The 52760-nt window shown below is 56.0% G+C and carries 52 protein-coding genes and 3 tRNA genes (1 of these 55 only partly in view); 34 read left to right on the plus strand and 21 right to left on the minus strand.

What is annotated here, in order from left to right; translation table 11 throughout:
• Positions 1-232: the 3' portion of a nitrous oxide-stimulated promoter family protein gene (locus ABGA49_RS14575; RefSeq protein ID WP_061493414.1), read on the plus strand. Its footprint begins 113 nt before the window's first position; the window shows 232 of its 345 coding nt (coding positions 114-345); its start codon lies off the left edge, out of view; its stop codon occupies positions 230-232.
• Positions 233-565: 333 nt separating this feature from the next.
• Here ABGA49_RS14575 and flhA read toward each other — a convergent pair whose 3' ends face one another.
• Genes flhA through hypA form a run of 6 tightly spaced genes read right to left on the minus strand, consistent with a single transcriptional unit; the run spans position 566 to position 6306 of the window.
• On the minus strand, positions 566-2638 hold the full coding sequence (gene flhA / locus ABGA49_RS14580; RefSeq protein WP_088237834.1) for a formate hydrogenlyase transcriptional activator FlhA: 2073 nt from the start codon (positions 2636-2638) through the stop codon (positions 566-568).
• A 53-nt stretch (positions 2639-2691) separates the two neighbouring features.
• The gene (hypE, locus tag ABGA49_RS14585) at positions 2692-3702 is read right to left on the minus strand and encodes a hydrogenase expression/formation protein HypE (RefSeq protein WP_134318772.1); all 1011 of its coding nucleotides are present in this window, start codon (positions 3700-3702) and stop codon (positions 2692-2694) included.
• Positions 3699-4820, minus strand: coding sequence for a hydrogenase formation protein HypD (hypD, locus tag ABGA49_RS14590; protein ID WP_061493417.1), 1122 nt, complete (start codon positions 4818-4820; stop codon positions 3699-3701). The genes hypE and hypD overlap by 4 nt, the downstream gene beginning before the upstream one ends.
• Entirely contained in the window at positions 4820-5092 is a 273-nt protein-coding gene (locus tag ABGA49_RS14595; RefSeq protein ID WP_061493418.1) for a HypC/HybG/HupF family hydrogenase formation chaperone, read from the minus strand. Before ABGA49_RS14595 ends, hypD begins: the two co-directional genes overlap by 1 nt.
• Positions 5083-5955, minus strand: a complete 873-nt coding sequence (gene hypB / locus ABGA49_RS14600) for a hydrogenase nickel incorporation protein HypB (RefSeq protein WP_061493419.1) — start codon at positions 5953-5955, stop codon at positions 5083-5085. Before hypB ends, ABGA49_RS14595 begins: the two co-directional genes overlap by 10 nt.
• A 3-nt stretch (positions 5956-5958) precedes the next feature.
• Positions 5959-6306 (minus strand): hydrogenase maturation nickel metallochaperone HypA, encoded by a 348-nt coding sequence (gene hypA / locus ABGA49_RS14605; protein ID WP_061493420.1) that lies wholly within the window; start codon positions 6304-6306, stop codon positions 5959-5961.
• A gap of 199 nt (positions 6307-6505) precedes the next feature.
• On the opposite strand from hypA, the gene hycA reads away from it, so the two are divergent.
• From hycA to hycI, 9 genes are all read left to right on the plus strand, one after another.
• A complete protein-coding gene (gene hycA, locus ABGA49_RS14610) occupies positions 6506-6973 on the plus strand; it encodes a formate hydrogenlyase regulator HycA (RefSeq protein ID WP_061493421.1) in 468 nt (155 codons plus the stop codon).
• A gap of 98 nt (positions 6974-7071) precedes the next feature.
• Positions 7072-7680: a 4Fe-4S dicluster domain-containing protein gene (locus ABGA49_RS14615; protein ID WP_061499785.1), complete on the plus strand. Its 609-nt coding sequence runs from the start codon at positions 7072-7074 to the stop codon at positions 7678-7680.
• The gene (gene hycC, locus ABGA49_RS14620; RefSeq protein WP_088237837.1) at positions 7677-9491 is read left to right on the plus strand and encodes a formate hydrogenlyase subunit 3; all 1815 of its coding nucleotides are present in this window, start codon (positions 7677-7679) and stop codon (positions 9489-9491) included. Before ABGA49_RS14615 ends, hycC begins: the two co-directional genes overlap by 4 nt.
• Positions 9492-9493: 2 nt before the next feature.
• Positions 9494-10420, plus strand: coding sequence for a respiratory chain complex I subunit 1 family protein (locus ABGA49_RS14625; RefSeq protein ID WP_088237838.1), 927 nt, complete (start codon positions 9494-9496; stop codon positions 10418-10420).
• Between the two features lie 12 nt (positions 10421-10432).
• Positions 10433-12142, plus strand: a complete 1710-nt coding sequence (gene hycE, locus ABGA49_RS14630; RefSeq protein ID WP_347665733.1) for a formate hydrogenlyase subunit HycE — start codon at positions 10433-10435, stop codon at positions 12140-12142.
• Between the two features lie 260 nt (positions 12143-12402).
• Positions 12403-12945: a formate hydrogenlyase complex iron-sulfur subunit gene (locus tag ABGA49_RS14635; RefSeq protein ID WP_061493425.1), complete on the plus strand. Its 543-nt coding sequence runs from the start codon at positions 12403-12405 to the stop codon at positions 12943-12945.
• Positions 12945-13709, plus strand: a complete 765-nt coding sequence (locus ABGA49_RS14640) for an NADH-quinone oxidoreductase subunit B family protein (protein WP_061493426.1) — start codon at positions 12945-12947, stop codon at positions 13707-13709. The genes ABGA49_RS14635 and ABGA49_RS14640 overlap by 1 nt, the downstream gene beginning before the upstream one ends.
• Positions 13709-14119, plus strand: a complete 411-nt coding sequence (locus ABGA49_RS14645) for a formate hydrogenlyase maturation HycH family protein (protein ID WP_088237841.1) — start codon at positions 13709-13711, stop codon at positions 14117-14119. The genes ABGA49_RS14640 and ABGA49_RS14645 overlap by 1 nt, the downstream gene beginning before the upstream one ends.
• Positions 14112-14567 carry a hydrogenase maturation peptidase HycI gene (gene hycI, locus ABGA49_RS14650; protein ID WP_061493428.1) on the plus strand — a complete coding sequence of 152 codons (456 nt, stop codon included), beginning with the start codon at positions 14112-14114 and terminating at the stop codon, positions 14565-14567. Before ABGA49_RS14645 ends, hycI begins: the two co-directional genes overlap by 8 nt.
• A gap of 34 nt (positions 14568-14601) precedes the next feature.
• Here the strand turns inward: hycI and ABGA49_RS14655 are convergent, their stop codons facing one another.
• Together ABGA49_RS14655 and ABGA49_RS14660 are read right to left on the minus strand one after the other, a co-directional pair.
• A complete protein-coding gene (locus ABGA49_RS14655) occupies positions 14602-15558 on the minus strand; it encodes a sensor domain-containing diguanylate cyclase (protein WP_088237842.1) in 957 nt (318 codons plus the stop codon).
• A 70-nt stretch (positions 15559-15628) separates the two neighbouring features.
• On the minus strand, positions 15629-16543 hold the full coding sequence (locus ABGA49_RS14660; RefSeq protein ID WP_088237843.1) for a LysR substrate-binding domain-containing protein: 915 nt from the start codon (positions 16541-16543) through the stop codon (positions 15629-15631).
• 97 nt (positions 16544-16640) lie between these two features.
• On the opposite strand from ABGA49_RS14660, the gene ABGA49_RS14665 reads away from it, so the two are divergent.
• Positions 16641-17501: an aldo/keto reductase family oxidoreductase gene (locus ABGA49_RS14665; RefSeq protein WP_061493431.1), complete on the plus strand. Its 861-nt coding sequence runs from the start codon at positions 16641-16643 to the stop codon at positions 17499-17501.
• Positions 17502-17689: 188 nt separating this feature from the next.
• A complete protein-coding gene (locus tag ABGA49_RS14670) occupies positions 17690-18076 on the plus strand; it encodes a putative T6SS immunity periplasmic lipoprotein (protein WP_347665734.1) in 387 nt (128 codons plus the stop codon).
• 55 nt (positions 18077-18131) lie between these two features.
• Here ABGA49_RS14670 and ABGA49_RS14675 read toward each other — a convergent pair whose 3' ends face one another.
• Complete coding sequence (locus ABGA49_RS14675) at positions 18132-19136, minus strand: LacI family DNA-binding transcriptional regulator (RefSeq protein WP_061493433.1); 1005 nt, start codon at positions 19134-19136, stop codon at positions 18132-18134.
• Between the two features lie 24 nt (positions 19137-19160).
• A complete protein-coding gene (locus tag ABGA49_RS14680; protein ID WP_088237845.1) occupies positions 19161-21020 on the minus strand; it encodes a beta-glucoside-specific PTS transporter subunit IIABC in 1860 nt (619 codons plus the stop codon).
• A 224-nt stretch (positions 21021-21244) separates the two neighbouring features.
• Here ABGA49_RS14680 and ABGA49_RS14685 point away from each other — a divergent pair, with 224 nt between their 5' ends.
• The 5 genes from ABGA49_RS14685 (at position 21245) to ABGA49_RS14705 (ending at position 23939) form a co-directional block, all read left to right on the plus strand.
• The gene (locus ABGA49_RS14685; protein ID WP_061493435.1) at positions 21245-21568 is read left to right on the plus strand and encodes an antibiotic biosynthesis monooxygenase; all 324 of its coding nucleotides are present in this window, start codon (positions 21245-21247) and stop codon (positions 21566-21568) included.
• On the plus strand, positions 21561-21953 hold the full coding sequence (locus ABGA49_RS14690; RefSeq protein WP_347665735.1) for an amino acid-binding protein: 393 nt from the start codon (positions 21561-21563) through the stop codon (positions 21951-21953). The genes ABGA49_RS14685 and ABGA49_RS14690 overlap by 8 nt, the downstream gene beginning before the upstream one ends.
• Complete coding sequence (locus tag ABGA49_RS14695; protein WP_347665736.1) at positions 21950-22657, plus strand: winged helix-turn-helix domain-containing protein; 708 nt, start codon at positions 21950-21952, stop codon at positions 22655-22657. Before ABGA49_RS14690 ends, ABGA49_RS14695 begins: the two co-directional genes overlap by 4 nt.
• 286 nt (positions 22658-22943) lie before the next feature.
• On the plus strand, positions 22944-23219 hold the full coding sequence (locus ABGA49_RS14700) for a hypothetical protein (protein ID WP_347665737.1): 276 nt from the start codon (positions 22944-22946) through the stop codon (positions 23217-23219).
• A 171-nt stretch (positions 23220-23390) separates the two neighbouring features.
• Positions 23391-23939: a hypothetical protein gene (locus ABGA49_RS14705; RefSeq protein ID WP_347665738.1), complete on the plus strand. Its 549-nt coding sequence runs from the start codon at positions 23391-23393 to the stop codon at positions 23937-23939.
• Between the two features lie 51 nt (positions 23940-23990).
• Here ABGA49_RS14705 and ABGA49_RS14710 read toward each other — a convergent pair whose 3' ends face one another.
• Both ABGA49_RS14710 and ascF read right to left on the minus strand, forming a co-directional pair.
• A complete protein-coding gene (locus tag ABGA49_RS14710) occupies positions 23991-25415 on the minus strand; it encodes a 6-phospho-beta-glucosidase (RefSeq protein ID WP_347665739.1) in 1425 nt (474 codons plus the stop codon).
• A gap of 20 nt (positions 25416-25435) precedes the next feature.
• On the minus strand, positions 25436-26878 hold the full coding sequence (gene ascF / locus ABGA49_RS14715; protein WP_061493441.1) for a PTS cellobiose/arbutin/salicin transporter subunit IIBC: 1443 nt from the start codon (positions 26876-26878) through the stop codon (positions 25436-25438).
• Between the two features lie 262 nt (positions 26879-27140).
• Between ascF and ABGA49_RS14720 the strand changes: the two genes are divergently transcribed.
• The 4 genes from ABGA49_RS14720 to hypF all read left to right on the plus strand — a co-directional run bounded on the left by ABGA49_RS14720 (position 27141) and on the right by hypF (position 33309).
• Positions 27141-28154 carry a LacI family DNA-binding transcriptional regulator gene (locus ABGA49_RS14720; protein ID WP_061493442.1) on the plus strand — a complete coding sequence of 338 codons (1014 nt, stop codon included), beginning with the start codon at positions 27141-27143 and terminating at the stop codon, positions 28152-28154.
• A gap of 144 nt (positions 28155-28298) precedes the next feature.
• On the plus strand, positions 28299-28844 hold the full coding sequence (hydN, locus tag ABGA49_RS14725; RefSeq protein ID WP_061493443.1) for an electron transport protein HydN: 546 nt from the start codon (positions 28299-28301) through the stop codon (positions 28842-28844).
• 36 nt (positions 28845-28880) lie between these two features.
• Positions 28881-31031, plus strand: coding sequence for a formate dehydrogenase subunit alpha (fdhF, locus tag ABGA49_RS14730; RefSeq protein WP_061493444.1), 2151 nt, complete (start codon positions 28881-28883; stop codon positions 31029-31031).
• Between the two features lie 4 nt (positions 31032-31035).
• Positions 31036-33309, plus strand: a complete 2274-nt coding sequence (gene hypF / locus ABGA49_RS14735; RefSeq protein ID WP_347665740.1) for a carbamoyltransferase HypF — start codon at positions 31036-31038, stop codon at positions 33307-33309.
• Here the strand turns inward: hypF and norW are convergent.
• Both norW and norV read right to left on the minus strand, forming a co-directional pair.
• Positions 33254-34387 (minus strand): NADH:flavorubredoxin reductase NorW, encoded by a 1134-nt coding sequence (norW, locus tag ABGA49_RS14740; RefSeq protein ID WP_347665741.1) that lies wholly within the window; start codon positions 34385-34387, stop codon positions 33254-33256. The genes hypF and norW overlap by 56 nt on opposite strands.
• Complete coding sequence (norV, locus tag ABGA49_RS14745; RefSeq protein ID WP_088236619.1) at positions 34384-35835, minus strand: anaerobic nitric oxide reductase flavorubredoxin; 1452 nt, start codon at positions 35833-35835, stop codon at positions 34384-34386. The genes norW and norV overlap by 4 nt, the downstream gene beginning before the upstream one ends.
• Before the next feature lie 182 nt (positions 35836-36017).
• Here norV and norR point away from each other — a divergent pair, with 182 nt between their 5' ends.
• Positions 36018-37532 carry a nitric oxide reductase transcriptional regulator NorR gene (norR, locus tag ABGA49_RS14750; protein ID WP_134318781.1) on the plus strand — a complete coding sequence of 505 codons (1515 nt, stop codon included), beginning with the start codon at positions 36018-36020 and terminating at the stop codon, positions 37530-37532.
• Here the strand turns inward: norR and gutQ are convergent.
• The 7 genes from gutQ to srlA all read right to left on the minus strand — a co-directional run bounded on the left by gutQ (position 37529) and on the right by srlA (position 42470).
• On the minus strand, positions 37529-38494 hold the full coding sequence (gene gutQ / locus ABGA49_RS14755) for an arabinose-5-phosphate isomerase GutQ (RefSeq protein WP_347665742.1): 966 nt from the start codon (positions 38492-38494) through the stop codon (positions 37529-37531). The genes norR and gutQ overlap by 4 nt on opposite strands.
• Positions 38487-39260, minus strand: coding sequence for a DNA-binding transcriptional repressor (locus ABGA49_RS14760; protein WP_088236622.1), 774 nt, complete (start codon positions 39258-39260; stop codon positions 38487-38489). Before ABGA49_RS14760 ends, gutQ begins: the two co-directional genes overlap by 8 nt.
• 70 nt (positions 39261-39330) lie before the next feature.
• Positions 39331-39687, minus strand: a complete 357-nt coding sequence (gene gutM / locus ABGA49_RS14765) for a transcriptional regulator GutM (protein ID WP_061493451.1) — start codon at positions 39685-39687, stop codon at positions 39331-39333.
• A gap of 78 nt (positions 39688-39765) precedes the next feature.
• Positions 39766-40545: a sorbitol-6-phosphate dehydrogenase gene (gene srlD, locus ABGA49_RS14770; RefSeq protein ID WP_061493452.1), complete on the minus strand. Its 780-nt coding sequence runs from the start codon at positions 40543-40545 to the stop codon at positions 39766-39768.
• Between the two features lie 17 nt (positions 40546-40562).
• The gene (srlB, locus tag ABGA49_RS14775) at positions 40563-40925 is read right to left on the minus strand and encodes a PTS glucitol/sorbitol transporter subunit IIA (RefSeq protein ID WP_061493453.1); all 363 of its coding nucleotides are present in this window, start codon (positions 40923-40925) and stop codon (positions 40563-40565) included.
• Between the two features lie 10 nt (positions 40926-40935).
• Entirely contained in the window at positions 40936-41913 is a 978-nt protein-coding gene (locus ABGA49_RS14780) for a PTS glucitol/sorbitol transporter subunit IIB (RefSeq protein WP_088236623.1), read from the minus strand.
• Positions 41910-42470 (minus strand): PTS glucitol/sorbitol transporter subunit IIC, encoded by a 561-nt coding sequence (gene srlA / locus ABGA49_RS14785; RefSeq protein ID WP_061493455.1) that lies wholly within the window; start codon positions 42468-42470, stop codon positions 41910-41912. The genes ABGA49_RS14780 and srlA overlap by 4 nt, the downstream gene beginning before the upstream one ends.
• Positions 42471-42743: 273 nt before the next feature.
• On the opposite strand from srlA, the gene mltB reads away from it, so the two are divergent.
• From mltB to ABGA49_RS14845, 12 genes are all read left to right on the plus strand, one after another.
• A complete protein-coding gene (gene mltB / locus ABGA49_RS14790) occupies positions 42744-43829 on the plus strand; it encodes a lytic murein transglycosylase B (RefSeq protein ID WP_061493456.1) in 1086 nt (361 codons plus the stop codon).
• Positions 43830-44054: 225 nt separating this feature from the next.
• Positions 44055-44729 (plus strand): ATP-binding cassette domain-containing protein, encoded by a 675-nt coding sequence (locus ABGA49_RS14795; RefSeq protein ID WP_134318783.1) that lies wholly within the window; start codon positions 44055-44057, stop codon positions 44727-44729.
• Positions 44726-45589, plus strand: a complete 864-nt coding sequence (locus ABGA49_RS14800) for a metal ABC transporter permease (RefSeq protein ID WP_061493458.1) — start codon at positions 44726-44728, stop codon at positions 45587-45589. Before ABGA49_RS14795 ends, ABGA49_RS14800 begins: the two co-directional genes overlap by 4 nt.
• Positions 45590-45601: 12 nt before the next feature.
• Entirely contained in the window at positions 45602-46480 is an 879-nt protein-coding gene (locus tag ABGA49_RS14805; RefSeq protein WP_347665747.1) for a metal ABC transporter substrate-binding protein, read from the plus strand.
• A 188-nt stretch (positions 46481-46668) separates the two neighbouring features.
• Complete coding sequence (gene pncC / locus ABGA49_RS14810; RefSeq protein ID WP_061493460.1) at positions 46669-47166, plus strand: nicotinamide-nucleotide amidase; 498 nt, start codon at positions 46669-46671, stop codon at positions 47164-47166.
• Between the two features lie 90 nt (positions 47167-47256).
• Positions 47257-48321, plus strand: a complete 1065-nt coding sequence (recA, locus tag ABGA49_RS14815) for a recombinase RecA (protein ID WP_061493461.1) — start codon at positions 47257-47259, stop codon at positions 48319-48321.
• Positions 48322-48389: 68 nt separating this feature from the next.
• A complete protein-coding gene (gene recX, locus ABGA49_RS14820) occupies positions 48390-48890 on the plus strand; it encodes a recombination regulator RecX (protein ID WP_347665743.1) in 501 nt (166 codons plus the stop codon).
• A 131-nt stretch (positions 48891-49021) separates the two neighbouring features.
• Entirely contained in the window at positions 49022-51652 is a 2631-nt protein-coding gene (gene alaS / locus ABGA49_RS14825; protein WP_347665744.1) for an alanine--tRNA ligase, read from the plus strand.
• 238 nt (positions 51653-51890) lie between these two features.
• On the plus strand, positions 51891-52076 hold the full coding sequence (gene csrA / locus ABGA49_RS14830; protein WP_007370562.1) for a carbon storage regulator CsrA: 186 nt from the start codon (positions 51891-51893) through the stop codon (positions 52074-52076).
• Positions 52077-52413: 337 nt separating this feature from the next.
• A tRNA-Ser gene (locus ABGA49_RS14835) sits at positions 52414-52506 on the plus strand.
• Positions 52507-52510: 4 nt separating this feature from the next.
• Positions 52511-52587, plus strand: a tRNA-Arg gene (locus tag ABGA49_RS14840).
• Positions 52588-52650: 63 nt separating this feature from the next.
• A tRNA-Arg gene (locus ABGA49_RS14845) sits at positions 52651-52727 on the plus strand.
• The last annotated feature ends 33 nt before the right edge of the window (positions 52728-52760 follow it).

The following is a 52760-nucleotide window of genomic DNA, read 5'->3' on the forward strand; positions in this document are numbered from 1 at the left end:
TGCGTATGCGGAAAAACGGCTGGACAAATGTGTGTTCGGCGAAGAAAAACCGGCCTGTAAACAGTGCCCGGTGCACTGTTATCAGCCCGCCAAACGTGAAGAGATGAAACAGATTATGCGTTGGGCAGGGCCGCGTATGTTGTGGCGTCATCCTCTGCTGACGGTGCGCCATTTAATGGATGATAAACGCCCGGTGCCGGAACTCCCCGAAAAGTATCGTCGCAAAGGGTAGACTGGCGAAGATGTTTTCCCCTCACCCTGACCCTCTCCCCTGAGGGGAGAGGGGATAAGACTGGTGTGGTTTTCCATTCATCCTCGCTTTCTCTGGAGAGGCAAGGGGATAAGGCGGTTGCCGGTTTGCTCCCTCTCCCTTTCAGGGAGAGGGTTGGGGTGAGGGTTACCGAACTCAGACGTGCGTAGCAATCAGGATTGCAGATGCCTTAATCAACGCAATCACGCGTTTGCCGCGCCTTCTGTCACCGTCGTTACACTACCGGCAAACTGATTACGTGTCGAAACCGCCCGGGTTCCTCCATTGAACATTAAGGGGGAAAACCCGGTTATCTCAACTTAACGCATCTTTATCAATGCCCAGCTTTTTCATACGGGAAAGCAGCGTGGTGCGTTTTAGCCCCAGCCGCTGTGCCGCACCTTTTGGCCCGGCGACCACGCCATTGGTTTCGCGCAGCACCCGGACAATTAACTGACGCTCATCTTCTCCGTCGCGCGCGACTTCAGCAGGTCGGGAGACCTCCTGCGGTACGCTGATTTCCGGCAGCGACAGTTGCAACACGTTGCCGCGCGTAAGCAGCACCGCACGCTCAATCACGTTTTCCAGCTCACGGACGTTGCCTGGCCACTCCATATTGCTCAGTACCCGCAAAGTCTCCGCCGGAATGCTGTCAATATTGCGCCCCATTTTGCGGGCGATCTTAAAGGTGAACGCCTTCACCAACAGGGGAATATCTTCCGGGCGCTCGCGCAGCGGCGGCAGATGGATCGGAAACACATTCAGACGGTAATAGAGATCGCTACGGAACTCGCGATCGGCAACCATTTTTTTCAGATCGCGGTTGGTGGCGGCGATCAACCGCACGTCGGTCCGGATCAGTTTATTGCTGCCGAGCCGCTCAAACTCCTGCTCCTGCAACACACGCAACAGCTTGGGCTGCAACTCCAGCGGCATATCGCCCACTTCGTCAAGAAACAGCGAACTTTTGTCCGCCAGTTCAAATCGACCGATGCGCTGGGCGCTGGCACCAGTGAATGCGCCACGTTCATGACCAAACAGATCGCTTTCCAGCAGCCCGGCGGGCATGGCTGCGCAGTTCATTTTCACCATCCGGCGACTGTTTCGATCGCTGAGATTATGGATTGCGCGGGCGATCAGCTCCTTGCCGGTGCCGGTTTCGCCGAGGATCAGTACGGTGCTGTTGCTCTTCGCCACCATCTCAACCTGCTTGAGCACGCTGAACATCGCCTCGCTGCGTCCGATGATTTCGCCAAACTCACTGTCGACATTGTTAAGCTGTTCGGTCAGCGCCAGGTTCTCATCCACCAGCCGTTCTTTCAGCCGGTGGATCTCCTGGTAGGCCAGTGCGTTGTCGACAGCAATGGCGATACGTTCCGCAATCTGGCGCAGTAATTTCAGGTTGGCCTGGGTAAAGACCTCTTTCTGGCACTGCGCCAGTTTTAAGACGCCCAGTAAATTCTTACCGGACATCAGCGGCAGCAGGCACAGCGTCTGGATTTGATTGCCCCAGGTTTCAAACAGCATCCGCTCGTAGGGGGCGAGTTTGTCCCGTTCATGCAGGTTCAGCAGCAGCATCTCTTTGCTGCGAAACACGCGTTCGGTCAGCGTGCCTTCTTCGTCAGCTTCCTGCGTTTCGTGCGTGGGGTCTGCTTCATCCAGATAGTGGGTGGAATAGATGGTCAGTTTGCCCTTGCGGCTACCGCGCAGTACCAGGCTGATGGCATCAATACCGAAATAGTAGTGGATCTCTTTCGCGACTTCGCTGACCAGCTCATCCATGTGCAGCCGGGAGAGCACCGCGTTGGTGATCGCCACCAGAATGCGGAAATCGTCGCGCTCCTGGCACAGCAATTCGTAATCCGGGGTGGGATTTTCGCGGCTTTGCAACTGCTCGACCACGACGGCGACAATCTGCGTCAGCGTATGCAGGCGCTCTGCTTCTTTCTCGCTCCACGCCCGCTCATCACGGCGAAAAAACTCGCAGCCGCCAAAAATTTTCCCTTCGGCGGCTAAGGGCAGCAGGGCGTAGTGGGCAAAAGGAGGCCAGGTTCCGCTTTGCATGAGCTGTGGCCAGGTGTCGGCAAACATTTCTGCCGTGCAGTGCAGCGCTTGTGGATGCGAGAGAATATGGCGCACCGGGCCGCTTGCCAGCAACGCCTGGTCGTCATAGTCGGCGCTGTCGTCGTCAGCATTCACAACGTAGCGGCTGGCGCGGTGGCTGTCGGCATGCCACAACACAATGGCAGCGCTGTCCGCCAGCGCCGCCTGTCGTGTCAGACGAGTCAGTGCTTCGCTCAACGCAGCCAGGTTCGGCTGCTGTAATAAAATCCGCGTGATATCGAACAACCCTTGTTGCCCGAGATCGCTCATCGGTGTATACGACATTTTGCTAATCCAGGAACACACCCGCAGGTGTAAAAAAATATCAAAATAATAAATTAGCAGATCCGCGGCAGCGGCTCGGCATGGGGTAAATCCAGCAGGCGTTTTACGCCATAAAGTCCCGTCAGTCGCACACCTTTGCGTTCGACCACTTCACCAATCATCGCCGCCTCGCGCCCTAACGGATGAGCGCGCAATGCCGCCAGCGCCTGCTCTGCGGCCTCGCGCTGTACGGCAATCACCAGTTTGCCTTCGTTAGCAAAGTTGAGTGCATCCAGCCCCAGCAGTTCGCACACGCCGCGCACTGCCGGTTTTACCGGTAAATCCCGTTCATTCAGTTCAATACCATAACCGCATGAGGCGGCAAACTCGTGCGCGACCGCGTTCACGCCGCCGCGTGTGGCATCGCGCAGGGCTTTAACACCGGGGATATCGCGCAGGGTGGCAATCAAAGGTGTCAGCACCGCACAGTCGCTGATCAGTTCGCCATCCAGCCCCAGACCTTCACGCAGGTTGAGAATGGTGGCACCGTGATCCCCCAGCGTGCCGCTGGCCAGTAACACATCGCCCGGTTGCAGTGACTGCGCTGCCCAGTGGATAGTCGTGGGAATAGCACCAATGCCCGCTGTGTTGATAAACAGTTTGTCTGCCGCGCCGCGCTGCACCACTTTGGTGTCGCCGGTGACAATAGCGATGTCAGCGCTACGGGCGGTGGCCGCCATGCTTTCAACCACGCTTCTCAGCGTCTCCATCGGCAGACCTTCTTCGAGAATAAAACCGCAGGAGAGGAAGCGCGGTGTCGCGCCGCTGACGGCAATATCATTGGCCGTGCCGCAGACCGCCAGTTTGCCAATGTCACCGCCGGGGAAAAAGAGCGGGTCAATCACATAGCTGTCGGTGGAGAAGGCCAGTCTGTCGCCTCCGGCCGCCAGTGCAGCCAGGTCCAGCCGTGCCTGATCTTCCTGCTCCGCCAGCCACGGGTTGGCGAAGGCTTCCAGAAACAGCTGGCTGATTAACTGCTGCATCGCCTGACCGCCGCTACCGTGGGCGAGTTGAACTTCCTTCATGCTTCACACTCCTGAGCACGGTATTGATACCAGGCGGCGCACGCGCCTTCCGACGAGACCATCAGTGCGCCAAAGGCGCTTTGCGGGTTGCAGGTGTTGCCAAACAACGGGCACTGATGCGGTTTGCATCGACCGGTCAGCACATCGCCGCAGCGGGCGCGCGGATCGTCGTACACCTGCTGCACCGCCGGGCGAAAATGCGCTTCGGCATCGAAACGTTGATACTCTGCCGTCAGGTGCACGCCCGACTCGCCAATGATCCCCAGACCGCGCCATTCGCTGTCGCCATTGACGGCAAACACATCCGCGATGGCGGCCTGAGCCAGATGGTTCCCGGCATCCGGCACCACACGGCGGTACTGGTTTTCCACCCGACTGGCGGCGGCGATTTTCTGTTCAACCAGCATGATCACGCCTTGCAGCAGGTCAAGCGGTTCAAACCCTGCCACCACTAACGGGCGTTGGAAGTCATCGGCAATAAACGTATAGGCGTCGGTGCCGATCACCATGCTGACGTGGCCGGGGGCAAGGAAAGCGTCGATGCCGTTATCCGGCTGCTCCAGCAGGCTGCGTAGCGTGGGGATCAAGGTGATGTGTTGGCAGAAGAAGTAAAAATTGTCCACATTGCGGGCTTTCGCCTGCTGGAGCGTAATGGCGGTGGCAGGCATGGTGGTTTCGAATCCCAGCCCGAAAAACACCACTTTGCGCTGTGGATTGTTCTGTGCCAGCGCCAGCGCATCCATCGGCGAATAGACGATGCGCACATCTGCGCCACGGGCTTTCGCCTGCAACAGCGACCCGTTTTTCCCCGGCACGCGGATCGCGTCGCCAAAGGTGCAGAAGATCACTTCCGGGTGGCTTGCTATCTCAACGCAGGTATCAATGCGCCCCATCGGCAGGACGCAGACCGGGCAGCCGGGACCATGAATGAACTCAATATTCTCCGGCAGTAGCTGGTCGAGGCCAAATTTGAAAATAGCGTGGGTATGGCCACCGCACACTTCCATAATGCGCAGCGGGCGCGCCGCCGTATAAGAGAGATGCGCCGCCCGTTCACGCAGATGGGCGATAAGCTGCATCACCTGCTCCGGGGCGCGGTATTCATCGACAAATCGCATTATTTCTCCTCACCAAACAGCAGAGCGCCGACATCCGGTTCAACGTCGAACATATTTTGCAGTGCCGCCAGTGTATCCCGGGCTTCTTCTTCGTTAATCATGCTCATCGCGAAACCCACATGCACCAGCACCCACTGCCCAAGCCGCGGCTGCCCGTTTTCATCCTCGCTGCCCACCAGCGTAAGATCCACGTCGCGTTGAATACCGCAGACGTCTACTTTGGCTTGCAGACCGTTAATGGCCGTGATTTGCCCCGGTACGCCTATACACATCGTTGCGTCTCCAGCCAGTCGATCCAGCGATCCATGCCTTCGCCGTGGGTGGCGGAAATAAGGATGATTTCAATGTCCGGATTGACTTCGCGGGCGTAAGCGATGCATTTGTCGACATCAAAATTGAGGTACGGCAGCAGGTCGACTTTGTTCAGCAGCATCAGCGATGCAGCGGCAAACATATGCGGGTATTTCAGCGGCTTGTCTTCCCCTTCGGTGACCGACAGTACGGCCACTTTATGGCGCTCACCCAGATCGAAACTGGCCGGGCAGACAAGGTTTCCGACGTTTTCGATAAACAGAATGCCCTGGTGGGCGAGCGGCAGGCGCGGCGCGGCGTCGGCAATCATTTGCGCATCAAGATGACACCCTTTGCCGGTGTTCACCTGAATGGCGGGGGTGCCGGTCGCGCGGATGCGTGCGGCGTCGTTCACCGTTTGCTGATCCCCTTCGATCACCGCACACGGAACGCGGGTTTTCAGGCGTTCGAGGGTTTCCGTCAGCAGGGTGGTTTTGCCGGATCCGGGACTGGAGACAAGGTTCAGCACCAGTTGCTGTTGCGCGGCGAAACGGGCGCGGTTGCGGGCGGCGATGCGGTTGTTTTTATCCAGTACATCGATTTCCACTTCCAGCATCCGTTTCTGGCTCATGCCTGGCGCATGGGTGCCAGCTTCGCCATGACCGTAATGCAGGTCACCGTTATCCAGCTCGGTTGGATTAAATTCGCGAGTTTTGACGCCGGTAATTTTTAGCGCCGGACGATCCGCCGGGGCGAACGGCGCACCGCGAAATGCGGAATGCGGGTTATGTTCATCACCCTCTATATAAAGGTTACCGTCCTGACAACCACATGTTGTACACATTATTTACTCCTCAATTTCCAGTCGCTGAATGTGCATTCCGTCGTCGGCGACGATGTGCAGTTGGTCGCTGTGGCATTGTGGACAGCGGCGCACGCGCTGGGTTAGCAACGTCACATACTGCTGGCATGACTCACACCAGCACTCCGCCTGTTGTTCTTCGATATGCAGTGTACAACCTTCCGCCAGGCTGCCACGGCACACCAGATCAAAACAAAACGTTAAAGCCTCGGTTTCGACGCAGGAAAATGCGCCGACTTTTAACCACACGCCGGTCACCCGACGTGCGCCGTTTGCCCGCGCCTGTTGTTCAATCACTTCCAGCGCCCGCTGACATAATGTGATTTCGTGCATAACGCCTCCTTAGGACTTTGCCGCGTTAATGCAATAAGAGTGCCAGCGTGGTTAAAGTCACGGTGACGATGTCGAACATGACGAAATGACACGTCGAAATGGCGAAGGTCTTGTCTTAATTTCCTTAAAAATCATGAAATTAAAATTTGGCATGGATGATGCTTTACCGCCGTTGTTTCAATTAACCGGGTAAGCTGACATGACGATTTGGGAAATTAGCGAAAAGGCGGACTTCATTGCCGGACGGCATCACCGTCTGCAGGAAGAGTGGCGCCATTACTGCAATACGCTGGTTCAGGGAATTACCCTGTCCAAAGCACGATTGCACCATGCCATCGGCTGTGCGCCGGAACAGCAGCTCTGCTTTGTGCTGTTCGAACACTTCACACTCTCTGTCACCCTTGTCGGGGGATTTAACGGTCACACCATTGAGTACGCCATTGCCGGCAAAGACGGCGGCGAGCCGCGCGTTATTGCTCAGGCGCAGCTCAGCAGCGATGGCCTGATTGATGGTGTTATCAGCAACCGCGATCGCGAAAAAGTACTGAACCACTACCTGGACGCGATCGCCGACGTTTACAACAACCTCTATGCCGCCATGGAGACAGACTCGCCGGTAACGCTTACGGCGCTTGCCCGCAACGCGCACGCGCCTGCACTGGCCTGAGTTTGGGTGTCGACAAGTGTCGAAAGTGACACCTTGAGCGACACGTTTCGTCATAAATGACCGCCCGTAACGTGGGTGAATCACCTGAGGATGTGCTGGTGAACCGTTTTGTAATTGCCGACGCTTCGCTGTGTATTGGCTGCCATACCTGTGAAGCCGCCTGCGCCGAGACGCACCGCGCGCAGGGGTTGCAGGCGATGCCGCGACTGCGTGTGATGCGTAACGAAAATGAATCTGCGCCGCAGCAGTGCCACCACTGTGAAGATGCGCCCTGTGCGGGCGTTTGCCCGGTCAACGCGATTAACCGTGTGGAGGGCGCGGTGCAGCTTAATGAAAGTCTGTGCGTGAGCTGCAAATTGTGCGCGATTGCCTGTCCGTTTGGCGCTATCGAGTTTTCCGGTAGCCGCCCGCTGGATATTCCCGCCAACGTCAACTCGCCAAAAGCGCCCGCCGCACCGCCAGCGCCTGCGCGCGTCAGCTCGCTGCTGGACTGGGTGCCGGGCGTGCGGGCTATCGCCGTGAAGTGCGATCTCTGCCATTTCGATGAGCAAGGTCCGGCCTGCGTACGCATGTGTCCGACCAAGGCATTGCACCTGGTGAATAACCGCGATCTTGCCCTCGCCAGCCGACGCAAACGCGAACTTACCCTTACCACTGACTACGGCGATTTATCGCTGTTTCAGTCGCAAAACCGGAGTGCGAAATGACGATCCTCTCTTTGTTAAGTGACGCCATCGCGGTGCTGGTGTGCGCGGCGGCGCTGGCGTATCTGTTTACACCGGCGAAAGCGCTCAGCGGTCTGCTCGCCGGGCTTGGCGGTACGGTAGGTTGCGTGATGGCAACGGCGGCAGGTGGGATGGCGCTGCTGGGGGGGCACTCCGTCAGTGGAACGATCCCCCTTATCCAGTATCAGGTGCTGGTCACGCCGTTAAGTGCGGTCTGGCTGATTACGCTGGGCGTGTGCGGCGGTTTCACCAGCCTCTATAACATCCAGTGGCATCGCCACGATGCGGTAAAAGCCAACGGTCTGCTGATCAATTTGCTGATGGCCGCTGCGCTATGCGCAGTAAGTGCGGCGAATTTCGGTGCGCTGGTGGTGATGGTGGAGATCATGGCGCTCAGCGCGGTATTTCTCACCGGCTGCAGTGAGTCTGGCAAGCTGTGGTTCGCCATGGGACGCCTGGGCACGGCACTGCTGGCGATAGCCTGCTGGCTGTTATGGCAACGCTATCACACACTGAGTTTGCTGCTACTGAGTGCGCAAACACCCGACAGCGATATCTGGCTGCTGGGGGTGATAGGTTTTGGTTTGCTGGCGGGGATCATTCCACTGCACGCCTGGGCACCGCAGGCGCATGCTAATGCGCCGGCTCCGGCCGCCGCGCTGTTTTCCACCGTGGTGATGAAAATCGGTCTGTTCGGCATTCTCAGTCTGTCGCTGCTCGGCGGCCAGCCACCGCTCTGGTGGGGCGTACTGCTGCTGGTGCTTGGCATGGTCACGGCCTTTGTCGGCGGGCTGTATGCGCTGATGGAGCATAACATTCAGCGCCTGCTGGCGTACCACACGCTGGAGAACATCGGCATTATCCTGCTCGGCCTTGGCGCAGGTGTCACCGGCCTGGCGTTACGGCAACCGGCGCTGATTGCGCTGGGGCTGACGGGCGGTTTGTACCATCTGTTCAATCACAGCCTGTTTAAAAGCACGCTGTTCCTGGGCGCGGGCGCACTGTGGTTTGGCACCGGCTACCGCGACATTGAAAAACTGGGCGGCATCGGTAAGCGCATGCCGGTTATCTCGCTGGCAATGCTGGTGGGGCTGATGGCGATGGCGGCATTGCCGCCGCTCAACGGTTTTGCCGGTGAGTGGGTGATTTATCAATCCTTCTTCCGTTTAAGTGCCAGCGGCGCGTTTTCTCTGCAACTGATAGGGCCGCTGCTGGCCGTCGGTCTGGCCATCACCGGCGCACTGGCGGTGATGTGTATGGCAAAAGTCTATGGTGTGACCTTCCTTGGCGCGCCGCGTACGCCGCAGGCAGAAAACCCGCAGCCTGTTCCGTGGTTGATGACGACCTGTGTCGCCGGGCTGGCGTTGTGTTGCGTAGCGGGTGGTGTTGCTGCGCCCTGGCTGCTGCCGCGCCTGTTCGCGGCGGTGCCATTGCCGCTGCAAACCGCGAATACGCTGGTATCACCGCCGATGATGGCGCTGCTGTTGATCGCCACGCCGTTATTGCCGCTGCTGCTGATGATGCTGTTCAAAGGCGATCGCCTGCCAGCCCGTAGCCGGGGAACGGCATGGGTGTGCGGTTACGATCACGAAGCGTCGATGGTGGTGACGGCGCACGGTTTTGCTATGCCGGTTAAAGCCGCGTTTTCCCCGGTGCTGAAGCTGCGTAAATGGCTGGAGCCGACGCTGCCCATTCCTGGCTGGCGTGCCGATGCCGCGCCGCTGCTGTTCCGTCGTCTGGCGCTGATCGAGCTGGCGGTGCTGGTGGTCGTGGTGATTTCGCGAGGAGCCTGATGATGAGTTTTCTGTTTGCTTTACTGCAGGCGCTGGTGCTGTTTGCGTTTGCGCCGCTGCTTTCCGGCATCAGTCGTGTAGCGCGTGCGCGGTTGCACAACCGCCGCGGACCGGGGGTGCTGCAAGAGTACCGCGACCTGTTCAAATTACTCGGTCGGCAGAGCGTTGCTCCGGCGGCCTCCGGCTGGGTGTTTCGCCTGACGCCGTTTGTGATGACCGGCGTCATGCTGACCATCGCCACGGCGCTGCCGGTGGTGACGATTGCGTCTCCGCTGCCAGCGCTGGGGGATTTGATCACGTTGATTTACCTCTTCGCCATTGCCCGCTTCTTTTTCGCTATCGCCGGGCTGGACACCGGCAGTCCGTTTACCGGACTGGGTGCCAGTCGTGAAGCGATGCTTGGCGTGCTGGTGGAGCCGATCCTGCTGCTCGGGCTGTGGGTTGCGGCACTGGTGGCTGGATCAACCCATATCAGCACTATCACGTTTACCGTTTACCACTGGCCGCTGCATCACACTATTCCGCTGTTGCTGGCGCTGTGCGCCTGTGCTTTCGCCACCTTTATCGAGATGGGCAAGTTGCCTTTTGACCTCGCGGAAGCGGAGCAAGAGTTGCAGGAAGGGCCGTTGTCGGAATACAGCGGCAGCGGTTTTGCCGTACTGAAGTGGGGCATCAGTCTGAAACAGCTGGTGGTGCTGCAAATGTTTGTCGGCGTTTTTCTCCCCTGGGGGCAGATGAGCGATTTCAGCACCGCAGGTCTGTTGCTGGCGGTGGTGGTGGCGCTGGCGAAATGGATTGTGGGCGTCCTGGTGATTGCGCTGTTTGAAAACAGCATGGCGCGTTTGCGCTTCCTTGCCACGTCACGTGTGACCTGGGCCGGGTTTGGCGTCGCCTTTTTAGCGTTCGTCTCCTTACTGGCGACGTATTAAGAGAGTTTATGCATGTCTGAAGAAAAAATCGGTCAACACTATCTCGCCGCCCTGCACGAGAAATTTCCCGGTGTGGTGCTGGATGAAGCCTGGCAGACCAAAGACCAGCTTACTGTCACAGTGAAAGTGAACTATCTGCCAGAGGTCGTGGAGTTTCTGTATTACCAGCAGGGGGGCTGGCTCTCCGTGCTGTTTGGCAACGATGAACGCAAGCTGAACGGCCATTACGCTGTCTATTATGTGCTGTCGATGGAGCAGGGCCTGAAGTGCTGGATCACCGTGCGTGTGGAAGTCGACGCGCTGAAACCGGAGTACCCTTCCGTCACACCGCGTGTGCCTGCGGCAGTGTGGGGCGAGCGTGAAGTGCGCGATATGTACGGTTTGATGCCGGTCGGTTTACCGGATGAGCGCCGACTGGTGCTGCCGGATGACTGGCCGGATGAACTCTACCCGCTGCGTAAAGACAGTATGGATTATCGCCAGCGACCGGCACCGACCACCGATGCCGAAACCTATCAGTTTATTAACGAACTGGGTGATAAGAAAAATAACGTAGTGCCGATTGGCCCGTTACATGTCACCTCTGACGAACCTGGCCATTTCCGCCTGTTTGTCGACGGCGAAAACATTGTTGATGCGGATTACCGCCTGTTCTATGTCCACCGTGGTATGGAAAAACTGGCGGAAACCCGCATGGGCTACAACGAAGTTACCTTCCTTTCTGACAGGGTGTGCGGGATTTGCGGCTTCGCCCACAGCACCGCTTACACCACGTCGGTCGAGAACGCGATGGGTATCGTGGTGCCGGAGCGCGCGCAGATGATCCGCGCCATTTTGCTGGAGGTGGAACGTCTGCACTCGCACCTGTTGAACCTTGGGCTTGCCTGCCACTTTGTGGGCTTCGACTCCGGGTTTATGCAATTCTTCCGCGTGCGCGAAGCCTCAATGAAGATGGCGGAAATCCTGACCGGCGCGCGTAAAACCTATGGCCTCAACCTGATTGGCGGTATCCGTCGCGACATGCTGAAAGAGGACATGGTGCAGACGCGCCAGTTGGCCCAGCAGATGCGCCGTGATGTGATCGAACTGGTGGATGTGCTGATGAGTACGCCGAATATCGAGCAGCGCACCGTGGGTATTGGTCGCCTCGATCCCCAGATCGCCCGCGATTTCAGTAACGTGGGGCCGATGGTGCGCGCCAGCGGCCACGCCCGCGACACCCGCGCCGATCATCCGTTTGTGGGTTATGGTCTGCTGCCGATGACCGTGCACAGCGAGCAGGGGTGCGATGTCATTTCGCGCCTGAAAGTGCGAATTAACGAAGTACTCAGCGCGCTGAACATGATTGATTACGGTCTGGATAACCTGCCCGGTGGCCCGCTGATGGTGGAAGGGTTTACCTATATTCCGCACCGTTTTGCGCTGGGCTTTGCTGAAGCGCCGCGTGGCGACGACATTCACTGGAGTATGACCGGCGACAACCAGAAGCTTTACCGCTGGCGCTGCCGTGCAGCGACCTACGCCAACTGGCCGACGCTGCGCTATATGCTGCGCGGTAATACCGTGTCCGACGCGCCGCTGATTATTGGTAGCCTCGACCCTTGCTACTCCTGTACCGACCGGATGACGGTGGTGGATGTTCGCAAGAAGAAAAGCAAAGTGGTGGCGTACAAAGAGCTGGAACGTTACGGGGTTGAGCGTAAGAACTCGCCGTTGAAATAGGTTCTGTTTTTTGACCCTCACCCTAACCCTCTCCCTGAAAGGGAGAGGGGATCGCCCCTCCGCCGTCTGTTTAAAGGGGGCCGGGCATTGCCCTCCTTAGGGAGAGACGTGGGGTGAGGCAACTGCCTGTCTCCCTTTCCCCTCCGGGGAGTGGAGTGAAGCAGGTGCTTTTCTCCCTCTCTCCTCCGGGGAGATGGCCGGGGTGAGGGGATTCCATCCCTGAAGGGGAGGAAAAATGAATACACCGCAGTGGAGCAACCATGTTTACCTTTATTAAAAAAGTGATCAAAACCGGCACCGCGACCACCGCTTATCCGCTGTCGCCAATGCCGGTGGATAAGAACTTTCGCGGCAAACCGCAGCACAATCCTCAGCAGTGTATTGGCTGTGCGGCATGTGTGAATGCCTGTCCGTCAAACGCACTTACCGTAGAGACTGACCTCGCCACGGGCGAGCTGGCGTGGCAGTTCAACCTTGGGCGCTGCATCTTCTGCGGTCGCTGTGAAGAGGTGTGCCCGACGGCGGCGATCGCACTGTCGCAGGAATACGAACTGGCGGTCTGGAGTAAGACCGATTTTTTACAGCAGTCGCGTTTTGAACTGTGCCAGTGTCGTGAGTGCGCCCGGCCTTTCGCGGTGCAAAAAGAGATCGATTACGCCATTGCACTGCTGGCGCATAACGGCGACAGCCGCGCCGAGCAGCACCGTGCCACGTTTGAAACCTGCCCGGACTGCAAGCGGCAGAAGTGCCTGGTGCCTTCCGATCGCATTGATTTGACCCGCCATATGAGAGAGGCCAGCTAATGAGCCAGCTATTAGGACCGCGCGATGCGGAGGGGATTCCGGTACCGATGACGGTGGACGAGTCCATCGCCAGCATGAAAGCGTCACTGCTGAATAAAATCAAACGCTCCGCCTACGTTTATCGCGTTGACTGCGGCGGTTGTAACGGCTGCGAAATCGAGATTTTTGCGACGCTTTCTCCCCTGTTTGATGCGGAACGTTTTGGCATCAAAGTGGTGCCGTCGCCGCGTCATGCCGACATTCTGCTGTTTACCGGAGCGGTAACCCGCGCTATGCGCTCACCGGCGCTGCGTGCCTGGCAATCTGCGCCGGATCCCAAAATCTGTATCTCCTACGGCGCGTGCGGCAACAGCGGTGGTATCTTCCACGACCTGTACTGCGTCTGGGGCGGAACCGATCAAATCGTCCCGGTGGATGTGTATATTCCCGGTTGTCCGCCGACGCCCGCGGCCACACTGTATGGTTTCGCCATGGCGCTGGGGCTGTTGGAGCAGAAAATTCATGCCCGCACGCCTGGCGAGCAGGACGACCAACCGGCGGAAATTCTCCACCCGTCGATGGTTCAGCCATTGCGCGTGAAAGTGGATCGCACGGCGCGCCGTCTGGCCGGTTACCGCTATGGTCGGCAGATTGCAGACGATTACCTGCGGTTACGCAGTGTCGGTGAGCATGAAGTGGTGCGCTGGCTGGCGCAGGAGAACGATCCGCGCCTTACCGAGATTGTCAGCCATCTCAACCAGGTGGTGCTGGAGGCGAAAATCTGATGGGCGAGTCGGTGGTCTTTAGCCAGTTACGGCGTAAGTTTGTTGATGAGAACGACAACGCTCCACAGCAGGCGCAACAGGTGGTCTACTACAGTCTGGCTATTGGCCACCATCTCGGGGTGATCGACTGTCTGGAGACGGCGCTGACCTGCCCGTGGGAAGACTATCTGGCGTGGATCGCTACGCTGGAGACGGGGAGCGAAGCGCGGCGCAAAATGGAAGGTGTGCCGCGTTACGGTGAAATCGTGATTGAGAGCAGTCACGTTATGCTGCTGGCGAAGGCGTTTGATCAGGCGCAGGCGCGGCAAAATGCGCAGCAACAGGCATGGAGCAAGGCGCTGCTGTCCATGTTGCATGATATTCATCTGGAGAGCGCCATCTATTTGATGGTAAGGAGACTACGTGACTGACGTGTTGTTGTGCGTGGGAAATAGCATGATGGGCGACGATGGCGCAGGCCCGCTGCTCGCTGAGATGTGTGCGGTAAACCCACCGGGAAACTGGAAGGTGATTGACGGCGGCAGCGCACCGGAAAACGATGTTGTGGCCATCCGTGAATTGCGCCCGTCGCGGTTGCTGATCGTGGATGCCACCGATATGGGGCTGAACCCTGGCGAAATCCGCGTGGTGGATCCGGATGACATTGCTGAAATGTTCCTGATGACCACCCACAATATGCCGTTGAACTACCTTATCGATCAGTTGAAAGAGGACATTGATGAGGTGATTTTTCTGGGTATCCAGCCGGATATTGTCGGTTTTTATTACCCGATGACGCCACCGGTGATGGCGGCAGTTGAAACCATTTACCAGCGACTGGCGGGCTGGGAAGGCAAAGGCGGTTTCGAGCCGCTCTAAATGTGCGCCGGTGAACCCGGCGCAGCGTTTCAGATTAGCGACGGCGTTTTTCCGTGTGCATTACTTTGTCGCAGTCATCCAGCATCTCGCGGAGCGAGGCGTATTTATTACCCTCATTTTCAACCATGCCGTAGGAATAGTTGATGTGATAATTTTTGCCTGACATCTCGTCCTGGGCATCCATCCGGGATTGCAGATCGAGCAAAAACGCATCCGCACTATTGGTTGTCGTATCCCCCAGTAATACCGCAAATTCACCGCCGCCGAGTCGCGCGACAATATCGTGATCTTTGAGGCATTTTGTCAGGTTGCTAGCGAAGTTTTTCACCACCGCATCGCCCTCTTTATTCCCCAGCAGCTCATTGATGGGTTTCAGATTATCGATGCTGAAATAGAGCAGGGTGCACCCTTTGTTGTGCTCTTTTAACCCGGCAAACCGTTTCTCGCCGCTGCGGTAAAAACCCCGGCTATTTTGCATGCCGGTGAGATTATCGGTCATCGCCATACTGAGTATTAAAAACTCATCTTCGACGAGAGCGGCAAAATCAAGCAGCGTGTCAATTTCAGATGAGGAGAACGGGCGGGGATAGGTATCGACAATACAGATGGTGCCTGCGATGGCGCCGTCCGGCAGCCGCACCGGGCAACCGGCATAAAAACGTACCCACGGGTCGCCGGTGACATGCGGATTTTTGGCAAAACGCGGATCAGCGAGCGTGTCTTTGACAATAAGCGCACCCTCTTCAAGAATGGCGTGCGCGCAAAACGATACGTTACGCGGCGTTTCGTCAGCATCAATGCCGACGTGGGACAGCAGCCATTGGCGTTCACGATCAAGCAGGCTGATGATCGCTATCGGCACATCGAAGGTGTTTTTCGCCATTCGGGTGAGTCGGTCAAAACGCTCATCGTCCTTTTTATCCAGCAAATCCATCATGTACAGCGAATTAAGCCGCTCATTTTCATTTATTGGCATGGCCGGGAATATCATAGTTAGTCCCTCGCTGAAGGTAGTCTTTTTAAGTGTAGACATTACTTATCGCGCTTGCGTTGCCATAACGTTATATATCCGTGGCTTGCCCCATTGTGCGGACGAAATCAATAAACGCCTGGAGCGGAGCGGGGATCAGCCGCCTGGAATTATAGTAGAGATAAGGGCCGTTAAAGGACAACCACCAGGGTTCAAGAATCGGGATCAGCGCACCGTTTTCCAGCGAGGGGCGCAGCCACTCTTCAAAAAGATAGACCACGCCGCTACCCGCGATAGCGCTTTGTACCGCCAAATCCATCGCGCCACCAATGCTGACCACCAGCGAACCGTTCACCTGTACGCGAAACGGCTCTGCTTCGCCGCTAAACTCCCACTCGGCCATTACACCACTGGCGTAACGCCCGCGAATACAGTTGTGATGCACGAGATCCCGAGGGTGCTCAGGGCAACCATGCTGCTGCAGATAAGCCGCAGAGGCGGCTGCTGCAAAGCGCTGGCGACGCGGGCCGATGGGCAGCGCGACCATATCCTGCTCCAGACATTCGTCGTAGCGGATACCCGCATCGCAGCTGTCGCGAAAGATATCCAGTACATTGCTTTCCGCAATAATTTCCAGGCGAATATCAGGGTAGCGCGCGAGGAAATCCGGCACGATGGCCGGTAGCACCAGGCGTGTGGCGCTGACCGGCACATTCAGCCGTAAGGTGCCGCTGGGTGTCGTTCGATAGCGGTTGATGGCGTCCAGTGCTGCATCCACTTCGGACATGACAGGTTGCAGGCGCTCAATTAACATTTTGCCCGCTTCAGTCAGGGCGACGGTGCGCGTGGTGCGGTTAAAGAGCCGTACCCCCAGTTGTTGCTCGGCGCGGCGGACGGCGTCGCTCAGGCGGGAAGGGTTAGAGCCGGTGATGCGAGCGGCTTCGCGAAAGCCGCCGGCATTGGCGACCGCCACAATGGCGTTCAGCAGGGCAAAATCCAGCTTCATTGTTCGACAATCCGTACACTGTGTGTGAATTTCAGCAGATTGTTGCACAGCCGCAATGCTCCTACAATCTGTTTACTTTATGCACAGGAGGTATTCCATGTCTCAACCCACACTTACTTATCGTCTTGGCGATCGTCAGGTTGGTCGCCTGGGTTACGGCGCAATGCAGCTTGCTGGTCCTGGCGTGTTTGGCCCGCCAGCCGATGAAGCGAAAGCGCTTCAGGTGTTGCGTGATGTGATTGCCGCCGGCGTTCGCCATATCGACACCAGCGATTTTTATGGCCCCCACGTTACCAACAAATTGATTAAGCAGGCGCTGCATCCCTACCCGGATGATCTCTGTATCGTCACCAAAGTCGGTGCTCGCCGCGATGATAAAGCCAACTGGCTACCCGCGTTCAGTGCGGAAGAGCTGACCCGTGCCGTCGAGGACAATCTGCGTAATCTCGGTCTGGAGGTGATAGAGGTCGTGAATCTGCGCTCGATGTTCGGTGTTCATGGCCCGGAAGAGGGTTCGCTGGAAGCGCCGCTGGAAACCTTGATCTCGCTGAAAGAGCGTGGCCTGATCCGCCATATCGGCCTGAGCAATGTGACGGCGAAACAGGTGGCGGATGCGCAGAAGATGACCCCTGTTGCCTGCGTGCAAAACCTTTATAACGTGGCAAACCGGGCGGACGATGCGTTGATCGATTCCCTTAACGAGCAGGGCATTGCGTTTGTGCCATTCTTCCCGCTGGGCGGTTTTACGCCATTGCAGGCCGGTGAGTTGAATGAAGTGGCGCAATCCCTTGGCGCAACGCCGATGCAGATCGCGCTGGCGTGGCTGCTGCAGCGTTCACCGAATATTCTGCTGATCCCCGGTACGTCCTCGCCGCAGCATTTACAGGAAAACCTGGCGAGCGCGAAGATAACGCTGCCGCCAGAAGCGCTGGAAAAACTGAACGGTATCGGCGCATAGCGGAAGAATAGTTGGTTTATCGCTGCAAGATAGCGAGAGAAACGTCAGGTGTGTTTTTGGTAAAAACGAACGGAGAATGCCTCAGTGCATTCTCCGTTCGTATGAAAGGAGGGGACTTTTTTAGCAGGGCAGCGAATGATTATTCTCGACTTGAGAACGCAACGAAAAAAGGGTTACGGGAAGGGCTGATGGAGAAGAAAAGCATTCTGCTGGCAACGCTCTTTTTACTCGCTGGATGCCCGGGTTCCGGAGACAGGATGGTGCCGCGTACTGCGACCACGGTAGTCATTAACAACAATGCCGTCTGTGCTTTGTCAATAATGAAACCGGGAGAAAAAATGACAGGGGCGGTTATCTACAGTAAGGACCACGATCCGATATTCACGCGGTTTTATCATCATCCCCTCTATATAGAGGAGGGTGCATGCCTGCCGTTATTTGACGCTACCTTCAACGCCGGGACACGCTACTCCATCACATGGGAGGTGAGTTCCGCCGAAAAAGGGCTACACCTTATCACTGCGGATTTCACTCTTGCCGCTGGGGCTCAAGGGAATATCTCTTTGGCTCAATAAAAAAACAGACTTTACGGCTGAGGTATCCTGAAATCTTTCGCGATACCTCAGCAGCTTACCGGGCCTTTTTAGCACTCGCCACCGACTCCCGGCAAACCAGTTCGCCCTGATGGGCATTAAGGGTTTGCGCGTCCGGTTGCAGCAGCATCCCGACGGCATTGCGGATCATTTCATCCATGGGCACATGAATCGTGGTTAACGAGGGGTTGTAGTACTGACCAATGACCGAATCGTCAAACCCCGCCAGAGAAACATCCTGCGGTAGCCGTAATCCGGCCTCCTGACAGGCTTTCGCCACGCCAATCGCCATATCATCATTCGCCGCCAGGATGCAGGTAAACGGCACGTTGCGTGCCAGCAACTGCTGCGCCGCCTGATATCCACTGTCGATACTCCAACTACCACGCACGTGCAGTTGCGGATCAGGTTCAATGCCTGCCTTGCGCAAGGCATGACAGTAACCCGCGAAACGGCTTTCGCCCGTCGGCGATCCCTCCGAACCCGCCACAAAGGCAATACGCCTGTGACCTTGCGCCAGCAGATGCGCCATCATTGTTTCACAATTTTGTTGATGATCGACAAAGACACACTGGCTGCGATGGCGGGGAAGTTCGCGGTTGATCACCACGATCGGCGTCGTGTTGTGATCGATAATCTCATCGAGCTCATCCACAGAAAGGTACTTGGGGTAGATCATGATGCCTTCGCAACGTAACGACAGCAGCAGGTTAATGGCATCGCGCTCTTCCTGCGCACTGTGCTTGCCGTCCGCCAGCACCAGTTGACGGCTAAAGCTCTCGCTGCTGGTTGCGGCGTGGTAAATCATGCTGGCGAAGAACGGGCCGTTATACAGCCCGTTGGTGATCACCAGTCCTATTGAGTTAGTCTTATTATTGGCAAGGTTACGGGCCAACTGATTCGGTCGATAGCCAGTATCGGCAATCGCCTGAAAAATACGGGCTTTCACTTCCTCTCGCACAAAGACTTTACCGTTCAGCGCCCGCGATACTGTCGCTTTTGATACGCCAGCCAGTCTGGCGACATCCAGTATCGTTACCATAATTCAACCTCACTCTTGTTATGATTAGCCCAGCGACATCAGCGGCTCCCCCACGGTGACCGTACCCTGTGACTGATGGCGGGTCAGGGTGAATTCATCGCTGTTCACCACCAGCACCGGGGTTGTCAGGTCGTAGCCTTCCTGCTCAATGCGCTGTTTGTCGAATTCCAGCAGCGTGTCGCCCGCTGCAACTCTGTCGCCTTCTTTTACCCGCGGGGTAAAATGCCGTCCTTGCAAATTAACGGTATTGAGCCCGACATGGATCAGTAATTCCGCACCATTATCACATATCAGTCCCACGGCGTGATGAGAGTCGATCAATGTTGCGACCTGTGCATCACACGGGGCCACCACTTTACCTTCGTGCGGAATAATGGCAATGCCGTCGCCCAGCGCTTTGCCGGCAAAGGCTTCATCCGCCACACTTTCCAGCGCAATCACTTCACCTTTGATCGGGCTAAGCATCTGCATGGCGCCAACTTTCAGCACCGGGGTTTTTTCGTCTGGCGTCGTCTCTTCGATCGGATCGTCAAAGCCAACGAATTGCACCATCACAATGGTCAGCACAATGGCGGTTCCTGCGCCTGCCAGCTCGCCAATAAACGACATTGGTGCATCGGGGCTGATGGCATTCACCAGCGTAAACAGGCCCGGCAGCGCGGCATAGGCGTAATAGAGGCTACCAAACAGACTGGCCACCACCGCACCGATCGCGCCGCCAATGCAGCCGCAGATAAACGGTTTTTTAAAGCGCAGGGTCACGCCGTAAATGGCCGGTTCAGTAATACCAAAAATGGCGGTGACGCCCGCAGACAGGGAGGTGGCTTTCAGTTGCGTATTGCGGCTTTTGATAAATACGCCAAAGACTGCTGCCATCTGGCCGATCACCGCAATGGTTTGATAGGCCTGGAAGGAGTCATAGCCCTGGGTGTCGAAGTTGGCCATGATCACCGGGGTAATCCCCCAGTGCACACCGAAAATGACGATCACCTGCCAGACACCGCCGATAATCGCCGCCGCCAGCGCAGGAGCCGCATGGAACAGGGTGTTATAGCCGTGCGCGACGCCCAGCGCCGCCCAACTGGTGATGGGGCCAATCACGATAAGCGTGAGCGGGACAATCACCACAAAACAGAGTAGCGGTGTGAATAAGGGGCTGATGACCTCTGGCAGCCACTTTTCAACACGGCGTTCAAACCAGGAGAGCGCCCAGACGAGGAATAATGGTGGCAGGACCGACGAGGTGTAGACCGTTTCCGCCAACGGGAAGAAGAGAAATTTCACTTCGTTGCCGGCGGCGATCTTCCCGGCCATAGCGGTCCATTCCGGGTTAATCAGCGCGCAGCAGCAGAGCACGGCGATAAACGGGTTACATTTAAAATGGCGTGCAGCGGTGATGGCGATAAAGACCGGCAGGAAGGCAAACGGCGTCCACGACATAAAATTGAGTATCGCGAAGGTACCGGAAGTTTTGATCTCTGCATCGGCCAGACCCAGCAGGATCAGCAGGCCCTGTAAGATCCCCGCCGCAGCCAGAATATAGACGATCGGCGCGAACACGGCGGACATGGTGGCGATCACCGCATCCAGCCAGCGTGTTTTGGGCTGCTGCGCGCCGTGTTCATTCTCTTTCACCATACCTGACAGGGCGTTAAACACATCGGCGACATGCGTTCCTATCACCACCTGGAACTGACCGCCGCTTTCCACGACCGCTATGACGCCGGGCAGGCTCTGGATGTGGGTTTTCGCGGTGGCGGGAGTATGGTTGAGCACCAGGCGCAGACGTGTGGCGCAGCGGGAGAAGGTGCTGATGTTCTCTTCGCCACCCACCTCCCGGAGGATATCACTCGCTAACTTATTGTAATCCCTGATAACGGCCATGTTTATTTACCTTTTATTATCGGAAACTGAGTAGGTGTAACTGGGTGAAACCGGTTTCATGCTAACCTGGTCATTACTCCATGCAACCGGTTTCATGGGATTCTGCGAGCTAAATCACTTCCCGATGGGGTCCGGCAACACCAGCAACCACATTTCGTTGCTGAGCGAAGCATTTCTTTGAAGGCTGCGTAAACTGGCGGCAAATACACAGAAGGAGTGAGCCGATGATTGCTGTACTGTTTGAAGCCGATGTCGCCGCAGAAGGGCAGGAGCGCTATTTGCAACTGGCCGCGGAGTTAAAGCCGCTACTGGTGGAAATCGACGGTTTTATCGCTATTGAACGGTTTCAAAGCCTGACCACCACAGGCAAGATTTTGTCGCTGTCGTGGTGGCGTGATGAAGCTGCAGTACTGGCCTGGAAACAAAATGTGCTGCACCAGGCCGCGCAGGCGGAGGGGCAGCGCGCAATTTTCTCGTTTTACCGTATCCGTGTGGCCCAGGTGCTGCGTGACTATTCATCGGAAAGCAGGAAACCAGGCCATGTATGATATTCACGTTATGCTTAACAATGCGCCCGGTGGGCTGGCGATGCTGGGTGAAACACTTGGCAAAAATGGCGTAGGCCTGGAAGGTGGCGGCGTATTCACCGTCGGTCGTGAAAGTCATGCGCACTTTCTGGTCGTGGAGGGGGAACGTGCCCGCCAGGTGCTGGCAGCTGCAGGCTTTATGGTGCTGCAGGTGACGCAGCCGGTGATCCGCAAGCTAAAGCAGGAACGTCCCGGTGAGTTAGGCGCGATAGCCCGCACGATCGCGAAAAATGGCATCAATGTTCTCGTGCAGTACAGTGATCATGCTAACCGCCTGATCCTGCTGACGGATAACGACACCCTGACCCGTGAGGTCACGCAGCCCTGGAGTACAGAGGCACAATGAGTTTACCCGGTTTACAGCATTCACATGAGAGCGGCACAGCGCTGGAAAAGGCGCTGGCCGGTATTGCCAGCGCGATGTCCGACCCTTCGCGGGCGCGTATGCTCTGCGCGCTGATGGACGGGCGGGCTTGGACTGCAACCGAGCTGAGTTCGGTCGCGGATATTTCCGCATCTACCGCCAGCGCGCATCTGAACCGGTTGTTGAGCCATGGCCTGCTGGTCTGCGTTTCGCAGGGGCGACACCGCTACTACCGCCTGGCGGGGAGCGATGTCGCCGGGTTACTGGAAAATATGATGGGGGTGTCAATGCGCGGAGGGCGTGCGCTGGCGACCCGCACTCCGGTTGAACTGCGTCGCGCACGCACCTGCTACGATCACCTTGCCGGTGAAATCGCCGTCGACATTTATGAGTTTATGCAGCGCGAAGGCTGGGTAACGGACGAGGGCAGTGCCGTGACGGAACCGGGCAAACGCAAACTGGAAGCCCTGGGCGTAACGCTCGACCCGCGTACCCGGCGCAAACCCTGCTGCGCTTGCCTGGACTGGAGCGAGCGTCGTTTCCACCTTGGCGGCGATGCTGGCGCATCGTTGTTGATTGCCTTCGAACATAAAGGCTGGTTACGCAGAACGCCTGGCTACCGTGAAGTCACCGTGACAGACGAAGGCAAAAGCGCCCTCTTCAGAGTGTTTGGGGTCGGAGCCTGAAAGCACTTTCGTGGTTATTGATTAAGCATTCGCGCTTGAGTATATAGCCTTAAGGCTATACGGCCCCTTCACAGGGCCCCCGCTATAAGGGAGCGATAATGTGGCACGTTATAACGATTGCGCGTAAAGCCTGGCTGATTGTTCATGATCTGTCGTAATTGGGAGACATAAGCGAACCAGTTTAAAATACAGAGATGTCATTTTGACATCAGGAAAGGGCTGTATCAGGATAGAATCACGATGTGTTTTTATATAGAACATCACTCAGCCTTGATAAGGATATATTGTGGCAATTAAAAACTTTTATTTCTCGCAGATCGCTGACCTACGTATAGAAGGTGTCGGTATCCATGCTAGCTATTCCGTTAATTTAACCGTAACAGATGAAAATACACCCGGTGGTAAAAACGTTTCTGTCGCGGCCACTGGGAAAAGTAATGCGGCAAAAGCAGCTGGCAGCGGGAATCTTTTATTTTGGTGCAAAGTAAAAAATACGGTTGATAGTAAACTATATGTTTTAGAACGAAAAAAAAGGAGAGTATTGGGCGGTTGGCTTGGATGATGTTCCTATTGGGTCTGTATCTTTTTTTATGCCTAATTCAGTCCACAACAGCCCCTCCCTGGAGATAGAAGCCGGTTATTTTTATGACTCTGGCTACACGGGGACTGTTCCCCCGATACCCGGAAGTTTCAAACGTGTTATAAACCTGACACCTTTTCAAGGATAGAAGCCATGCGTTATCAAAGCATTGTCATGCTGTTTATATTGTCCATCTTTAGCGTTAGTGTTGCGGCGGGCGGCTATGCGGATAAGCCAACAGCACAGGCTTCTGAATTGTCGAAGAAATATGTCATGGCTGATGAAAGCGCTAAGCCATCGGTGCTTCAGGATTTTGACCATTTGGCTCGGGATAACCCGGACAATGTGAATGTCATCCGCAGCTATACCAGCATACTTTCATCTCGAGGAGAGTATGAAAAAGCGATTTCCTTGCTGGAGCCGGTCAATAAAGCGAGAAACAACCCCTCTCTGCTATTACAAGAATGCATGCTTAAGGACAGGATTAATGATGGCGATGCCGCTTGTTATAAACATGTCATCAGCCTGTCTGAACGTTCAGGTAGTGAAAATATGGACTATTTGATGGCGCTCTTTTTTACTGATGACGGCAGATTTGAGGCAGAGAAGAAAAAATTAGCAGCAAGCAATCCGTCATTGAGTCGCGATTTTGTCATCTTCGATCAGGATAAGCGGCAATTGCTACTGTCTCTGTATCCGTAAAGCCAATGCTTACCCGACCTGAAAATACGGCAGGCCGGGTAAGTCCCGAGCTTAGTCGAGATCTGCGCCGTTGCTGGCGATCACTTTTTTATACCACCAGAAGGATTTTTTGCGGCTGCGCGCCAGCGAGCCGTGACCGGCATCGTCGCGATCGACATAAACAAAACCATAGCGTTTGCTCATTTCGCCAGTAGAGGCAGACACCAAATCAATGCAGCCCCAGGTGGTGTAACCCATCACCGGGATGCCGTCTTCAATGGCGTCGCCCATTGCACGGATGTGTTCACGCAGATAACTGATGCGGTAATCATCTTCAATCTCTCCGCGGTCATTGAACTCATCTTTCGCACCAAGCCCGTTTTCCACCAGGAACAGCGGTTTCTGGTAGCGGTCATACATCATGTTCATGGTGATGCGCAGCCCCAGCGGATCGATGCCCCAGCCCCATTCGCTCACTTCAATATGCGGATTGCGCAGTGACTTGACGATGTTCGCCGCGCTGGTGTTATTGGCGTTCATGTCCGCCGATGCGCAGCGCGAGGCGTAGTAGCTGAAAGAGACGAAATCGACGGTGTTTTTCAGGATCTCGTCATCACCTTGCTCTTTATGAATGGTGACGCCTTTTTCGCGGAACACGCGCGCCGCATAAGCCGGGTAAGCGCCACGGGCCTGAACGTCGATAAAGAACAGATTTTCGCGATCTTTTTCCAGCGCCATCCACACGTCGGCCGGTTTGCAGGAGTAGGGGTAGAAGTTACCTCCCGCCAGCATGCAACCCAACTGGTTTTGCGGGTTCACTTCATGGGCAATTTTCGTCGCCAGCGCGCTGGCAATCAGCTCATGGTGTGCGGCCTGGTATTTTACCTGGTCCTGATTTTCACCCTCTTCAAACACCAGCCCCGCACCAGAGAAGGGGCTGTGCAGCATGATGTTGATCTCGTTGAAGGTCAGCCAGTATTTCACCAGTCCATCAAACGCCTCGAAACAGGTGCGGGCATAACGGGTGAAGAACTCTACCATTTTACGGTTACGCCAGGAGCCATACTCCACCACCAGATGCATCGGTACATCAAAATGGCAGAGAGTGACCAGCGGTTCGATGTTGTACTTTTTGCACTCCTCAAACACCGCACGGTAGAAGGCAATGCCCTCCGGATTCGGTGTCAATTCATCACCGTCCGGGTAGAGACGGCTCCAGGCAATCGAGGTGCGAAACACCGTAAAGCCCATTTCCGCCATCAGTGCGATATCTTCTTTGTAGCGATGATAGAAATCGATCGCCTCGTGGCTCGGGTAATATTCGTCATCACGCAGTGCAAAGCGTTTTTCCTGACCGAGTTTTACCGGCAGGCGGTTAGCGCCGTGCGGGATCATATCGACGGTGGTTAACCCCTTACCGCCTTCCCGGAAGCCCCCTTCCGACTGGTTGGCGGCAAGCGCGCCGCCCCATAAGAATCCTTGCGGAAATACTGACATGCCTTACCTCGTTTCGTTAATCAGGCGCGTGCTTCTTTAACAGTAACCGGCTGCGCCGTCTGCGGTGTAGTTGTGGTTTCCACCGGAATATCTTCAAACCCGAGCAGTAGCGTCAGCACGAACGACAGCACCACCGCCAGCGCCATCACGCCAAACACCCAGACGATAGATATCGGGTTAGCCGGGTCGAAGAACTGTACGCTGGTAAACAACCCGGGTGCCGCCATGGAATGGCTGGCCAGCCCGGCAATACCTGCGACTGCACCGCAAATAAAGCCACTGATTAAGCTGGCGATCAGCGGGCGTTTCAGGCGCACCGCCACACCATACAGTGCCGGTTCAGAGATACCCGCCAGAATAGCGGAGGCGGCTGCCGCCATTGCGGTCTGGCGCAGTTCCGGGTTTTTCGTTTTCCATGCCACCGCTAAAGATGAACCACCCAGAGACAGGTTAGCGCCGATTTCAGACGGCATTACCATGCCTTCTTTGCCGGTTTCGGCGATGGTTTGAATAATGGTCGGCGTAAACACGCGGTGCATGCCTGTCATCACCAGCAGTGGCCACAGTGCGCCCATAATGGCGACGGAGAGCCAGCCGAGGTAGCCGTGAATGGTATAGACCAGCGCGGAAATCGCGCTACCGATCCAGATGCCAAGCGGGCCAATTAACACAATGGCCAGTGGAGCGGCAATCAGCACAATCAGCATCGGTTTTAAGAAGTTTTTCGTCACCGCAGGCGTAATACGATCGACCCAGCGTTCGATATACGACAGACACCAGGTCATCACCAGCGCCGGGATCACCGTGTAGGTGTATTTCACGGCCGTCACCGGAATCAGCGCGAATTCAACATGCTCGCCCTGTGCGGCTTTTGCCATCAGGTCGATAAAGCTTGGATGCACCAGTACACCGGCAATCGCGATCGCCAGCGACATATTGGTTTTGAATTTGATGGCGGCGGACGCGGCGACCATCAGCGGCAGGAAGAAGAACGCGCCATCACCGATGACTGTCAAAATGGTCAGGGTGGAGGAGCCTTTCGGCAGTGCGCCGGACATTTCCAGCACCATCGCCAGCAGTTTCACCATCGAACCACCGATGATTGCCGGGATCAGTGGCGACATGGTGCCGATCAGCGCATCAAGAATGCCTGCGCCAATACGTTTAAGCGTCAGCTTCTGGGGAGAGTGCGTCTCTACCGGCTGCATATCCTGTGGCAACAAAGCCGTCACTTCCCGGAAAGCCTGAGACACGGTGTTGCCAATAATCACCTGACACTGGTTATCGTTGCGTACCACGCCCATCACGCCGCTGGTGTTTTTCAGCGTTTCACCGTCGATATGCGATGCGTCTTTGACCACAAAGCGCAGGCGCGTCATGCAGTGGGTTACGGCGGCGATATTCTCGACACCGCCCAGCGCGTTCACCACAGAGTGGGCCAGCGCCGCATAGTTCTTTGCCATCGGATTTTTATCCTGTTTTATCAATGAGGTACATTTTCATAGTGCGCTCTGGCGGCCATGAAACGCGAAATAGGTAACCGGTTCCACAAAATCATGATGAGTTTATTTGAGTCAGACAAGATCTAAATTTAACCACTTTCAAAAATCGTGATTACGATCACTATGAAGCGTTTCGCAGAAGTACCGTCTGCGGGTGTTAAGTGTTCCCATCATCCCGATGGCTGAAGTACACTTCGGCTCACGAGGTTTGTTGGGGAAAAAGATGGCGACAATGCTGGAAGTGGCAAAGCGGGCGGGTGTATCAAAAGCCACTGTGTCCCGTGTGCTGACAGGCAAGGGTTATGTGGGCGAAGAGACGAAGGCGCGCGTATTTCAGGCCATTGCGGAAAGCGGATATCGCCCGAATTTACTGGCCCGCAGCCTGGCAAGCAATAAAACCCAGACGCTGGGGTTGGTGGTCACCAACACCCTCTATCACGGCGTTTATTTTAGCGAACTGTTGTCTCATGCGGCGCGCATGACCGAAGACAAAGGGCGTCAGTTACTGCTGGCGGACGGTAAACACAGTGCGGAAGAAGAGCGGCAGGCGATTCAGTATTTACTCGACTTACGTTGCGACGCGATCATTATTTATCCGCGTTTTCTCAGTGTCGATGAGCTGGATGAGATAATTCAAAACCATTCGCAGCCTATTATGGTGCTTAATCGACGTTTGCGTAAAAACAGCAGTCACTGTGTTTATTCCGATCAAAAAGCGTCAAGCCAGAGCGCGGTATTACAATTAATCGCACAAGGACACCGGGAGATTGCGTTTATTACCGGCTCACTGGATTCTCCTACCGGTATTGAACGGTTATCCGGTTATAAAGATGCGCTGACTCAGCAGCATATTCCTGTACGTAATGAATTGATTGTGGAAGGGAAATGGACGCCGCTCAGCGGAGCAATGGGCGTACGAGAATTATTATCCCGCGGGGTAAGTTTTAGTGCGCTGGTGGCGAGCAATGATGATATGGCGATTGGCGCGATTAAACAGTTGCACGACAGCAAAATAGCTGTGCCGCAGCAGGTTTCGATTATTGGTTTTGATGATATCGCGATGGCGCCTTTTACCGTGCCGGCATTATCCAGCGTTAAAATTCCGGTGACCGAAATGGTGAAAGAGACGATTGATCGTCTGATCTTTATGCTTGATGGCGGCGATTTTAACTATCAACAAACGTTTCCTGGCGAATTAATGTTACGCGACTCACTGAGTGCCGGTCCCTACGCCTGATCTCGTCATCTGTCATCGTCACTTCTGTCGATGACAGATTCCTGCCGCTTCTCACTTCTTAAAAACCCATATATTACAGCGTCTTAAATATTGGCACGGTTTATGAATACTTCGGCGGGATAAGGCATATTGCTGGAGGAAACAATGAACCGATTTATCATGGCAGACGCTGCGAAATGCATTGGCTGCCGCACCTGTGAAGTGGCCTGCGTGGTTTCTCATCAGGAAAACCGGGACTGTGCGGCGCTCACCCCTGAGACATTTTTACCGCGCATTCACGTCATTAAAGGCGTCAACGTGTCGACGGCGGCTATCTGTCGTCAGTGCGAAGATGCCCCCTGTGCCAATGTCTGTCCGAATGGCGCAATCAGCCGCGATGAAGGTTTTGTGCATGTCATGCAGGAACGCTGCATTGGTTGCAAAACATGCGTGGTGGCGTGCCCGTATGGCGCAATGGAAGTGGTCGTGCGTCCGATTGTGCGCAACAGCGGCGCAGGTCTTAACGTGCATGCGGAAAAGGCCGAAGCCAACAAATGCGATTTGTGTCACCACAGTGAAACCGGTCCGGCCTGTATTCAGGCGTGCCCGACCAAGGCGCTGGTGTGTGTCGACCGCAACTTACTGGAACAGATGAGCGCGGAAAAACGCCGTCGCGCAGCGCTGGATGGCGCTGTGTCGCTGATGTTTTAACGCCTCTCACTTTCACTTTTAACAGGTCTGTTACTGATGAAAAAAATCACAAGTGTATGCCCATACTGCGGCGCGGGCTGCAAACTGAAACTGGTGGTGGACGGCGGGAAAATTATCCGTGCGGAAGCGGCCGACGGCAAAACCAACCAAAATGAACTCTGCCTGAAAGGGTATTACGGCTGGGACTTCCTTAACGATACCAAACTGCTGACTCCACGCCTGACGCAGCCGATGATCCGCTATGAACGCGGTGGCAAGTTTACCCCTGTTTCCTGGGAAGAAGCGATTCGCTACACCGCGCGCCGTCTGAGTGAAATCAAAGCGAAATATGGCCCGCGTTCGATTATGACCACCGGGTCGTCTCGCGGCACCGGGAATGAAACCAACTACGTGATGCAGAAATTTGCCCGTGGCGTCATCAACACCAATAACGTTGACTGCTGCGCGCGCGTTTGCCACGGTCCTTCCGTCGCCGGGTTGCAGGAAACCCTCGGTAACGGCGCAATGAGTAACTCCATCGGTGATATTGAAAACTCCCGCTGCCTGCTGGTGTTTGGTTATAACTGCGCTGACTCACACCCGATTGTGGCGCGCCGGGTGATCAAAGCCCGCCAGAAAGGGGCAAAAATCATCGTCTGCGATCCGCGTCGTATTGAAACCGCGCGTATTGCCGATCAGCACCTGCAACTGAAAAACGGCTGCAATATGGCGCTGGTCAATGCGTTTGGCTATGTGCTGCTGGAAGAAGAACTCTACGACAAAGATTATGTCGCCAGCTTTACCACCGGGCTGGATGAATACCGTGAAACGGTAAAAGACTACGCGCCGGAAGCGGTGGAACACCTGACAGGCGTACCAGCGAAACAGGTTCGCCAGGCAATGCGTACCTATGCCGCTGCACCATCTGCCACCATCATGTGGGGCATGGGGGTAACCCAGTTCGGCCAGGCGGTGGATGTGGTGAAAGGCCTTTCCAGCCTGGCACTCCTCACTGGCAACCTGGGGCGTGAACATGTAGGCGTGGGGCCGGTGCGTGGGCAGAATAACGTGCAGGGCGCGTGCGACATGGGCGTGATCCCGAATCAGTTCCCGGGTTACCAGAACGTGGTGGATGCCGATGTGCGGGCAAAATTCGCCAAAGCCTGGGGCATCGATGTGGCCGCCATGGACGATAAAGTCGGGGTGCGCATTACTGAGGTGCCGCATCTTGCGCTGGAAGGGAAGGTGAAAGCCTATTACATCATGGGTGAAGATCCGCTACAGACCGAAGCCGACCTTGGGCTGGTGCGTAAAGGGTTTGAAGCACTTGAGTTTGTGGTGGTGCAGGACATTTTTATGACCAAAACTGCCGAACAGGCGGATGTGCTGCTGCCCGCCACCTCCTGGGGTGAGCATGGTGGCGTCTTTACCTGTGCCGACCGTGGTTTCCAGCGTTTTGAAAAAGCCATTGAGCCGAAGTACAACGTCAAACGCGACTGGGAAATCATCAGCCTGATTGCCACGGAAATGGGCTACCCGATGCACTACGACAATAACCAGCAGATCTGGGATGAGCTGCGTGAACTCTGCCCACTGTTCTACGGTGTTACTTACGAAAAAATGGGTGACATGGGGCACGTACAATGGCCTTGTCCGACGCTTGATCATCCGGGTACGCCGTACCTGTATCAGAACAACAAGTTCGATACGCCTGACGGCAAAGGTCATCTGTTTGCGGCGCCATGGCGCGCACCGGCGGAACGTCCGGATGCCGACTTCCCACTGGTGTTGTGCACCGTGCGCGAAGTGGGTCACTACTCTTGCCGTTCAATGACCGGTAACTGCGCGGCGTTACAAACGCTCGCGGATGAGCCTGGCTTTGTGCAGATTAACCCTGCCGATGCGGAGGCACTGGGTATCAAAGACAAGCAACTGGTGTGGGTGGAGTCCCGCCGTGGCAAAGTCATAACCCGCGCGGATGTGAATGAGCGTATCAACCATGGCAGTGTCTATATGACCTACCAGTGGTGGATTGGGGCCTGTAACGAACTGACGCAGGATAATTTGGATCCGATTTCGAAAACGCCGGAAACCAAATATTGCGCAGTACGGGTGAGTGCGATCAACGATCAGCGCTGGGCAGAGGAGTACACTCAGAGCACTTACCAACAGATGAAGACTCGCCTGCTGAATGCGGCGATGCAATGATGACATGACCAACAGCAACGGTGTCTGCTTACGCGTTTACGGAAAAGTTCAGGGGGTGGGTTTTCGCCCCTTTGTCTGGCAACTGGCGCAGCAGCTCGGGCTGAAAGGCGATGTCTGTAATGATGCGCAGGGTGTGGAAGTTCGTCTGCTTGGTGATGCGGACCAATTTCTCACCCTGTTGCAGCAACAATGCCCGCCGCTGGCACGTATTGATCGTGTGATTAGCACGGCATATCTCTGGCAACCCCTGCCGAATGATTTCACCATCCGCCACAGTGCCGGGGGGGCCATGAACACGCAGATTGTACCGGATGCGGCAACCTGCCCTGCCTGTCTGGCGGAAATGAACGATCCCGCTGAGCGGCGCTACCGTTATCCGTTTATCAACTGTACCCACTGTGGGCCACGTTTCACCATTATTCACGCCATGCCTTACGACCGTCCCTTTACGGTGATGTCGGCGTTTCCCTTGTGCCCGGCCTGTGAGTCGGAGTACCGCAACCCGTTGGACAGGCGCTTTCACGCCCAGCCGGTCGCCTGCCCGGATTGCGGCCCGCAGCTTGAGTGGTGCAGCGGTGCACAGCAGGCTGAAGGCGAGGCGGCGTTGCAGGCGGCAGTGGCCCTCCTGCACAGCGGCGGTATTGTGGCGGTGAAAGGCGTGGGCGGGTTTCATCTGGCTTGTGATGCCACTAACCTGGCGGCGGTGCAGTTACTGCGTGCGCGCAAGCACCGTCCGGCAAAACCGCTGGCGGTCATGTTGCCGGGCACACGTGGTTTAACGGCGCAAGCCGTGACGTTACTCTCCACACCCGCCGCGCCGATTGTGCTGGTGGATAAAGCTGGCGTCAGCGGGTTATGCGAGGCGATTGCGCCCGGCCTTGATGAAGTTGGGGTGATGTTACCCGCCAACCCACTGCAACATTTGCTGGCGCAGGCGTTACAGCGCCCGCTGGTGATGACTTCCGGTAATCTCAGCGGCAGACCTCCGGCGATAACCAATGCGCAGGCGCTGGACGATCTGGCGGAGATCGCCGACGGCTTTTTACTGCATAACCGCGATATTGTGCAGCGGATGGATGATTCGGTGATGCGGGCGAATGGCGAAATGCTGCGCCGTTCCCGCGGCTATGTGCCGGACGCCATACCGTTGCCGGACGGGTTTGACGCCATTCCGCCGCTGCTGTGTCTTGGCGCGGACATGAAAAACACCTTCTGCCTGTTGCGCGGCAACAGCGCTGTGCCTGGGCAACATTTTGGCGACCTGACGGATGAAGGCGTGGAAGCGCAGTGGCGTAGCGCGCTGCGCCTGATGCAGGCTATCTATGACTTTACCCCACGGCAAGTGGTGGTGGATGCGCACCCGGGTTACCGCACCAGTCAGTGGGCTGAGAGTTACGATTTACCGGTACAGACCGTTTTACATCACCACGCGCATGCAGCCGCCTGCCTGGCAGAACACGGCTGGCCGCTGGAAGGGGGGGATGTGATAGCGGTGACGCTGGACGGGATTGGCATGGGCGCGGGCGGTGCGCTGTGGGGCGGTGAATGCCTGCGGGTGAATTATCGCGAATGCGAGCACCTGGGCGGCTTACCTGCCGTGGCGCTGCCAGGCGGCGATCTGGCGGCGCAACAGCCGTGGCGAAATCTGCTGGCACAGATGCTGGCATTTGTTCCGGACTGGCAGCACTACCCGGAATGCGCCGTGCTGGAGCGGCAGAACTGGCCGCTGCTGGCGCGGGCAATTGAGCGCGGCATTAATGCGCCGCTGGCGTCCTCCTGCGGGCGGCTGTTCGATGCAGTGGCCTGTGCCCTGGGCTGTGCGCCGCTGCATCTGAGCTATGAAGGGGAGGCGGCCTGTCAGTTGGAAGCGCTGGCTGCAAGCAGTGGTGCAGTCACGCATCCGGTGACGTTACCGTTGCGTGGGCGGCAGCTTGATCTGGCTGTGTTCTGGCGGCAATGGCTGAACTGGAAAGCCAGCCCGGCGGCACGGGCGTGGGCATTTCATGATGCGCTGGCGCATGGTATCGCCGCATTGGCGCGCCTGCATGCGGTGTCGCACGGTATAGAGACGCTGGTTTTCAGCGGCGGTGTACTGCATAACCGCCTGCTGAAAAACCGCTTACGGGTTTATTTGCCGCAATTCACCTTGCTGTTTCCGCATCAGTTGCCTGCGGGGGATGGGGCGATTGCCTTCGGCCAGGGGCTGGTGGCGGCGGCCCGCCTTACGCGGACAGCGCCTTCAGCAGCGCGAACGCTTCTTTCATCCGATCTTCGCTGACCACAAAGGCGCGCAGTTTATCACCGGCATCCAGCCCTTTTGCCACCATGCCGTCGGCTTCGGTGGTGATATGCCAGCGCAGATCGCCCCGCGCCGTTTCCCCGGCCAGATGCAGGGGCATCATCGGCGTTTTCACTTTCACCAGCATGGGCGGTAGCACCAGCTGTGTGCTGCTGCCGGTGAGGTTTTTCGCCAGCGTCATGGCGCTGAGCTGGATCGGTTGCAGGAACGGCAGTACCCGGCCATTGATCTCTGCGCAATCCCCGAGGGCGTAAATATGCGGATCGCTGGTTTGCAGTGCACCGTCTACCACGATGCCACGGCCTGTCGCGATGCCCGCCGAGCGTGCCAGCGCGGTGTGCGGCGACAGGCCGGTGGCGGCAACGACTACATCGACCTCCAGATAGCGATCGTCATCAAGCTGCGCGCGTACGCCGCCACCGCTCTGTTCAAGGGACAATAAGCGGGATTTCAACAGCAGGCGTACGCCCATGGCGGTCAGGCAGTGTTGCAAACGTCCGCTGACTTCCGGCGGCATCAGAGACGGGAGAATGCTGCTGGCGTTATCCAGCACGGTGACGCTTTTCCCCGCGCGTTGAAAATCCATCGCCAGTTCGCAGCCAATCAGCCCTGCGCCAACGATTAATACGCGCTTTGCATCGCGCAATGATGTTTCACCGTCGCGGTACTCCTGCTGGCTGTTCAGGGTCAGCATCATGTCGCTACCCGGCAGCGGGGGCACGAATGCCGCCGCCCCGGTCGCCAGCACCAGCTTGTCGTATTGCCACTGTTTATCCGCGCTTTTCACCACTTGCGCCTGTGCATCAATGGCACTCACGCGAGTTTGCGGGAACATACGTAAATGGTACTGTTCGGCAAACTCCCCCGCCGACTGGCGGGTGAGATCGTCGGCGCGCTGGGCGAGACTGATGACATGGCTAAGATCCGGTTTGTTGTACTCCTCCATCCCATCGGCGGCAATGAGCGTTAGCGGGACGGCGCTGTCCAGTTTACGGATGTTTTTCACCAGCGTCCGGGCAGCAAAGCCCGAACCGATAATGACAATACCTGTGCTCATTTTGCCTCCGATGCCAGTTCGTCAAATACCTCTTTACCTAATGAACATTCCGGGCAGAGGAACGTGTCCGGCACATCGCGCCACGGCGTACCCGGCGCAACATCCTGTAGCGGTTCGCCTTGTTGCGGATCGTAGATCCACTGACAGACGCTGCACTGCATGCGTGGGCCGAGTTCGGCAGCCGCTGCGGCGGCGCAAGCACAGGCCTGTTGTGCGCTGGCGGGCGGCGGATTCACGGCTTCCGGCAGCGGCGACAGCGCCCACTGGCGGGCAATATCGCGACCATGCTGGCGGCACACTTCCAGTGCGTCCAGATCCGGTCGCCATTTTGCTTTCAGGCTGACGGACATTTCAAAACCGGCGTCCTGCAAACGGGTGGAGAGACGGTCTACCGCACCACCACTCCAGCCATGGGAGCCAAAGGCGCTGGCGCGTTTATTGCGAAAACGCAGGCCGGTTATCTCTTCCACCAGTCCGGCAATTTTCGGCATCATCACGTTGTTCATGGTCGAGGTGCCAACCAGCACGCCTTTGGAACGGAAAACGTTGGTCAGAATGTCGTTTTTATCGCTGCGGGCAACGTTGAAAATTTTCACGGCGACACGCGGATCGACTTCGTTAATCCCCTGGGCAATCGCATCTGCCATCATGCGGGTGTTGTTGGACATGGTGTCGTAGAAAATCGTAATGCGATCTTCCTGGTAGTCCGCCGCCCATTTCAGATACAGCTCGACAATTTGCGTCGGGTTATCGCGCCACACCACGCCATGCGAGGTGGCGATCATGTCTACCGGCAGGTTGAAACCGAGGATTTCAGTAATTTTCGGCGTTACCAGACGGCTGAATGGCGTGAGGATATTGGCGTAGTAACGCTGGCATTGTTCAAACAGTTCTGTTTGATCCACTTCATCGTTGAACAGACGTTCGTCGCAGTAATGCTGACCAAACGCGTCATTACTGAACAGCACTGCGTCGCCAGTCATGTAGGTCATCATGCTGTCTGGCCAGTGCAGCATGGGCGTTTCAACGAAGATAAGCTGTTTGCCGTTACCGATATCCAGCGAGTCGCCCGTTTTCACCACATTGAAATTCCACTCCGGGTGGTGGTGGTGGCCGTTAATGGAGTCGATGGCGTTGCCAGTGCAGTAAATCGGTGTATCCGGGATGTAGGACATCAGTTCTGTCAGCGCACCCGCATGATCTTCTTCCGCGTGGTTAATGACGATGTAATCGATCTTCTGCAGATCGATTTCACTGCGCAGGTTCTGCACAAACTCCCGGCTGAACTTATGATCGACGGTATCAATCAGTACGTTTTTGCCTTCGCGGATGAGATAACTGTTGTAGCTGCTGCCGCGCAGTGTTTTGTATTCCGTACCGTGAAAATCGCGCACTTCCCAGTCACGTTGCCCGACCCAGTGAATGTTGTTCTTTACATGAATAGCCATATCAAATGTCCTGTACTGTTTTCTTGAAAGCGATGCAGGACATATATCAATTAGCGTGCCACTTTTTATTTCATTGATTTTTATCTTCTTTATTTTTATTGCTAAAAAATGATGGTCATAATGACTATGATAAAAATGGTCAATATGACACTATGCATTGTCAAAAAGACAGTGAGGTTAGCATGAGTTTTTCACTGAATGTGCTGGCGGGGATCGCCATTGAGCTGCAAAGCGGTATTGGTCACGCGGATCGTTTCCAGCGGTTAATCACCACCCTGCGGCAGGTGCTGGAGTGTGATGCGTCAGCATTGTTGCGTTACCAGGCGCGGCAGTTTATCCCGCTTGCTATTGACGGGCTGGCGCAGGATGTACTGGGGCGGCGTTTTACGCTGGAAGGGCATCCGCGGCTGGAGGCCATTGCCCGCGCCGGAGACGTGGTGCGATTCCCGGCGGACAGTGATTTGCCTGATCCTTACGATGGGCTGATCCCCGGTCAGGAGAGTCTGAAGGTACATGCCTGCGTGGGCCTGCCGTTATTTGCCGGGCAGAACCTGATTGGTGCGCTGACGCTGGATGGTATGGCACCGGATCAGTTCGACACGTTCAGTGATGAAGAGTTGCGGCTGATTGCGGCGCTGGCGGCCGGGGCGCTGAACAATGCGCTGTTGATTGAGCAACTGGAGAGCCAGAATATGCTGCCGGGCGCGCCAGCCACTTTCGAGCAGGCGGCTAACAGCGAGATGATCGGGCTGTCGGCGGGGATCATGCAGTTAAAAAAAGAGATCGATATCGTGGCGGCCTCCGATCTCAATGTACTGATCAGCGGTGAAACCGGCACCGGTAAAGAGCTGGTGGCGAAAGCCATTCACGAAGGCTCGCCGCGTGCCGCCAGTCCGTTGATCTATCTGAACTGTGCTGCCTTGCCGGAAAGCGTGGCGGAAAGTGAGCTGTTTGGGCATGTGAAAGGGGCGTTTACCGGGGCTATCAGCAACCGTAGCGGTAAATTTGAGATGGCGGACAACGGTACGCTGTTTCTTGATGAGATTGGCGAGCTGTCGTTGTCGTTGCAGGCCAAACTGCTGCGTGTGTTGCAGTATGGCGATATTCAGCGGGTTGGCGACGATCGCAGTTTGCGCGTGGATGTGCGGGTACTGGCGGCGACTAACCGCGATCTGCGGGAAGAGGTGCTGGCCGGGCGTTTCCGCGCCGATCTGTTCCATCGGCTGAGCGTTTTTCCGCTCTCTGTGCCGCCGTTGCGCGAGCGCGGTGAGGATGTGGTCCTGCTGGCGGGGTATTTTTGCGAGCAGTGCCGCCTGCGGCTTGGGCTCGGGCGCGTGGTGCTAAGCCCTGGCGCACGGCATCATTTGTTGAGCTATCGCTGGCCGGGGAATGTGCGCGAACTGGAACATGCGATTCACCGGGCGATTGTGCTGGCGCGCGGGACGCAAAACCAGGCGGAAGTGGTGCTGGAAGCCCGTCATTTCGCGCTCAGTGATGAGCCTGTACAGCCGGAACCTCTGCCGGAGTCATTGCCGGTCGGGCAGAATTTGCGTGATGCGACCGATGATTTCCAGCGTGCATTGATCGCCCGCGCGCTGGAGGAGCATGGCGGCAACTGGGCAGCCAGCGCGCGTGGGCTGGAGATGGACGTCGCCAACCTGCACCGGCTGGCGAAACGCCTGGGTCTGAAAAATTAGAGAATGCCGGCCTGGTAGAAGTCCTGCAGGTTGATAGCTCCCACCAGCACACCGGTATCATCCACCACCGGCGCGGCGGCGATTTTGCGCTGCATCAGGCGCTCTTTGGCATCAACTGCCCGGCTGTCTGCGGTAAGCGTAATACCGCCGTGGGTCATCGCTTTGCTGACCCCGGTGCTCAGCGCGCCACCCGCCACCAGCCAGCGACGTAGATCGCCGTCGGTAAAGACCCCCTGCACCCGGTGTTGTGCATCGCATACCGCAACCAGGCCTAAACCGGTGCGGCTCAGTTCCAGCATTGCCTCCATCACGCTGGTGGTCATCTGTACGTGCGGCACCTGTTCATCTTTGCGCATTAAATGATGCACTTTGTTCAGCAGGCGGGCGCCAAGCGCGCCAGCGGGATGCGAACGGGCAAAGTCTTCTTCATCAAAACCTCGCGCCTGCATGACCGCCATCGCCAGTGCGTCCCCCATCATCAGGGTGGTGACGGTGCTGGAGGTAGGGGCCAGGTGCATCGGGCAGGCTTCCCGCTCAACGGAAATATCCAGCACGGCATCGGCGGCCAGCGCCAGCGGCGAGCGGGGTTTGCCGGTCATTGCCAGCAGCGCGACGGATTTTTCTTCCAGACGTGGCAGGATCAGCTCCAGCTCTTTTGCCGAGCCGGAATAGGAGATGAACAGCATAATGTCACGGCTTTCAACCATGCCGAGATCACCGTGCAGCGCTTCTGCCGGGTGCACGAAAAAAGCAGGCGTGCCGGTGCTGGCAAGCGTGGCGGCAATTTTTTTACCAATGTGCCCGGACTTGCCGATGCCGGAAACGATCACTTTGCCGTTGCAGTTCAGCACCGTTTCCGCAGCGCGGACAAAATCCTCGCCCAGCCTTTCTGGTAGTCGGCTGGCTTCCTGCAACTCCAGCAGCAGGGTTTGACGACCCGCGTTAATCAATGACTCACTCATGCTGTTCTCCGGCAATGATCACTTCGACCCCTTTCTCTTCCAGTGCGGCGCGGACGTCTGCCGGGATCCCGGCGTCGGTAATCAGTTTATCGACGCTCTCCAGGCTACAGACAACGTTGGGGCTTTTGCGGCCGAATTTAGAGGAGTCCGCCATCAGGATCACCTCGCGGGCAGCGTTGCACATGGCTTTGCTGACGGTGAAGACTTCATTGAAGGTGGTGACGCCGGCATTCAAATCAATACCGTCCGTGCCCATAAACAGTTTGTCGAAACTGAAATGCTCAAAGGCGTTTTCCGCCAGTTGACCGTGGAATGAGGCGGATTTTTTGCGGAAGGTACCGCCAGGCATGAGGATGGTTTGTTCGTTATCCAGCTCTGACAGCGCGTTTACAATGTGCAGGCTGTTGGTCATGACGGTGATGTTGTTGAAGTGGCTGAGCAGCGGCACCATTTGCAGCACGGTACTGCCCGCGTCAAGAATGATGGAATCGCCATCGTGGATGTAGGTGACGGCCGTTTCGGCAATCAGCCCCTTCTGTACGGTGTTGATCAGCGTTTTGTGATCGATAGGGGGATCGGCTTCGTCTTTATTAAGCACCACACCGCCATAGGTGCGGATCACGGCACCGGAATGCTCCAGCGCAACTAAATCCTTACGAATGGTCGTCCCTGTGGTGTCGAAGTGGTATGCCAGCTCTTCAACAGAACACTTTCCCTGCTTTTGCAGATGCTCAAGAATAGCCGCCTGACGCTGACGTGGTTTCATTGGCGCTGATTTCCTGCGTTACGTTGCGAAATGATAATTTCGCAAGCTAATAGCGTTCACAACGAAATTATCAATGTTTCATTTTAAGCGCTAATAATAGAGCATTCTGACAGCCAGGATCATGGGGAAAGATCACATCAGGCTCTAATTCCTCGCGTTTTAAGCCAATTAAACGGTCGATTTTCGCCGGACGCGCGAATACGGTGATGCCGCGCATCAACAGTGTGTCGCTGACGCGGTCCTGTTTATCAAAGGCCACCGCCAGTACCACACGGGGTTTAAAGCGCCCGCCCGAACGGCCAACGCCGACCCGCCCGCGCTGGCACAGTGCGTCGAACGCGTGATTGAACTGACGAATTTGCCAGCCGCCAAGGGCAAGCTGGCTTAACCAGGCAATAACGGCCAGGGTGATCAGGGCTGAAACCATCATGTTCTCCTTTATATCGGTGCCAGAGGGCGGTTAATGCCTTATCCGGCCTGTAATCAGGCCGGATAAGGGTAATCATCAGAACATCACCTGCCCGCCGGTAACGTTAATCGATTGGCCGGTGCAGTAAGAGGCTTTGGCGCTGGCGTAAAACATCAGCACATTCAGCACATCCTGATAGTCGCAACCGCGTTTCAACGGCACTTTATCCACATAGAACTGCTCCACCTCCTCGGCAGGAATGCCGAGTTTGCTGGCGTACTGTGGAATAAGTGACTGGAACATAGGAGATTTCAACAGGTTGCCCAGCATCAGCGCGTGCACAGTAATCCCGTACTCTGCCAGATCCAGCGCCAGTGATTGCGTTAGCCCGACGCCGCCGAATTTTGCCGCGCTATAGCCAGAGTTGTGTTTGCTGCCCACTTTGCCAGATTTTGAGTTGATCTGGATAATGCGGCCCTGGATGCCATCGCGGATCATCAGTCTGGCGAACTCGCGGGCGCACAGGAAGTAGCCCACCAGATTCACCTGTAATGAACGGTCGAAATCGCCCAGCGAGAAGTCGCTGATAAATGCCGCCTTGGCGATACCGGCGCTGTAGACCAGCAGATCCACACGACCAAAGATCTCATCCACACCGCGTGCCAGCGCCAGTACGCTCTGTTCGCTGGTGGCGTCGGCGCCAAATCCGTAGGCCATGCCTTCACCAAACTCGCTGTTGATCTCCTGGGCGACATTGGCCGCTTTATCACTCTGAATATCCACGACCGCGACGCGGTACCCTTCTGCGGCAAGCCCACGGCAGAGGAACGCCCCAAGGGTTTGTCCCCCGCCAATGACAACGGCAACCTGTTTCATATAGTTCTCCTTACGACTTAAGCGACAAATTTCAAAATGCAACCGGGGGCGATATCGTGCGGCGTTACGCCATCAACATGCACCGTTCCGGGGTATTCGGCCTGCGTCTGTCCATCGAAACGCAGGGTGATATGGCCCAGCTCACGCAGATTCTGCTCCGCCACATCGCCAACCGCCGTGACCGGATAATGCTGCTCGCCCAGCATGAATTCCGCGCCCGGACGCAGCACGCCAGACAACTCGCCGTGGTTGTGAATAAAGCAGAACTCCGCCACATCCGCAGGCGCACCTTCACGGAAGGTAATCAGCATGTTGTCGCTGAGCGCGTCGGCTGCGCAGTCGCCGATATGGGTAATGGTGGTCTGGTAAATCACCTTCATGGCACACCTCTTATTGATAAATGAAACCCGATACGAACCAGGCAATCAGCACCGTGGGCGCACCGGTTAAAAAGCGACTAACCAGTACGGAAGGAACGCCGACACGGACGGTGTCCTGGCGAGCTTCTGCCAGCGACAGACCTACCGGGATAAAGTCGCAAGCGGCCTGTGCGTTAATGGCGAACAGCGCGGGCAGGGCGAGATGCGGCGGAATGTTTCCCTGGCCGATTTGCACACCGATAAGCACGCCAATGACCTGTGCGATAACGGCCCCTGGGCCGAGGAACGGCGATAGCAGCGGGAAAGAACAGATGAGCGCCAGTGTTACCAGGCCGAGTGGATGGCTGGCGAGCGGCGCGAGACCGTGGGCGATCCAGTCGCCCAGACCGGACGCCATAATGATGCCGATCAGCGCCGAGACGAAGGCCATAAACGGCAGGATAGTTTTCAGTACGGTATCAATGGTGTCGCGCCCGGCCTGAAACAGAACGGCGACCGCTGAACCCATGCCCATCCCTACTTTGGCCAGCAAACCGTCGCTCTGCTCGGTGATCTTTTTACTGGTGTCATAGTCACGTTGCCGCGGCTGTTGCGGCTGCCGCGATGGCGTTGTGCTGGCGGCTTCTCCCTGTAGGAAGATATTTTCCTCTTTCACGCCAGAGACATAGATATCTTCCATGATGTACTGCGCCAGCGGACCCGATTTGCCGGTTGCGTGAATATTGACGGTCGGGATACGGCGTTTCGGATAGATACCGCAGCGCAGCGTTCCGCCACAGTCAATCACCGCAACACCGATCTCAGATTCCGGTGGCTCGCCCTCTTTAAAGCCGTCCACTGCTTGCCAGCCAGTCAGTTGCGCCAGTTTGTCGACAATGGCAGGGCGTGTGCCTGCGGTGATATAGACGATTTTCTTGTCGCTGCTGGCATCGAGATGCAACGGGCCGCCCCAGCCGCCAGCGCCTTTTTCAATAACGATACGACTCATGATGTAGCTCCAGCGAGTTGGACGTTTTGTTCAAGTTGGATACCCATTTTTTTCTCGAAAATGGCGGTCGTGAGATCCGTTATCCAGCCACGGAAGAAGTTGGTCACCAGACCCACCAACAGGTAACTCACTGCCAGCGGACCAAGCGGCAGGCCCAGCGTGGTCAGGCCGTTGGCGATGCCAAGGTAAACAAACAGTTCGCCGGGGTTGATATGCGGGAATAACCCGTTCATCGAGTGGCAGCTATACGATGCGGCGGCGTAATAGCTGGGTTTGTACTTCTCTGGCATAAACCGCCCGAGACTGAGCGTCATCGGGTTACAAAACACAAAGGTGCCAATACACGGTAAAAGCAGATAACGGGCAATCGGATTGCCCGCACAGCGTTGGGCAAATTTTTCGATACGGTGTTGGCCAATAAAGTTGATGAGTGCGTTCATGATCACCAACAGGCTTATCAGCAGCGGCAGAATACCGGTCACCATGCCGGTAAAGACCTCTCCGCCTTTCTGAAACAGCCCGATGAACCACTCGGCACCATGCGTAATGGTTTCCATTGTTCTCTCCTGTAGGGGTGTCGTTTTGTTGTTTAACCGTGCACTATCATAATCATTATGAAAGGTTGAAATGTGTTATTTAGATCTCGTTATGAAAGAAAAAATGATCATTGTGAAAGATATTGCGAGGAGGGACGGTTTTAAATGAATGCGCAATAGCAGGATGAAAAGTGAAGTGCGATCGTGCACGCAGGCGTTATGACGCTTCCTTGTCGGTGGTCAGATGCTTTACCATACTTGCTCCTGGCTGAATTCGTTTAAAATGGATGTCCCATGTTGAAGCGTTGTTACGCAGCGTTGCTGCCTGCGTTTGTCGTGCTCTGTGCCTGTAGCAGTAAACCCCCCCTTGCCGAAACCCCACAGACTGCATCGCCGCCTGCGCCGTCCGGCGGGTTTTTGCTGGCACCGCAGCACAATGTTGTGATGACCGGGGGCGATTTTGCCAATAACCCGGCGGCAGAGCGGTTTATTGATCAGATGGTGAGCAAGCACGGTTTTGACCGCCAGCAACTGCATGAAATTATCTCACAGGCAAAACGCCTGGATTACGTCTTGCGCCTGATGGACAAGCAAGCGCCGACCACCGCTGGGCCGAGTGGGCCAAATGGTGCCTGGCTGCGTTATCGCAAGCAGTTTATTACCCCGGATAACGTGCAAAACGGCGTGGCATTCTGGAATCAATACGAAGATGCGCTGAACCGCGCATGGATGGTGTACGGCGTTCCGCCAGAGGTCATTGTCGGCATTATTGGTGTGGAAACCCGCTGGGGCAGAGTGATGGGCAAAACCCGTATTCTGGATGGTCTGGCGACACTGGCTTTTGACTATCCGCGCCGTGCGGATTACTTTGCCGGCGAGCTGGAAACGTTCTTGTTGATGGCGCGTGACGAAAGCGATGACCCGCTTGAGTTGAAAGGCTCTTTTGCCGGCGCAATGGGCTACGGCCAGTTTATGCCATCCTCCTACAAGCAGTTTGCCGTGGATTTTAATGGTGACGGGCACATTAACTTGTGGGATCCGGTGGATGCCATTGGCAGCGTGGCCAACTACTTCAAACAGCATGGCTGGGTGAAAGGCGATCTGGTCGCCGTTCCGGCTAACGGTCAGGCTCCGGGGCTGGAAAACGGCTTTAAAACCAACTACAGCATCGGGCAACTGGCATCTGCCGGGTTAACACCGCAGCAGCCGCTGGGCACACATCAGCAGGCCAGCTTGCTGCGCCTGGATGTGGGTACTGGTTATGAGTACTGGTACGGTTTACCCAACTTCTACACCATCACCCGTTACAACCACAGCACCCACTACGCAATGGCAGTCTGGCAGCTCGGCCAGGCAGTTGCGCTGGCACGGGTTCGCTAATTCAGCGCCCCTCCTGTGGGAGGGGACTGAAACATTTCGACGCATTCCCGTTTCGCCTACCCGTTTACTTCATTATCACTTCCGATTATTGTTACGTTATAACATATGAGGTGAGTGAATGATTCCCGTAACCCTGTTTTCCCTTTCCGCCACGACGCGGCTACTGCTGGCGGCGGTGTTATTGCTGGTGCTCTGGCTGCTGACTTGTTGGGCGGTGGCGCTGCCATGATTGAACTTGACCACCTGGTGGCTGGCTATGACAGGCAGGCGATTACCCCGGCACTGTGCGGCCGGATAGTGCGCGGCAGCATGACTGCCATCGTTGGCGCAAATGGCTGTGGTAAATCGACACTTCTGAAAACCCTGGCGGGATTTTTACCGCCGGTCAGCGGTGTGCTGCGCTGGCCGGAGCGGCGTCCTGTCATTGGCTGGTTGGCGCAGCGCCATGCGCTGGAATCACAGTTCCCGGTGACGGTGCAGGAGGTGGTGAGCATGGGCTGCTGGCCGCGTATTTCATTGTTTCGCGGGCTGAACCGTGCAGCCCGCAGCCGTGTGGCGCAAGGGCTTGAGCGTGTCGGGCTAACAGCAATGGCGCGGGAAACGATCGATACACTCTCTGGCGGGCAGTTTCAGCGCATGTTGTTTGCCCGTGTTTGGGTGCAAAACGCGCCGTTGGTGATGCTTGATGAGCCTTTTACCGGCATTGATGAGGCGACGTCTCAGATACTGATGGAGCAGATTGTTGATATGCATTGCAGTGGGCAAACCATTCTGGCGGTACTCCACGACAGCGAGCGTGTCGCGCGTTATTTCCCGCAAACCTTGCGGCTTGGCGAGCAACAACCGCTGTGGGGTGCAACACACACCGCACCGCTGCAAACAGAGGTCTGCAGCGCATGATCTGGCATCTCTTTTTTCAGCCTTTTATTGAATTTGGCTTTATGCGCCGCGCGCTGGTGGTGTGCATGGCGTTATCGGTTAGCACTACGGCGCTGGGTGTTTTTCTGCTGTTGCGGCGCATGAGCCTGATGGGGGATGCATTATCACATGCGATTTTGCCGGGTGTTGCAGTGGGGTATCTGCTTAATGGCATGTCGCTGCTGGCCATGAGTATTGGCGGGTTTATCGCCGGGATTGTCGTGGCGCTGGTGGCAGGTTGGGTTAGCCGCCGTACGCCTCTGAAAGAGGATGCCAGTTTCGCCGGTTTCTACCTTGGTTCATTGGCACTTGGCGTGACGCTGGTGTCGTTGCGCGGCTCCAGTGTTGATCTGCTGCATCTGCTGTTTGGTTCAATTCTGGCAGTGGACAACGATGCCGCGCTGTTTGTTGCCGGGGTTGCCAGCCTGACGCTGGTGGTGCTGGCGTTGGGTTACCGTGGCCTGGTCAGTGAGGCCTTCGATAGCGCCTTTTTGCAGGTTAATGCGCCCCGAGTGCCTGGTATGTTCCACGGGCTATTTCTGGCGTTGCTGGTGCTGAACCTGGTAGCCGGATTTCAGGTACTGGGCACCTTAATGGCGGTTGGGGTGATGATGCTACCCGCTGTGGCGGCTCGCTGCTGGGCGCGTACCTTAGCGGGATTGTTATTGCTGGCGGCTGCTATCGGCGCGGTCTGTGCCTGGTTGGGATTAAGTTTGTCCTGGAGCGCGGGTTTACCTGCCGGTCCGTCGATTGTGCTGACGGCCAGCCTTATCTTCTTTTTTTCCATTTTATTCGGTACGCGCAGCGGGCTGGCTCACAGCCTGCGCACACTGTTAACTTAGCAAGGGGAAATGATGAAACGTACAGGGGTGATACTGGCGCTCGTGTTGAGCGTAATCGCGCAGGGGGCAATGGCAAAAACCCTCAATGTGGTGACCAGCTTTTCGATTCTTGGCGATATCACGCAGCAGGTGGGAGGCGATCATGTCAAGGTGACGACGCTAGTCGGGCCAGATGGTGATCCACACACTTTTGAACCGTCGGCGAAAGATAGCGCATTGCTTAACAAAGCCGATGTGGTCGTGGTCAACGGACTCGGGCTGGAAGGCTGGCTGGACAGGCTGATTAAAGCGTCTGGCTTCAAAGGCCAGCTTGTTGTGGCGTCCACGGGGGTTACAACCCATACGCTGGAAGAAGATGGCGCAACAGTGACCGACCCGCATGCGTGGAACAGCGCGGCTAATGGCGCACTCTATGCGCAAAATATTCTTGCTGCGCTGGTGAAAGCCGACCCGGCTGATGAAGCGGCATTCAACGCATCAGGTCAGCGCTATATCGCGGAGTTGAAACAACTGGATAGCTGGGCAAAAGCGCGTTTTAGCGCTATTCCGCAAGCGAAGCGTAAAGTACTGACCAGTCACGACGCGTTCGGCTACTTTGCCCGTGCTTATGACGTTGAATTTATGGCACCGCAGGGGCTCTCTTCTGAAAGCGAGGCCAGCGCGGCGCAGGTGGCGTCATTGATCCAACAGATCAAAGCCGATGGTGTAAAAGTGTGGTTTATGGAAAATCAGCTGGATCCGCGCCTGGTGAAACAGATTGCCAGCGCTACGGGCGCGCAACCGGGCGGCGAACTCTACCCGGAAGCGTTGAGTGCCAAAGGGGGTGTGGCGGATACCTACCAGAAAGCATTCCGTCATAATGTTGATACCATCGCGAATAGCATGAAATAACCTCGCATGACCGGATGGCGCGCCCGGACGTTGCCATCCAGTCATGTTACGTTTGCCGGAGGCGCGCGCCGCTAACCGCATCAGGCAAATATTTCTGAAGCCTCCTCGTAAATTCGTTAACCCATCCCCATCTTTGTGCTGAAAGTGGTATCTTTTCCGCCACGATTTTTTGACGCACGGGAGCCATCATGACGGACAGTGAATTAATGCAACTGAGCGAACGTGTCGGGCGGGCGCTGCAGGCGCGCGGCGCTACGCTTACGACCGCTGAATCCTGCACGGGCGGGTGGATCGCGAAAGCGATCACCGATATTGCCGGCAGCTCCGCCTGGTTTGAGCGCGGCTTTGTCACCTACAGTAATGAAGCGAAATCGCAAATGATCGGCGTACAGGACGCCACGCTGGAAGCGCACGGCGCGGTCAGCGAGCCGGTGGTGGTGGAAATGGCGATTGGTGCGTTAAAAGCCGCGCGTGCCGATTTCGCGGTGTCGGTCAGCGGTATTGCCGGGCCGGACGGCGGCAGCGAGTCGAAACCGGTTGGCACCGTCTGGTTTGGTTTCGCCAGCGCGCGCGGAGAAGGGATCACCCGACGCGAATGTTTCCAGGGGGATCGTGAAGCAGTGCGCCGGCAGGCGACGGCTTATGCGTTGCAAACCCTGTGGCAACATTTTCTACAAAATACTTGATACTGTATGACTATACAGTATAATTGCCACAACAAAACAGTAATTCACGGCGGGGCGTAACGCGCTTCACTCTGCATGACAGGAGTAATCATGGCTATCGACGAAAACAAACAAAAGGCGCTTGCAGCCGCACTGGGTCAGATCGAAAAGCAATTCGGTAAAGGCTCCATCATGCGTCTGGGTGAAGACCGTTCCATGGATGTGGAAACCATCTCTACCGGCTCGCTCTCTCTTGATATCGCACTGGGTGCTGGCGGTTTGCCGATGGGGCGTATCGTCGAAATTTACGGGCCAGAATCTTCCGGTAAAACCACCCTGACGCTGCAGGTGATTGCCGCCGCGCAGCGCGAAGGTAAAACCTGTGCGTTTATCGACGCCGAACATGCGCTGGATCCGGTGTATGCCCGCAAACTGGGCGTTGATATCGACAACCTGCTGTGTTCTCAGCCGGATACCGGTGAGCAGGCTTTGGAAATCTGTGACGCGCTGGCGCGTTCCGGTGCGGTTGACGTGCTGGTGGTTGACTCCGTTGCGGCGCTGACGCCGAAAGCGGAAATCGAAGGCGAAATCGGCGACTCTCACATGGGCCTCGCGGCGCGTATGATGAGCCAGGCGATGCGTAAGCTGGCGGGTAACCTGAAACAGTCCAACACGCTGCTGATCTTTATCAACCAGATCCGTATGAAAATTGGTGTGATGTTCGGTAACCCGGAAACCACCACCGGTGGTAACGCGCTGAAATTCTACGCCTCCGTGCGCCTGGATATCCGCCGTATCGGTGCGGTGAAAGAGGGCGACAACGTTATCGGTAGCGAAACCCGCGTAAAAGTGGTGAAAAACAAAATCGCAGCGCCGTTTAAACAGGCTGAATTCCAGATCCTCTACGGTGAAGGCATTAACTTCTACGGCGAACTGGTTGATCTCGGCGTAAAAGAGAAGCTGATTGAGAAAGCGGGTGCCTGGTACAGCTACAACGGTGACAAAATCGGTCAGGGCAAAGCGAATGCAACGACCTGGCTGAAAGAGAACCCGGCGGCAGCGAAAGAAATCGAGAAAAAACTGCGTGAGATTCTGCTCAGTAATCAGAGCTCCTCTGCGGAATTTTCGGTGGATGACAGCGGCGAAGGCGTTGAAGAAACCAACGAAGATTTCTGATAATCTGAACCGCAATCAAGGGCTGCTGATGCAGCCCTTTTGCTTTTCTATGGCCACAGGATTTCGTCATGTCAGAGAATAGTTCCCGCCGCTCTTCAGTTGCACGCCTGCGCGATCGCGCGATGCGTATTCTGGCGATGCGCGACCACAGTGAACAGGAGTTTCGTCGCAAGCTAACGGCGCCGGTAATGAGCAAAAATGGCCCGGAAACACTGGATATCACGCCGGAAGAGGTCGACCAGGTGGTGGCATGGTGCCTGGAGCATCACTTTCTCGATGATATGCGCTTTGTACGCCAGTTCATTGCCAGCCGTGCCCGCAAAGGTTATGGCCCAGCCCGCATTCGCCAGGAGTTAAATCAGAAAGGCATCGCCCGGCAGGTGAGTGAAAATGCAATGTATGAATGCGACATTGACTGGGTAGCGAGCGCTCGTGAGCAGGCGCTACGTAAATATGGTGAACCATTGCCAACCGAGTTTGTGGCCAAAGTGAAAGTGCAGCGTTTTTTACTCTATCGCGGCTTTCTGCAGGAAGATATTCAGGAAATCTGGCGAAATTTTGCCGACTGAGCGCATACGGGATTTTACTTCGCAGTAAAGAAAACTTATCTTATTCCCACTTTTTCCAGTAGCTGGTGCGTGGGCTATGCAAATAGCGGCGACCAGTTACCACATTTCGTTAGCTTGATTTCAGGATAATTATGAGCAAGAGCACCGCTGAGATCCGTCAGGCGTTTCTCGATTTTTTCCATAGCAAGGGACATCAGGTAGTTGCCAGCAGCTCCCTGGTGCCGAATAACGACCCGACTTTGCTGTTTACCAACGCCGGGATGAACCAGTTCAAGGACGTATTCCTTGGGCTCGACAAACGTAATTATTCCCGCGCTACCACTGCACAGCGCTGCGTTCGTGCAGGCGGTAAACACAATGATCTGGAAAACGTCGGTTACACCGCGCGGCATCACACCTTCTTCGAAATGCTGGGCAACTTCAGCTTCGGCGACTATTTCAAACATGATGCTATCCAGTACGCATGGGAGCTGCTGACCGGTGAAAACTGGTTCAACCTGCCGAAAGAACGTCTGTGGGTGACGGTGTACGAAACAGACGATGAAGCCTACGAAATCTGGGAAAAAGAAGTGGGTATCCCGCGCGAGCGTATTATTCGCATCGGTGATAATAAAGGCGCGCCGTATGCGTCTGACAACTTCTGGCAGATGGGCGATACCGGTCCGTGCGGTCCGTGCACCGAGATTTTCTACGATCATGGCGATCACATTTGGGGTGGCCCTCCGGGTAGCCCGGAAGAAGATGGCGATCGCTATATCGAAATCTGGAACATCGTCTTTATGCAGTTTAACCGCCAGGCCGATGGCACCTTGGAGCCGCTGCCAAAACCGTCAGTGGATACCGGTATGGGTCTGGAACGTGTTGCGGCGGTATTGCAGCATGTGAACTCGAACTATGAAATCGACCTGTTCGTGAAGTTGATTCAGGCGGTGGCGAAGGTGACTGGCGCGACGGATTTGAGCAACAAGTCGCTGCGCGTTATCGCTGACCATATCCGTTCTTGCGCATTCCTGATTGCAGACGGCGTGATCCCATCGAACGAAAACCGTGGCTATGTGCTGCGTCGTATCATTCGTCGCGCAATCCGCCATGGCAATATGCTGGGCGCGAAAGACACCTTCTTCTATAAATTGGTTGGCCCACTGATCGCTGTGATGGGTTCCGCCGGTGAAGATTTGCAGCGTCAGCAGGCGCAGGTCGAGCAGGTGCTGAAAACTGAAGAAGAGCAGTTTGCCCGTACGCTGGAACGCGGTTTGGCACTGCTCGATGAAGAGCTGGCGAAACTGAAAGGCGATACGCTGGACGGCGAAACGGCCTTCCGTCTGTACGACACCTACGGCTTCCCGGTCGATCTGACGGCGGACGTATGCCGTGAGCGCAATATCAAAGTCGATGAAGCTGGCTTTGAAGCCGCAATGGAAGAGCAGCGCCGCCGCGCGCGCGAGTCCAGCGGTTTTGGCGCAGACTACAATGCGATGATCCGCGTCGATGGCAGCTCTGAATTTAAAGGCTATGACCATCTGGAACTGAACGGCAAAGTCACGGCGCTGTTTGTTGATGGTAAACCGGTTAACGCGATTGCCGCAGGTCAGGAGGCTGTCGTTGTTCTCAACGAAACGCCATTCTATGCGGAATCTGGCGGCCAGGTGGGGGATAAAGGCGAGCTGAAAGGCAACGGTTTTGCTTTCTCCGTACAGGATACGCAGAAATATGGTCAGGCAATTGGTCATCTCGGTAAGCTGACTACCGGTTCACTGAAAGTGGGCGACGGCGTAAAAGCAGAAGTGGACGAAGCTCGTCGTGCGCGTATTCGCCTGAACCACTCCGCTACACACCTTATGCACGCTGCGTTGCGCGAAGTATTGGGTACGCATGTGGCGCAGAAAGGCTCGCTGGTGAATGACAAAGCGTTGCGCTTCGACTTCTCCCATTTCGAAGCCATGAAACCGGCGGAAATCCGCGCGGTAGAAGATCTGGTCAATGCGCAAATTCGCCGCAACCTGCCGATCGAAACTAACATCATGGATCTGGAAGCCGCGAAAGCGAACGGTGCAATGGCACTGTTTGGCGAGAAGTATGATGAGCGCGTGCGTGTACTGAGCATGGGCGATTTCTCCACCGAACTGTGTGGCGGTACGCATGCTTCCCGCACCGGTGACATTGGTCTGTTCCGCATTGTGTCTGAATCCGGTACGGCGGCAGGTGTGCGTCGTATTGAAGCGGTGACCGGCGAAGGCGCTATTGCCAGCCTGCATTCGCAGAGCGATCAACTGCACGACATTGCACAGTTGCTGAAAGGCGATAGCCAGAACCTCGGCGATAAAGTCCGCACCGTCATTGAGCGTACTCGTCAGTTGGAAAAAGAATTGCAGCAGCTTAAGGAGCAGGCGGCCGCGCAGGAAAGCGCAAATCTGTCTGGTAAAGCTATCGATCTCAACGGCGTGAAACTCCTGGTCAGCGAACTGGCAGACGTCGAGCCGAAGATGCTGCGTACCATGGTGGATGATCTGAAGAATCAGTTGGGTGCTTCAGTCATTGTTCTTGCCACCGTGACCGAAGGAAAAGTTTCTCTGATAGCGGGCGTGTCGAAGGATGTGACCGATCGTGTGAAAGCAGGGGAATTGATTGGCATGGTTGCCCAGCAGGTCGGGGGTAAAGGCGGCGGACGTCCGGATATGGCGCAAGCCGGCGGTACCGATGCGGCCGCGCTTCCAGCAGCGCTCTCCAGCGTTAAAGAGTGGGTAAGCGCTAAACTGTCATAATTACAAAGCGAAAGCAGACGCCATAACCTTGCCGTTATGGCGTTATTGCCACTACGCTATTGATAACAAGAAAGTCAGGTTGAAGTCTTGTATATCGGCTAAACTTAGGTTTAACAGAATGTAATGCCGTGACTGCTTACACTTAGGTGTTTGTCATCGCTTACTTTTTGGCGTTATATGATGGATAATGCCGGGATACAGAGAGACCCGACTCTTTTAATCTTTCAAGGAGCAAAGAATGCTGATTCTGACTCGTCGAGTTGGTGAAACCCTCATGATTGGGGATGAGGTCACTGTGACTGTATTAGGAGTTAAAGGAAACCAGGTGCGCATTGGCGTTAACGCTCCTAAAGAAGTTTCCGTTCACCGTGAAGAGATCTACCAGCGTATCCAGGCTGAAAAATCACAGCAGTCAAATTACTGATGCAATTATCGCGTCTCGCTGTTTCCCGGCGAGACGCAACACCTCCTCCTGATTCTCCCTCTGTTTCGTTATCTTTTTATTTCACTCGTCCCGATTTTGCCGTTATCTGCCGTTTTTTACGTCTGCTCCATTGTCGTTTTTTCTCAGCGGTACGGTGGAAATTCTGCTGATAAAACATCCTTTTTGGGCTTTTTACAGGCTAATTGTCTGCGAAGTGTGCAAACGATTCAGGGGCAGGAAAAAGTGTTTGACTTATAAGTCCCAGAAAGTAATATGTGCGCCACGCAGCGACGATGAGCTCTCAACAAGTTCTTCGAAGCACTCGAAAGAGGCGTGTGGTGAGGTGGCCGAGAGGCTGAAGGCGCTCCCCTGCTAAGGGAGTATGCGGTCAAAAGCTGCATCCGGGGTTCGAATCCCCGCCTCACCGCCATTTTGCATCCGTAGCTCAGCTGGATAGAGTACTCGGCTACGAACCGAGCGGTCGGAGGTTCGAATCCTCCCGGATGCACCATCTTGTTCAGTGTAGCGAGGTAACGTGGCACTGAATCAGCGTTGTAAAGCAAGTTTTCCCGATGCATCCGTAGCTCAGCTGGATAGAGTACTCGGCTACGAACCGAGCGGTCGGAGGTTCGAATCCTCCCGGATGCACCATCTTGTTCAGTGTAGCGAGGTAACGTGGCACTG

Source organism: Kosakonia sp. WA-90 (assembly GCF_039871955.1).
In the GTDB taxonomy this organism is placed as follows: domain Bacteria; phylum Pseudomonadota; class Gammaproteobacteria; order Enterobacterales; family Enterobacteriaceae; genus Kosakonia; species Kosakonia oryzendophytica.

What these genes read in the sequence shown, in the direction of transcription:
- alaS (WP_347665744.1), top strand. Translation starts at nt 49,022, where the DNA reads ATGAGCAAGAGCACCGCTGAGATCCGTCAGGCGTTTCTCGATTTTTTC.
- srlB (WP_061493453.1), bottom strand. Translation starts at nt 40,925, where the DNA reads ATGAAGGTGATTTACCAGACCACCATTACCCATATCGGCGACTGCGCA.
- ABGA49_RS14680 (WP_088237845.1), bottom strand. Translation starts at nt 21,020, where the DNA reads ATGGCCGTTATCAGGGATTACAATAAGTTAGCGAGTGATATCCTCCGG.
- csrA (WP_007370562.1), top strand. Translation starts at nt 51,891, where the DNA reads ATGCTGATTCTGACTCGTCGAGTTGGTGAAACCCTCATGATTGGGGAT.
- ABGA49_RS14805 (WP_347665747.1), top strand. Translation starts at nt 45,602, where the DNA reads ATGAAACGTACAGGGGTGATACTGGCGCTCGTGTTGAGCGTAATCGCG.
- ABGA49_RS14645 (WP_088237841.1), top strand. Translation starts at nt 13,709, where the DNA reads ATGGGCGAGTCGGTGGTCTTTAGCCAGTTACGGCGTAAGTTTGTTGAT.
- hypB (WP_061493419.1), bottom strand. Translation starts at nt 5,955, where the DNA reads ATGTGTACAACATGTGGTTGTCAGGACGGTAACCTTTATATAGAGGGT.
- ABGA49_RS14760 (WP_088236622.1), bottom strand. Translation starts at nt 39,260, where the DNA reads ATGAAACCACGTCAGCGTCAGGCGGCTATTCTTGAGCATCTGCAAAAG.
- norV (WP_088236619.1), bottom strand. Translation starts at nt 35,835, where the DNA reads ATGGCTATTCATGTAAAGAACAACATTCACTGGGTCGGGCAACGTGAC.
- flhA (WP_088237834.1), bottom strand. Translation starts at nt 2,638, where the DNA reads ATGTCGTATACACCGATGAGCGATCTCGGGCAACAAGGGTTGTTCGAT.
- ABGA49_RS14710 (WP_347665739.1), bottom strand. Translation starts at nt 25,415, where the DNA reads ATGTCAGTATTTCCGCAAGGATTCTTATGGGGCGGCGCGCTTGCCGCC.
- ABGA49_RS14655 (WP_088237842.1), bottom strand. Translation starts at nt 15,558, where the DNA reads ATGATATTCCCGGCCATGCCAATAAATGAAAATGAGCGGCTTAATTCG.
- hypF (WP_347665740.1), top strand. Translation starts at nt 31,036, where the DNA reads ATGACCAACAGCAACGGTGTCTGCTTACGCGTTTACGGAAAAGTTCAG.
- hypD (WP_061493417.1), bottom strand. Translation starts at nt 4,820, where the DNA reads ATGCGATTTGTCGATGAATACCGCGCCCCGGAGCAGGTGATGCAGCTT.
- fdhF (WP_061493444.1), top strand. Translation starts at nt 28,881, where the DNA reads ATGAAAAAAATCACAAGTGTATGCCCATACTGCGGCGCGGGCTGCAAA.
- ABGA49_RS14670 (WP_347665734.1), top strand. Translation starts at nt 17,690, where the DNA reads ATGGAGAAGAAAAGCATTCTGCTGGCAACGCTCTTTTTACTCGCTGGA.
- ABGA49_RS14640 (WP_061493426.1), top strand. Translation starts at nt 12,945, where the DNA reads ATGAGCCAGCTATTAGGACCGCGCGATGCGGAGGGGATTCCGGTACCG.
- ABGA49_RS14660 (WP_088237843.1), bottom strand. Translation starts at nt 16,543, where the DNA reads ATGAAGCTGGATTTTGCCCTGCTGAACGCCATTGTGGCGGTCGCCAAT.
- ABGA49_RS14690 (WP_347665735.1), top strand. Translation starts at nt 21,561, where the DNA reads ATGTATGATATTCACGTTATGCTTAACAATGCGCCCGGTGGGCTGGCG.
- pncC (WP_061493460.1), top strand. Translation starts at nt 46,669, where the DNA reads ATGACGGACAGTGAATTAATGCAACTGAGCGAACGTGTCGGGCGGGCG.
- ascF (WP_061493441.1), bottom strand. Translation starts at nt 26,878, where the DNA reads ATGGCAAAGAACTATGCGGCGCTGGCCCACTCTGTGGTGAACGCGCTG.
- ABGA49_RS14635 (WP_061493425.1), top strand. Translation starts at nt 12,403, where the DNA reads ATGTTTACCTTTATTAAAAAAGTGATCAAAACCGGCACCGCGACCACC.
- gutQ (WP_347665742.1), bottom strand. Translation starts at nt 38,494, where the DNA reads ATGAGTGAGTCATTGATTAACGCGGGTCGTCAAACCCTGCTGCTGGAG.
- ABGA49_RS14685 (WP_061493435.1), top strand. Translation starts at nt 21,245, where the DNA reads ATGATTGCTGTACTGTTTGAAGCCGATGTCGCCGCAGAAGGGCAGGAG.
- hycC (WP_088237837.1), top strand. Translation starts at nt 7,677, where the DNA reads ATGACGATCCTCTCTTTGTTAAGTGACGCCATCGCGGTGCTGGTGTGC.
- norR (WP_134318781.1), top strand. Translation starts at nt 36,018, where the DNA reads ATGAGTTTTTCACTGAATGTGCTGGCGGGGATCGCCATTGAGCTGCAA.
- ABGA49_RS14720 (WP_061493442.1), top strand. Translation starts at nt 27,141, where the DNA reads ATGGCGACAATGCTGGAAGTGGCAAAGCGGGCGGGTGTATCAAAAGCC.
- hydN (WP_061493443.1), top strand. Translation starts at nt 28,299, where the DNA reads ATGAACCGATTTATCATGGCAGACGCTGCGAAATGCATTGGCTGCCGC.
- mltB (WP_061493456.1), top strand. Translation starts at nt 42,744, where the DNA reads ATGTTGAAGCGTTGTTACGCAGCGTTGCTGCCTGCGTTTGTCGTGCTC.
- hypA (WP_061493420.1), bottom strand. Translation starts at nt 6,306, where the DNA reads ATGCACGAAATCACATTATGTCAGCGGGCGCTGGAAGTGATTGAACAA.
- hycA (WP_061493421.1), top strand. Translation starts at nt 6,506, where the DNA reads ATGACGATTTGGGAAATTAGCGAAAAGGCGGACTTCATTGCCGGACGG.
- norW (WP_347665741.1), bottom strand. Translation starts at nt 34,387, where the DNA reads ATGAGCACAGGTATTGTCATTATCGGTTCGGGCTTTGCTGCCCGGACG.
- hycE (WP_347665733.1), top strand. Translation starts at nt 10,433, where the DNA reads ATGTCTGAAGAAAAAATCGGTCAACACTATCTCGCCGCCCTGCACGAG.
- ABGA49_RS14665 (WP_061493431.1), top strand. Translation starts at nt 16,641, where the DNA reads ATGTCTCAACCCACACTTACTTATCGTCTTGGCGATCGTCAGGTTGGT.
- gutM (WP_061493451.1), bottom strand. Translation starts at nt 39,687, where the DNA reads ATGGTTTCAGCCCTGATCACCCTGGCCGTTATTGCCTGGTTAAGCCAG.
- ABGA49_RS14705 (WP_347665738.1), top strand. Translation starts at nt 23,391, where the DNA reads ATGCGTTATCAAAGCATTGTCATGCTGTTTATATTGTCCATCTTTAGC.
- recX (WP_347665743.1), top strand. Translation starts at nt 48,390, where the DNA reads ATGTCAGAGAATAGTTCCCGCCGCTCTTCAGTTGCACGCCTGCGCGAT.
- srlA (WP_061493455.1), bottom strand. Translation starts at nt 42,470, where the DNA reads ATGGAAACCATTACGCATGGTGCCGAGTGGTTCATCGGGCTGTTTCAG.
- ABGA49_RS14795 (WP_134318783.1), top strand. Translation starts at nt 44,055, where the DNA reads ATGATTGAACTTGACCACCTGGTGGCTGGCTATGACAGGCAGGCGATT.
- hypE (WP_134318772.1), bottom strand. Translation starts at nt 3,702, where the DNA reads ATGAAGGAAGTTCAACTCGCCCACGGTAGCGGCGGTCAGGCGATGCAG.
- ABGA49_RS14695 (WP_347665736.1), top strand. Translation starts at nt 21,950, where the DNA reads ATGAGTTTACCCGGTTTACAGCATTCACATGAGAGCGGCACAGCGCTG.
- ABGA49_RS14625 (WP_088237838.1), top strand. Translation starts at nt 9,494, where the DNA reads ATGAGTTTTCTGTTTGCTTTACTGCAGGCGCTGGTGCTGTTTGCGTTT.
- recA (WP_061493461.1), top strand. Translation starts at nt 47,257, where the DNA reads ATGGCTATCGACGAAAACAAACAAAAGGCGCTTGCAGCCGCACTGGGT.
- ABGA49_RS14595 (WP_061493418.1), bottom strand. Translation starts at nt 5,092, where the DNA reads ATGTGTATAGGCGTACCGGGGCAAATCACGGCCATTAACGGTCTGCAA.
- ABGA49_RS14780 (WP_088236623.1), bottom strand. Translation starts at nt 41,913, where the DNA reads ATGAGTCGTATCGTTATTGAAAAAGGCGCTGGCGGCTGGGGCGGCCCG.
- ABGA49_RS14675 (WP_061493433.1), bottom strand. Translation starts at nt 19,136, where the DNA reads ATGGTAACGATACTGGATGTCGCCAGACTGGCTGGCGTATCAAAAGCG.
- ABGA49_RS14800 (WP_061493458.1), top strand. Translation starts at nt 44,726, where the DNA reads ATGATCTGGCATCTCTTTTTTCAGCCTTTTATTGAATTTGGCTTTATG.
- srlD (WP_061493452.1), bottom strand. Translation starts at nt 40,545, where the DNA reads ATGAAACAGGTTGCCGTTGTCATTGGCGGGGGACAAACCCTTGGGGCG.